51 protein-coding genes (2 of these 51 cut by a window edge) are annotated in these 56,908 nt (G+C 67.0%); 28 read left to right on the top strand and 23 right to left on the bottom strand.

Translation table 11 applies throughout. The features are described from left to right. The 8 genes from E3T35_RS18440 to E3T35_RS18405 all read left to right on the top strand — a co-directional run. A protein-coding gene (locus tag E3T35_RS18440; protein ID WP_241987694.1) for a hypothetical protein crosses the window boundary here: on the top strand, window positions 1–192 show its 3' portion. The gene continues 90 nt to the left of window position 1, outside the view; 192 of the gene's 282 nt are visible here — the last part of the coding sequence; its start codon lies off the left edge, out of view; the stop codon is at window positions 190–192. Between the two features lie 83 nt (window positions 193–275). Further along, window positions 276–1,028 carry a hydrogen peroxide-dependent heme synthase gene (hemQ, locus tag E3T35_RS19980; protein WP_134344907.1) on the top strand — a complete coding sequence of 251 codons (753 nt, stop codon included), beginning with the start codon at window positions 276–278 and terminating at the stop codon, window positions 1,026–1,028. Continuing rightward, window positions 1,028–2,152, top strand: coding sequence for a ferrochelatase (locus tag E3T35_RS18430; protein WP_134380569.1), 1,125 nt, complete (start codon window positions 1,028–1,030; stop codon window positions 2,150–2,152). Before hemQ ends, E3T35_RS18430 begins: the two co-directional genes overlap by 1 nt. Continuing rightward, a complete protein-coding gene (gene hemC, locus E3T35_RS18425; RefSeq protein ID WP_092338610.1) occupies window positions 2,149–3,102 on the top strand; it encodes a hydroxymethylbilane synthase in 954 nt (317 codons plus the stop codon). The genes E3T35_RS18430 and hemC overlap by 4 nt, the downstream gene beginning before the upstream one ends. A 17-nt stretch (window positions 3,103–3,119) precedes the next feature. Then, window positions 3,120–3,896 carry a uroporphyrinogen-III synthase gene (locus tag E3T35_RS18420; protein ID WP_134344910.1) on the top strand — a complete coding sequence of 259 codons (777 nt, stop codon included), beginning with the start codon at window positions 3,120–3,122 and terminating at the stop codon, window positions 3,894–3,896. Window positions 3,897–3,954: 58 nt separating this feature from the next. Continuing rightward, the gene (gene hemB, locus E3T35_RS18415; protein ID WP_134380566.1) at window positions 3,955–4,938 is read left to right on the top strand and encodes a porphobilinogen synthase; all 984 of its coding nucleotides are present in this window, start codon (window positions 3,955–3,957) and stop codon (window positions 4,936–4,938) included. Further along, window positions 4,935–6,308 carry a glutamate-1-semialdehyde 2,1-aminomutase gene (gene hemL / locus E3T35_RS18410; protein WP_241987695.1) on the top strand — a complete coding sequence of 458 codons (1,374 nt, stop codon included), beginning with the start codon at window positions 4,935–4,937 and terminating at the stop codon, window positions 6,306–6,308. The genes hemB and hemL overlap by 4 nt, the downstream gene beginning before the upstream one ends. A 136-nt stretch (window positions 6,309–6,444) precedes the next feature. Beyond that, window positions 6,445–6,795: a hypothetical protein gene (locus E3T35_RS18405; RefSeq protein WP_134344912.1), complete on the top strand. Its 351-nt coding sequence runs from the start codon at window positions 6,445–6,447 to the stop codon at window positions 6,793–6,795. Window positions 6,796–6,813: 18 nt separating this feature from the next. Here E3T35_RS18405 and E3T35_RS18400 read toward each other — a convergent pair whose 3' ends face one another. The 7 genes from E3T35_RS18400 to E3T35_RS18370 all read right to left on the bottom strand — a co-directional run bounded on the left by E3T35_RS18400 (window position 6,814) and on the right by E3T35_RS18370 (window position 17,267). Next, entirely contained in the window at window positions 6,814–10,629 is a 3,816-nt protein-coding gene (locus E3T35_RS18400) for a LamG-like jellyroll fold domain-containing protein (RefSeq protein WP_241988913.1), read from the bottom strand. 381 nt (window positions 10,630–11,010) lie between these two features. Then, window positions 11,011–11,223 carry a DUF1304 family protein gene (locus E3T35_RS18395; RefSeq protein WP_241988912.1) on the bottom strand — a complete coding sequence of 71 codons (213 nt, stop codon included), beginning with the start codon at window positions 11,221–11,223 and terminating at the stop codon, window positions 11,011–11,013. 30 nt (window positions 11,224–11,253) lie between these two features. Beyond that, window positions 11,254–13,086 carry an HNH endonuclease signature motif containing protein gene (locus E3T35_RS18390; protein ID WP_134380560.1) on the bottom strand — a complete coding sequence of 611 codons (1,833 nt, stop codon included), beginning with the start codon at window positions 13,084–13,086 and terminating at the stop codon, window positions 11,254–11,256. Window positions 13,087–13,262: 176 nt separating this feature from the next. Beyond that, a complete protein-coding gene (locus E3T35_RS18385; protein ID WP_134344916.1) occupies window positions 13,263–14,099 on the bottom strand; it encodes an ABC transporter permease in 837 nt (278 codons plus the stop codon). Next, complete coding sequence (locus E3T35_RS18380) at window positions 14,096–14,998, bottom strand: ATP-binding cassette domain-containing protein (protein WP_092338621.1); 903 nt, start codon at window positions 14,996–14,998, stop codon at window positions 14,096–14,098. Before E3T35_RS18380 ends, E3T35_RS18385 begins: the two co-directional genes overlap by 4 nt. Window positions 14,999–15,071: 73 nt before the next feature. Continuing rightward, window positions 15,072–16,274, bottom strand: coding sequence for a cysteine desulfurase-like protein (locus E3T35_RS18375; RefSeq protein WP_134380557.1), 1,203 nt, complete (start codon window positions 16,272–16,274; stop codon window positions 15,072–15,074). A 96-nt stretch (window positions 16,275–16,370) separates the two neighbouring features. Next, window positions 16,371–17,267, bottom strand: coding sequence for a rhodanese-related sulfurtransferase (locus E3T35_RS18370; RefSeq protein ID WP_134380554.1), 897 nt, complete (start codon window positions 17,265–17,267; stop codon window positions 16,371–16,373). A 96-nt stretch (window positions 17,268–17,363) separates the two neighbouring features. On the opposite strand from E3T35_RS18370, the gene E3T35_RS18365 reads away from it, so the two are divergent. Both E3T35_RS18365 and E3T35_RS18360 read left to right on the top strand, forming a co-directional pair. Continuing rightward, window positions 17,364–17,888 (top strand): YbhB/YbcL family Raf kinase inhibitor-like protein, encoded by a 525-nt coding sequence (locus E3T35_RS18365; protein WP_241988911.1) that lies wholly within the window; start codon window positions 17,364–17,366, stop codon window positions 17,886–17,888. 84 nt (window positions 17,889–17,972) lie between these two features. Further along, window positions 17,973–19,070 carry an alpha/beta hydrolase gene (locus E3T35_RS18360; RefSeq protein WP_241988910.1) on the top strand — a complete coding sequence of 366 codons (1,098 nt, stop codon included), beginning with the start codon at window positions 17,973–17,975 and terminating at the stop codon, window positions 19,068–19,070. Here the strand turns inward: E3T35_RS18360 and E3T35_RS18355 are convergent. Beyond that, on the bottom strand, window positions 19,067–19,705 hold the full coding sequence (locus tag E3T35_RS18355; protein WP_134344920.1) for a LysE family translocator: 639 nt from the start codon (window positions 19,703–19,705) through the stop codon (window positions 19,067–19,069). The genes E3T35_RS18360 and E3T35_RS18355 overlap by 4 nt on opposite strands. A gap of 132 nt (window positions 19,706–19,837) precedes the next feature. Here E3T35_RS18355 and E3T35_RS18350 point away from each other — a divergent pair, with 132 nt between their 5' ends. Continuing rightward, the gene (locus tag E3T35_RS18350; RefSeq protein WP_134345019.1) at window positions 19,838–20,395 is read left to right on the top strand and encodes a thioesterase family protein; all 558 of its coding nucleotides are present in this window, start codon (window positions 19,838–19,840) and stop codon (window positions 20,393–20,395) included. Window positions 20,396–20,400: 5 nt separating this feature from the next. Here the strand turns inward: E3T35_RS18350 and E3T35_RS18345 are convergent, their stop codons facing one another. Both E3T35_RS18345 and E3T35_RS18340 read right to left on the bottom strand, forming a co-directional pair. Continuing rightward, the gene (locus E3T35_RS18345) at window positions 20,401–20,907 is read right to left on the bottom strand and encodes an SRPBCC domain-containing protein (RefSeq protein WP_134380551.1); all 507 of its coding nucleotides are present in this window, start codon (window positions 20,905–20,907) and stop codon (window positions 20,401–20,403) included. 71 nt (window positions 20,908–20,978) lie between these two features. Next, window positions 20,979–22,547, bottom strand: a complete 1,569-nt coding sequence (locus tag E3T35_RS18340) for an NAD(P)/FAD-dependent oxidoreductase (RefSeq protein WP_134380548.1) — start codon at window positions 22,545–22,547, stop codon at window positions 20,979–20,981. A 116-nt stretch (window positions 22,548–22,663) separates the two neighbouring features. Here E3T35_RS18340 and E3T35_RS18335 point away from each other — a divergent pair, with 116 nt between their 5' ends. Then, window positions 22,664–26,371, top strand: a complete 3,708-nt coding sequence (locus tag E3T35_RS18335; RefSeq protein ID WP_134380545.1) for a choice-of-anchor I family protein — start codon at window positions 22,664–22,666, stop codon at window positions 26,369–26,371. A gap of 103 nt (window positions 26,372–26,474) precedes the next feature. Here the strand turns inward: E3T35_RS18335 and E3T35_RS18330 are convergent, their stop codons facing one another. Beyond that, a complete protein-coding gene (locus E3T35_RS18330) occupies window positions 26,475–27,449 on the bottom strand; it encodes a LysR family transcriptional regulator (protein WP_092338635.1) in 975 nt (324 codons plus the stop codon). Window positions 27,450–27,606: 157 nt separating this feature from the next. Between E3T35_RS18330 and E3T35_RS18325 the strand changes: the two genes are divergently transcribed. From E3T35_RS18325 to E3T35_RS18310, 4 genes are all read left to right on the top strand, one after another. Then, a complete protein-coding gene (locus E3T35_RS18325) occupies window positions 27,607–31,188 on the top strand; it encodes a bifunctional proline dehydrogenase/L-glutamate gamma-semialdehyde dehydrogenase (protein ID WP_134345020.1) in 3,582 nt (1,193 codons plus the stop codon). 206 nt (window positions 31,189–31,394) lie between these two features. Further along, window positions 31,395–32,417, top strand: a complete 1,023-nt coding sequence (locus E3T35_RS18320) for a 3-oxoacyl-ACP synthase III (RefSeq protein ID WP_092338637.1) — start codon at window positions 31,395–31,397, stop codon at window positions 32,415–32,417. An 82-nt stretch (window positions 32,418–32,499) separates the two neighbouring features. Next, window positions 32,500–35,520 carry an alpha/beta fold hydrolase gene (locus E3T35_RS18315; protein WP_241988909.1) on the top strand — a complete coding sequence of 1,007 codons (3,021 nt, stop codon included), beginning with the start codon at window positions 32,500–32,502 and terminating at the stop codon, window positions 35,518–35,520. A 10-nt stretch (window positions 35,521–35,530) separates the two neighbouring features. Further along, a complete protein-coding gene (locus tag E3T35_RS18310; RefSeq protein ID WP_134380542.1) occupies window positions 35,531–36,520 on the top strand; it encodes an NAD(P)-dependent oxidoreductase in 990 nt (329 codons plus the stop codon). A 56-nt stretch (window positions 36,521–36,576) separates the two neighbouring features. On the opposite strand, the gene E3T35_RS18305 is transcribed toward E3T35_RS18310, so the two are convergent. From E3T35_RS18305 to E3T35_RS18295, 3 genes are all read right to left on the bottom strand, one after another. Then, window positions 36,577–36,939, bottom strand: a complete 363-nt coding sequence (locus tag E3T35_RS18305; protein ID WP_338061538.1) for a GntR family transcriptional regulator — start codon at window positions 36,937–36,939, stop codon at window positions 36,577–36,579. Beyond that, entirely contained in the window at window positions 36,936–37,937 is a 1,002-nt protein-coding gene (locus E3T35_RS18300; protein ID WP_134344926.1) for a hypothetical protein, read from the bottom strand. The genes E3T35_RS18305 and E3T35_RS18300 overlap by 4 nt, the downstream gene beginning before the upstream one ends. A gap of 67 nt (window positions 37,938–38,004) precedes the next feature. Next, complete coding sequence (locus tag E3T35_RS18295) at window positions 38,005–38,382, bottom strand: GntR family transcriptional regulator (RefSeq protein ID WP_134344927.1); 378 nt, start codon at window positions 38,380–38,382, stop codon at window positions 38,005–38,007. 171 nt (window positions 38,383–38,553) lie between these two features. Between E3T35_RS18295 and E3T35_RS18290 the strand changes: the two genes are divergently transcribed. Next, the gene (locus tag E3T35_RS18290; protein ID WP_134380539.1) at window positions 38,554–39,318 is read left to right on the top strand and encodes an ABC transporter permease; all 765 of its coding nucleotides are present in this window, start codon (window positions 38,554–38,556) and stop codon (window positions 39,316–39,318) included. A 31-nt stretch (window positions 39,319–39,349) separates the two neighbouring features. Here the strand turns inward: E3T35_RS18290 and E3T35_RS18285 are convergent, their stop codons facing one another. Then, complete coding sequence (locus tag E3T35_RS18285) at window positions 39,350–39,787, bottom strand: Lrp/AsnC family transcriptional regulator (protein ID WP_092106650.1); 438 nt, start codon at window positions 39,785–39,787, stop codon at window positions 39,350–39,352. A gap of 226 nt (window positions 39,788–40,013) precedes the next feature. Here E3T35_RS18285 and ddaH point away from each other — a divergent pair, with 226 nt between their 5' ends. The 5 genes from ddaH to E3T35_RS18260 all read left to right on the top strand — a co-directional run bounded on the left by ddaH (window position 40,014) and on the right by E3T35_RS18260 (window position 43,917). Beyond that, window positions 40,014–40,868, top strand: coding sequence for a dimethylargininase (ddaH, locus tag E3T35_RS18280; RefSeq protein WP_092338647.1), 855 nt, complete (start codon window positions 40,014–40,016; stop codon window positions 40,866–40,868). A 26-nt stretch (window positions 40,869–40,894) separates the two neighbouring features. After that, on the top strand, window positions 40,895–42,151 hold the full coding sequence (gene rocD, locus E3T35_RS18275) for an ornithine--oxo-acid transaminase (RefSeq protein ID WP_134380536.1): 1,257 nt from the start codon (window positions 40,895–40,897) through the stop codon (window positions 42,149–42,151). Window positions 42,152–42,341: 190 nt separating this feature from the next. Beyond that, on the top strand, window positions 42,342–43,304 hold the full coding sequence (locus E3T35_RS18270; protein ID WP_134344931.1) for an acetylxylan esterase: 963 nt from the start codon (window positions 42,342–42,344) through the stop codon (window positions 43,302–43,304). Between the two features lie 38 nt (window positions 43,305–43,342). Then, window positions 43,343–43,549: a toxin-antitoxin system HicB family antitoxin gene (locus tag E3T35_RS18265; protein WP_233197246.1), complete on the top strand. Its 207-nt coding sequence runs from the start codon at window positions 43,343–43,345 to the stop codon at window positions 43,547–43,549. Next, on the top strand, window positions 43,546–43,917 hold the full coding sequence (locus E3T35_RS18260; RefSeq protein WP_092338650.1) for a type II toxin-antitoxin system death-on-curing family toxin: 372 nt from the start codon (window positions 43,546–43,548) through the stop codon (window positions 43,915–43,917). Before E3T35_RS18265 ends, E3T35_RS18260 begins: the two co-directional genes overlap by 4 nt. 22 nt (window positions 43,918–43,939) lie before the next feature. On the opposite strand, the gene E3T35_RS18255 is transcribed toward E3T35_RS18260, so the two are convergent. Beyond that, window positions 43,940–45,313: an alpha-hydroxy acid oxidase gene (locus E3T35_RS18255; protein WP_134344933.1), complete on the bottom strand. Its 1,374-nt coding sequence runs from the start codon at window positions 45,311–45,313 to the stop codon at window positions 43,940–43,942. Window positions 45,314–45,320: 7 nt separating this feature from the next. Next, the gene (locus E3T35_RS18250; RefSeq protein WP_134344934.1) at window positions 45,321–46,046 is read right to left on the bottom strand and encodes a FadR/GntR family transcriptional regulator; all 726 of its coding nucleotides are present in this window, start codon (window positions 46,044–46,046) and stop codon (window positions 45,321–45,323) included. 90 nt (window positions 46,047–46,136) lie between these two features. On the opposite strand from E3T35_RS18250, the gene E3T35_RS18245 reads away from it, so the two are divergent. Both E3T35_RS18245 and E3T35_RS18240 read left to right on the top strand, forming a co-directional pair. Continuing rightward, window positions 46,137–46,886 carry a dienelactone hydrolase family protein gene (locus E3T35_RS18245; protein WP_134344935.1) on the top strand — a complete coding sequence of 250 codons (750 nt, stop codon included), beginning with the start codon at window positions 46,137–46,139 and terminating at the stop codon, window positions 46,884–46,886. Beyond that, window positions 46,883–48,262: a sugar ABC transporter substrate-binding protein gene (locus E3T35_RS18240; RefSeq protein WP_241988908.1), complete on the top strand. Its 1,380-nt coding sequence runs from the start codon at window positions 46,883–46,885 to the stop codon at window positions 48,260–48,262. Before E3T35_RS18245 ends, E3T35_RS18240 begins: the two co-directional genes overlap by 4 nt. A gap of 7 nt (window positions 48,263–48,269) precedes the next feature. On the opposite strand, the gene E3T35_RS18235 is transcribed toward E3T35_RS18240, so the two are convergent. From E3T35_RS18235 to E3T35_RS18220, 4 genes are all read right to left on the bottom strand, one after another. Beyond that, window positions 48,270–49,190: a 2-hydroxyacid dehydrogenase gene (locus tag E3T35_RS18235; protein WP_134344936.1), complete on the bottom strand. Its 921-nt coding sequence runs from the start codon at window positions 49,188–49,190 to the stop codon at window positions 48,270–48,272. 55 nt (window positions 49,191–49,245) lie between these two features. Beyond that, window positions 49,246–50,151, bottom strand: a complete 906-nt coding sequence (locus E3T35_RS18230) for a DMT family transporter (protein ID WP_134380533.1) — start codon at window positions 50,149–50,151, stop codon at window positions 49,246–49,248. A gap of 157 nt (window positions 50,152–50,308) precedes the next feature. After that, a complete protein-coding gene (locus E3T35_RS18225) occupies window positions 50,309–51,784 on the bottom strand; it encodes an MFS transporter (RefSeq protein WP_241988907.1) in 1,476 nt (491 codons plus the stop codon). Next, window positions 51,781–52,302 carry a MarR family winged helix-turn-helix transcriptional regulator gene (locus E3T35_RS18220; RefSeq protein ID WP_134380530.1) on the bottom strand — a complete coding sequence of 174 codons (522 nt, stop codon included), beginning with the start codon at window positions 52,300–52,302 and terminating at the stop codon, window positions 51,781–51,783. The genes E3T35_RS18225 and E3T35_RS18220 overlap by 4 nt, the downstream gene beginning before the upstream one ends. Before the next feature lie 78 nt (window positions 52,303–52,380). Here E3T35_RS18220 and E3T35_RS18215 point away from each other — a divergent pair, with 78 nt between their 5' ends. Next, on the top strand, window positions 52,381–53,229 hold the full coding sequence (locus tag E3T35_RS18215; RefSeq protein WP_104089846.1) for an alpha/beta fold hydrolase: 849 nt from the start codon (window positions 52,381–52,383) through the stop codon (window positions 53,227–53,229). Between the two features lie 4 nt (window positions 53,230–53,233). Continuing rightward, on the top strand, window positions 53,234–54,286 hold the full coding sequence (locus E3T35_RS18210) for a biotin/lipoate A/B protein ligase family protein (RefSeq protein ID WP_134344940.1): 1,053 nt from the start codon (window positions 53,234–53,236) through the stop codon (window positions 54,284–54,286). 49 nt (window positions 54,287–54,335) lie between these two features. Here E3T35_RS18210 and E3T35_RS18205 read toward each other — a convergent pair whose 3' ends face one another. Next, a complete protein-coding gene (locus E3T35_RS18205; RefSeq protein ID WP_241988906.1) occupies window positions 54,336–54,674 on the bottom strand; it encodes a GNAT family N-acetyltransferase in 339 nt (112 codons plus the stop codon). Window positions 54,675–54,723: 49 nt separating this feature from the next. Here E3T35_RS18205 and E3T35_RS18200 point away from each other — a divergent pair, with 49 nt between their 5' ends. Together E3T35_RS18200 and E3T35_RS18195 are read left to right on the top strand one after the other, a co-directional pair. Next, window positions 54,724–55,611, top strand: coding sequence for a site-specific DNA-methyltransferase (locus E3T35_RS18200; RefSeq protein ID WP_134344941.1), 888 nt, complete (start codon window positions 54,724–54,726; stop codon window positions 55,609–55,611). Between the two features lie 118 nt (window positions 55,612–55,729). Beyond that, on the top strand, window positions 55,730–56,653 hold the full coding sequence (locus E3T35_RS18195; RefSeq protein ID WP_134380527.1) for an LLM class F420-dependent oxidoreductase: 924 nt from the start codon (window positions 55,730–55,732) through the stop codon (window positions 56,651–56,653). Window positions 56,654–56,775: 122 nt separating this feature from the next. Here the strand turns inward: E3T35_RS18195 and E3T35_RS18190 are convergent, their stop codons facing one another. Further along, a protein-coding gene (locus tag E3T35_RS18190; RefSeq protein WP_134380524.1) for a GH1 family beta-glucosidase crosses the window boundary here: on the bottom strand, window positions 56,776–56,908 show its 3' portion. Its footprint extends 1,268 nt past the window's final position; only the last 133 of its 1,401 coding nucleotides appear in the window; the start codon falls outside the window, past its right edge; its stop codon occupies window positions 56,776–56,778.

Below are 56,908 nucleotides of genomic sequence, written 5' to 3'. Positions count from 1 at the left end.
ACGCTCGACGCGATCGAGTACAAGTTCAACTTGCCCAAACAGCTGCGCATCAAACGGCGTCAGCTCTCCCACGCCCTGCGCCAGCTCGGCGAAGACAGTCCGGCCGCTCTCGTGGGCATTGCCCTCGGAGCGGCGACAGTCGTGGGCGTTATCGTCTGGTTCGGAGCCTCAGCGGTGGCCAAGAACCGCTAGTTCCCACCAGGCCCGCTCGGTCGGTTCACAGGAACCGGTGGGCTCATTTTGGTGCCGGGCGCAATACAGAGCAAACTAGAACCATGACTCACCCGGCTGCCGGAGAGGCAGTACCCAGCGTTCAGCCCACCACCCCCACCGATTCCGAGGTACCCGCGGCTTCGCCGCAAGGATTCACCCTCTTTACCGTTCTGCGAAGAGACCCGCACAACCCCGATGATCTCGACGGCCGCGATGTTCCGCACGCCGTGAACGAGCTCGACGACGTGGTGGCCTTGATCGAAGCCGAGGGCGTCACCGTGCGCGGCTTCTACGATGTCTCCGGCCTCAAGGCCGACGCTGACGTCATGATCTGGACCCACGCGCCCGAGGCTGAAACCCTGCAATGGGCCAACCGCGAACTGCGCCGCAGCCGCCTGCTCAAGAGCCTGCTGCCCACCTGGAATGCCATGGGCGTGCACCGCGACGCCGAATTCAACAAGAGCCACGTGCCCGGCTTTCTGCGCGGCATCGAGCCGAAGGCCTGGCTCACCATCTACCCCTTCGTGCGCAGCTTCGAGTGGTACCTGCTTCCCGAGGAAGACCGCAGTCGCATGCTTGCCGACCACGGCCGCAAGGGTGCCGCCTACCGCGGAGCCATCGCCAACACCGTCTCCGCGTTCGCCCTCGGCGACTACGAGTGGCTGCTGCCGATCGAGAGCGACGAGCTCACCGAGCTCGTCGACCTGATGCGCGGCCTGCGCGACACCGAGGCGCGTCGCCACGTGCGCGAGGAGATCCCGTTCTATACCGGACGCCGCATCTCCACCGCCGAGCTGGTCGAGGTGCTTCAGTAATGACCGCTTACGACGCAGTGCTGCTGGCCGGTTTCGGCGGACCCGAAGGCCAGGACGACGTGATCCCATTCCTCCGCAACGTGACCGGAGGCCGCGGCATCCCCGAGGAACGCCTCGAAGAGGTCGCCACGCACTATCGCCACTTCGGCGGCATCAGCCCGATCAACGACCAGAACCGCGTGCTCAAGGCGGCACTGCAGGTGGAGCTCGACCGGCGCGGCATCGACCTGCCGGTCATCTGGGGCAATCGCAACTGGGCGCCCTACCTGAAGGACACGATCAGCGAAGCCCACGACAATGGTCGGGATCGCCTCCTCGCGATCGCCACGAGTGCCTACAGCTCCTACAGTGGATGCCGCCAGTACCGCGAAGACTTCGCCAAGGCCCTCAGCGACACCGGTCTGACGAACGTCGTGCACATCGACAAGATCCGCCAGTTCTTCGACCACCCTGGTTTCGTGACCCCGTTCATCACCGGCGTGACCCAGGGACTGGCTGACGTCGTGGCAGCTGTCCCCGGCATAAACGTCGACACTGAGGTCGAGATCCTGTTCTCGACCCACTCCATCCCGATGACCGATGCGAACAAGAGTGGCCCGCCCGAGCGCGGCTTCAGCGAGGGCGGTGCCTACGAGGCCCAGCACCGCGCCGTTGCCCAGGTCGTCATGGACTCCCTCGTGGAACCGGACGATTCCTCGGTGCCGCTCAAGACGCAGTGGCAGCTTGTCTACCAGTCCCGCAGCGGCCCGCCCAGCATGCCGTGGCTCGAACCCGACATCAACGACGCGATCGCCCTGCTGCCGGCCCGCGGCATCCGTGCCGTCATCATCGTGCCGCTCGGTTTCGTGAGCGACCACATGGAGGTTATGTGGGACCTCGATAACGAGGCGATGGAGACGAGCGAGAAGTTCGGCATCAAGGCCGTGCGTGTGCCGACCCCCGGTGTGTCGCCCGACTTCGTCAGCGGCCTCGTCGACCTGATCGAGGAACGCCTGAACGACACCCCGGTGGAAGACCGCCCGGCCGAGACCACTCTCGGACCCTGGTACGACGTTTGTCGCCCCGGTTGCTGTGAGAACGTGCGCCTCGGCTTCAAGCCGGCCGTCGCCGGAATGGCGCCATGACCGTGATCCGCGTGGGCACCCGCGCGAGCGCCCTGGCGCTCGCGCAGACCCAGACCATCGTCAACCGCATCGCGGCTTCGGCCGGTGTCGAGGTCGAAATCGTGCGCGTCACCACGCACGGCGACACCTCGACCGAACCGCTCTCGAGCCTCGGCGGCACCGGCGTGTTCGCGAGCGCCCTGCGCGAAGCCCTGTTGAACGACGAGTGCGATGTCATCGTGCACTCGTTCAAGGACCTGCCGACCGAGCCCCACCCGGGCCTCGTTATCGGCGCAACCCCCAAGAGAGCGGATGCCCGCGACGTGCTCTGCGCGCGCGCCGGCTTCACCCTGGACACCCTTCCCGAGGGCGCCCGTGTGGGAACGGGCTCGCCGCGCCGGGTAGCCCAACTGCTGGAGCGTCGCCCCGACCTCACGATCGTGGACATTCGCGGCAACATCGACACGCGCCTCGGCCGCGTCGCCGAGGGCGACCTCGACGCCGTCGTGCTCGCCGCCGCCGGCCTCGGACGTCTCGGTCGGCTCGATTCGCTCGCGCCCGAATTTCTCGACCTGTCGGCCTGGCCGACGGCTCCGGGCCAGGGTGCGCTCGCCATCGAGGTGCGCGCCGGCAGACCAGAACGCCTGCTCGGCGTTGCGCTCGCCGCCATGAACCACGCCTCCACTCAGGCGACGACCACCGCCGAGCGCACGGTGCTGGCCCGCCTCGAAGCCGGCTGCGCAGCACCGATCGGCGCGACCGCGGTCGTCGACGATGGGCTCCTCTTCCTCACCGCCACCGTGTACAGCCCTGACGGTTCCCGCAAGGTCACCAGCTCGCACGCGGCGACCCCCGATTCGCACTCCGCCCTCCATCTCACCGAAGCCGCGCTCGACGTGGCCGAACGAGTATCCATAGATCTTCTGGCCGGTGGCGCGGCCGAGTTCTCTCCCCTGAAAGTGACTGAGTGACCCACGTGACCAATCGAATGACCAAGCCTCTCGCGGGCTGGCGAGTTCTCGTTCCGCGCGGCGGACCCTGGGGAGACCAGGTGGCAGCAAATCTGCGGGCCAAGGGTGCGCATCCGATCGTGGCTCCCATGATCAACTTTGCCGCGACCGACGACGCCCCAGCCCTCGACGCGGCGCTCACCCGCCTCGCCGCCGGCGACTTTGACTGGATGACCATCACGAGCGCCACGACCGTCGACGTTCTGTCGTCGCACCGTGCGATCATCGCACCGGGAACACGCGTCGCCGCGGTCGGAGAGACTACAGCGGCGGCGCTCATCGCGGCCGGATACCACGTGGACATCGTCCCCTCCGAGGACAACTCGGCCCGCGGTCTGCTCGAGGAATGGGAGACCGCTACGGCCGGGGTCATCCCGTTACGCGTGCTGACCCTACGCAGCGAGATCGCCAAGCCGCTGCTCTCCGAGGGGCTGCGCCGGGTCGGCCACGACGTGCAATCAGTCGTCGCCTACCGCACCATCGGTGTTCCGGTCAGCGACCAGGTCGTCGCCGATGTGAAAGCGGGCCTCGTGCACGCCGTTCTCGTGACGAGCGGCAGCGTCGCACGCCAGGTGCGCGAGCAGTTTGGCGACATTCCTGAACGCACACTCGTAGCCTGCATCGGTCCGCAGACGGCGAAGGACTCCCGGGCGCTCGGACTGCGCGTGGACGTCGTCGCTGCCGAGCGCAGCGCCGAGTCCCTCATCGAGGCCCTCGTCGACACCGCGCTGGCGGGAACCGCACCGGCGCTCTGATCGAGCCAGGTAACGACCGGATAACGAAACGTACAGCCTGGCGGCGTAAGGTACAGGGGTGACCAACCCCGTTATTCGCCCCCGACGCCTGCGCACCAGCCCCGCGCTTCGTCGCCTGGCCAGTGAAATTCGTGTCCACCCGGCGGAGCTCGTTCTCCCAATGTTCGTGCGCGAAGGCGATGAGCAACGCCCGATCAGCTCGATGCCCGGCGTCGTGCAGCACAGCATCGATAGCGCCCGACGCGCTGTGGTGCAGGCAGCCGAGGCCGGCGTGGGCGGTGTCATGCTGTTCGGCGTGCCCGAAGTGCGGGATGCGATTGGTACCGGCGCAACCGACCCTAAGGGAATCCTCAACCTCGCCACCCGCGCACTGGTCGACGAGATCGGTGACGCGCTCGTCGTGCAGACCGACCTGTGTCTCGACGAATTCACCGATCACGGTCACTGCGGGGTACTCGCGACCGACGGCCACGTCGACAACGATGCCACCCTCGAGCGCTACCGCGACATGGCGCTGGCCCAGGCCACCGCCGGGTCTGCGCTGCTCGGTCTTTCCGGCATGATGGACGGCCAGGTGGCCGCCGTGCGTGAGACCCTGGACGCCAATGGATTCGAAGACACCGCCGTGCTCGCCTATTCGGCCAAGTACGCCTCCGCGTTCTACGGCCCGTTCCGCGAAGCCGTCGCCTCCACCCTGGTCGGCGACCGCCGCACCTACCAGCTTGACCCGGCCAACCGGCGCGAGGGTGTGCGTGAGGCCCAGCTCGACATCGACGAAGGCGCCGACATCGTCATGGTCAAGCCGGCCGGCAGCTACCTCGACGTGCTCGCCAAAGTTGCCGCCATGAGCAATATTCCGGTTTGGGCATATCAAGTTTCCGGCGAGTACGCCATGATAGAGGCCGCTGCCGCTCAGGGCTGGATCGACCGCCGCCGCGCCGTCGAAGAGTCGGTCCTCAGCATCCGCCGGGCCGGAGCCGACGCCGTACTTACCTATTGGGCCGTTGAACTGGCCACCTGGCTCAAGGAGGAGCGAGCATGACCAACACGATGTCGACACCCGTGGAACACGCGGCTTCCCGCAATGACGAACTGTTCGACCGCGCCCGCCGAGTGATTCCCGGCGGGGTCAACTCGCCGGTACGCGCCTTCGGCTCGGTCGGCGGCACCCCGCTCTTTCTCGTGAAGGCGGCCGGCGCCTACGTCACCGACTCCGACGGCCGCGAGTACGTCGACCTGGTCAATTCGTGGGGACCGGCGATTCTCGGCCACGCGCACCCCGAGGTCATCAAGGCCGTTCAGGATGCCGCCGCCCTCGGGCTTTCGTTCGGCGCTTCAACGCCGGCCGAGACCGAACTGGCCGAGCTCGTCGCTGAGCGGGTCGGCGCGGTCGAAAAGCTGCGTCTGGTCTCCACCGGCACTGAAGCCACCATGACCGCCATTCGCCTGGCCCGTGGGTTTACCGGTCGTGACCTGCTGATCAAGTTCGCCGGTCACTATCACGGCCACTCCGACGGCCTGCTCGCCCAGGCCGGCTCCGGCCTCGCCACGCTGGCTCTGCCCGGCTCGGCCGGCGTCACCGCCGCCACGGCGGCACAGACTCTCGTGCTGCCGTACAACGACCTCGACGCCGTGCGGGCTGCGTTCGAGGCACATCCCGGTCGAATCGCCGCCATCATCACCGAAGCCGCCGCCGCCAACATGGGTGTCGTCGCCCCGGATGCCGGGTTCAACGCCGCGCTGTCCGGGATCGCGCACTCCAATGGCGCCCTGCTCATCCTCGACGAGGTGCTCACCGGCTTTCGGGTGAGTCGTTCCGGCTTCTGGGGCCTGGAGACCAGCAGCCTCGAGTCGGCCGGGGAAGAGTTCTACACGCCCGACCTGCTCGCCTTCGGCAAGATCATCGGTGGCGGCCTTCCCGTTGCAGCCCTCGGCGGCCGGGCCGACGTGATGGACTTTCTGGCACCCACCGGCCCGGTCTACCAGGCCGGAACGCTCTCCGGCAACCCGGTCGCCGTCGCGGCCGGCATCGCGACGTTGAACCTGCTCGACGTGAGCGTGTACGACCGGCTCAACGCGACCGCCATCATCCTCTCGGAGGCTGTGTCAGCGTCCCTCGCGGCCGAGGGCGTCGCGCACCGGGTGCAGCGGGCCGGCAATCTGTTCAGCTTCGTGTTCGGCGAGGAGGCGCAGGGCTCAGCCCCGCGCACCTACGCCGACGTGCAGCGCCAGGAGGCGTTTCGGTACGCACCGTTCTTCCACGCCATGCTCGACGGCGGTGTTTCGTTGCCGCCGAGCGTGTTCGAGGCCTGGTTCGTCTCGGACGCCCACGACCAGAGCGCCATCGGTCGCATTTTCGAGGCACTTCCCGCTGCGGCCAAGGCGGCGGCCGCCGCTACGCCCCAGGGTTGATCTGCAATTAACCAGACGGATGAGCGTGGCTGGCCACGCTCATCCGCTCGCGTTGGAGGGATCCTGCGTTGGCACGTCACGGCTTTTGTTCGCGTCAGACAACAGATTTTCGATCGAAACCGGGCAGACTGGAACAATGGCTTCCCTGAGCGTGCATTCCGACCGGCTCGAGATCCACCTGACGCGCGCGGAAAGAACCCTTGCGCTGCGACGTGAGTCGATCGTGGTGCAGCGAGAGAACATCCGCTCGGTGATCATCACCGAGGATCCGTGGATCTGGCTGCGCGGGATTCGCGCTCTTGGCTCGATCGTTCCGCTCGTCGTGGCCGCCGGAACCTGGAAGTTTCACGGCGGCAAGGACTTTGTCTCGATCAAGCGTCACCGCCCGGCCGTGGTGATCGATCTGGTCAACGAAGAATTCGCTCGCGTCATCCTCACCAGCCAGCACGCGGCCGATTTCGTCGACTCGCTCAAGCTGCCGACCTAGGTCGGCAGCCCACACGCGCTACGGCTCCGTCACCGCGATCGCGGAGAGAGAATCGAAGGAGACCGTCATCGGTGTGGTGGCCGATCCGCTGCTGTACACGGCCAGCCCGATTGATCCGGCCTGCTGCAGGGCGGCTGTGGCATCGGTCCGGCTGAGCTTCCAGGCTGCGGGCTCCTCGGTTCCCACCCGCCACACTTTGGCGCGAATCGTTGTCGGCGCCGTACCGAAAACCTGCAGCCGCACCTGCAACTGATCGTTGGTGGCGTAGCTCAGCCCGGCGACAGTGCTCGCCTGCAAGGTGGTGGAGCCGCGCATGAGCTGCAGCTGCACAGTGCCATTCGCGAGTACTTTCACCCTCGTCCGATAGTCGTCAGAGGCGACGCGCCTCCCGATCAGGGAAACGTAGGTGCCGGCTCCCGTGGCTGGCTGCTGCAGTGACGTGGTGACCGTAACATCGGTACTCACCGATGAGACGCCGTCGAGGTAGCCGTTCGACCTTCCTCCGGCGGTCGCCCGCAGGATTGCGGCACCAGCGGTCACCGAGTAGTTGCTGGCTGTGCCGGTCGTGGTCCACGCGCCGCCGATATCGGCCGAGCCGAGTCCTCGACTGACGTCGCGGGTGAAGGCATCCGCTGCGATGCCGGTCGGCACCGGTGGCGGCGCTGAGACCGTGACCGAACGCGTGGTCGTGTCGGTGGCGCCGTCATTGTCGGTGACGGTCAGTGCGATCGAGTAGGTTCCGGCGGCGGCATAGGTATGCTGCGCGGTCTCGCCGGCGCTGGTGGCGTCGTCACCCCAGGACCAGGCGAAATCCCTGACGGTCCCGTCAGAATCTGCCGAAGAGGTGGCATCCGTTGAGACAGTAAGCTGCTCGGCGGCGACGGTGAATGCGGCGGTCGGTGCAGTGTTCTGCGCAACGGGCGTGGCGGTGCCGAGCGAATAGTGCTGCGCGATCACGGCGGCGCTGAGCGGACCCGGATAGACGGCGACATCGTCGATGGTGCCGACGAACCACGGGCTCGACGAGTTCCACGTGTTGTCGCCGCCGATGCGCCAATATCCGGGGTACCCCTGGGCACCCGTTTGCGGATTAGTGCCGACGAGAGCGCCATCAACGTAGAGCGCCATCCCGGCAGAGGACTGTTGGGCGAGCACGTAGTGCGGCGCTCCATCGTTGTAGCTGGCATCGGTCACGATGGTGTTGGTTTGCCCGGTCCAGGTGCCAAAGACCAGGCGACCGTCGTCTTGCAGGTAGACGTGCCGGTCATAGTTGTCCGATAATCCGGTGGAAGCACTGCCGAAGCCGATGATTTTTCCACCCTGCTGTGTCGTCGTGCTGAACCAGGATTCCAGCGCATAGCTGGCTGGAGCGTCAATCCGGGTGTCACTGCTCACGATCCCGCCGTTGAACGATGCGGCCGTGTTGCTCGTGCCGTTGACCAGTCCGTCAGCGCCGAGGCTGACCGAGTTCGAGTAGGTTCCGGGCTGGTCCCAAGCCGATGAGTCGATCGCTTTCGTTCCGCTCGACTCGCCCAGGCGCCAATACAAATCAGGTTCAGCGCTGTAGACGGCCGCGCCGTAGACGTCGGCGGGAGCGGATGCGACGGGGCTGGTTCGGCCGGAGGCCACGAAGTGCGCCACGATTTGCTTTTGCGTGAGCGGAGCGGAGTACACGGCGACCTGGGCAATGTCGGCGGCGAGGAACGCGCTGGTGGGCTGGCTGGGCCAGCCATTGAGACTGTCCCCTCCGATGCGCCAGAAGCCCTGGTAGTCCTGCCCGGAGGTGACGTTGGCGCGCTGCGCGACCTTCTTGCCGTCAATGGACAGCGACATGCCGGAGCCACCGAGACTGGCCACGATGTGGTGCCACTGGCCATCGTTGTAGGACGCGGGTGACGTGATCGTTTGCGCTCCTCCGGGGTAGACCCCGAACCAGACGCGACCGCCGGTATCCATGTACACGTGCCGGTCATAACCGGTGCTCTGGCCGGTGGCGCTGTTGCCGAACCCGATGATCTTGCCGCCTTGAGTACTGTCGGTTTTCACCCAGGTTTCGACGCTGAACGAATTCGAGGGGCTCTGCGCATTGTCGGTCGCGGCGAATCCCGACTCTGTGCCGTCGAAGCGGCTCGCCGTGGTGGCCGAGTCCACGATTGCGCCGGGAACACCGGGGCTGACTCCGGCGTTTCGGTTCAGGTCGGCGCCGCCGGTCCAGTCGAAGGCCGTGGCACCGGATGCCTCATTCAGCGGCCAATACGATTGGGGCGAGTCCGCAAGGATGCCCGCAGAATAGTCGCTGAGGCTGCCGGAGGCGATGGTGACGCTGGCCGTGCCGCCGGTTTGCGTATTACCGAACGGGTCAGTGACCCGAATTCGATAGGAGTAACTCTGCCCCGGCGTGAGCCCGGTGTCGGAGTACGAGAGTGTTGGTCGATTCCAGTCGGAGGAGAGTCCCTGAACGCTGGTGACGGCGACACCATCCCGCAGTACTTCATAGGTGAGTTTCTCGTTGTCGCGATCGTAGGCTGACTTCCAGCTCAGACGTGCTGTTCCGCTCACGAACGAGGCGACCGATGGCACGAATGCCGAGGGGGCGAAAGAGGCGTTGGCGACACGCGGTCCTTCCTTGTTCGGGGCGATGGCGGGCACGGCGAACCGGGCCAGGCCCTGTTGGCGTTTGTTGTTCACGGTCGTGAATTCACCGCCGTAGAGCAGGTACTGGGCATTGGCTGTCACCTGCCACGGACCCTGGCCTTGCCCGGTGAAGGTGCCGGTGTTGATGTCGGGATAAAACGCCAGCAGGTTAGGCCGAGGGGTGCCCTCGAAGTTGTAGTAGCCGTGCTTGTCGGCCGTGATGGCGCCGCCGACATCCATGCTGAAGGCCAGGGTGCGGTGGTAGGTCCACGGCTCGGATTGCTCGAAGCCGCCAATGTTGCCGCAGTAATGCGCGTGCTCGGTCGTGTACACCGTGTCGCCGGCCGGCACAGCAGAGTAGGTGTCGCCGTGGCAGTCTTCGACCCAGATCAGACTGCCATCGTCCCAGCTGGCACGGAATGTTCCCTCGAGATTGCCGCCGCTGCCGAAGACGTAGCCGGTGCCGAACACGCCGTCGGCCGATCCGGTCAGGCTCAGGATGGCGGCCTGGCTGCCACCGTTACGAATCAGATTGTTGATCTTCCACGGCAGGGAAGCGCCGGTTATGGAATCGGTTGCGGCCATCCCGTATCCGGGGTTGGAGCTGCCGTTATAGGTCGTGAATGAGCCGCCGATGACGACCTTGCTTCCGTCGGGAGAGGCAACGAGGGCATTGATGTTGCCACCGGCCGGCGTGCCCGACCAGGATTGCAGGGCGCCGGTGGCGCCATTGAACGCCGCCATCCTCGCGCGGGGCTGACCGCCTGCCGACGTGAACGAGCCGCCCGCGTAGACGCTGTTGCCCGCAAAGGTGAGCGCTTTGACGCCCGCGTTGATAACCGGTGCCCAGCCGGGAATGAGCGTGCCGCTCGTCGTGTCGAACGCGGCTATGCGAGACCGGCTGGAGCCACCCACGCTCGTGAAAGCGCCTGCGGCGAACAGCCGCGACCCGTCGGTAGATACGGTCAGGGCGCGGACAGCGCCGTTGACGTTGGGGTTGAAGGATGCGACCAGAACGCCGGTGGTGAGGTTGTAGGCCAGCAGGTTGTTGCGTATGACCTCGTTCACGCCGGCGGCGGAACCGGCTGGTCGTGAGCGGGTGAACTCGCCCCCGACATAGACGGTGTCGCCCACAATGAGTTGGGTCCAGACGACCCCGTTGATTTGCGCAGTGGGGAGCGAGTCCGCCGATACCGTCACGGGGGATGTCGCATCCGCAGGGAGGCTGTCGGCGCTCGCTGTCAGTGGCCCCGCGAGGACCCCGGAAACGAGTGCGGCAGTTGCAACCACGGCCAGGAACCGATTTTGGGCAGAAAATAGCTCACTCACCAGAGGTGCCTCACTTTGACTGTATTCGCAGCCGCAGGGTCGCCACCGCACAGATCGGAGCTTAGTGAGGGATTCTCAGGGCGGTAACTCCCCCAAGCAGGGGGTGGAATGGTCCCTGAATTAGGGGGTCTCGCTAGGTGACGTCTTTCTTCCAGCTCACGGAACGGCCGATCACGGTCGGGACCACGGCGTAACCGACCAGCTAGGCGAACAAGAACAGCACGAAGCCGATCAGCGGAAGCCTGCCCTGAATCAATGCCGCGCGAGCATAGCGAGCACCATCGATGCGGTCGTGAACAACACGAGCGCGAGGCCCGCTTCGGGGAGGCCGCCGAAGTGCAAGCCGAGGCCCACGACAGCGCCGATGCCCAGGAACAGGTTGTAGAAGCCCTGGTTGTACGCCATCGGTTTGATGGCGGGGCGGGGGCAGTGGCAGGACAGCGTCGTAGCGGTCGAACCGGTCATTTTCGAATCGGGAGGGGCACGGGACGGCGGCTAGAACGGTTGCGCGTCAGGGGCGCAAGTGTTCCATGGGTTGGGCACGGGTGGTGCTGGAATGGTCGGCGGGGGTGGTGCTGGCGCGGTGTGTTGTAGGTGGGGGCTGATGCGGGTGGCGGGGTCGGTGGCGTAGTGCTTGCCGGCGGGGCTGGTCCAGTGCAGGGTGCCGTCGGGGTCGGCGATGGCTTTCCACTCGCTGAAGTGCTTCAGGTTGTGGTGCGCCGGGGAGAGAAAGTGCAGGTTGGTGGCGGTGGTCGGGCCGCCGAATTGTTTGTCGATGGTGTGGTCGAGGTCGCTGTGCCCGGCGGAGCGGTTGCAGCCGGGGAACCGGCAGGTTCCATCGCGCAGTCGCAGGTACTTCTTCAGGCTGGCCGGTACTCGGAAGGGGTCTTGGCTGACGTCGATCACGATTCCGGTGTGCGGGTGGGTGAGGATGCGCAGGAAACTCGTCGCCGTGCCGGCCAGGCGGCGGGCGGTCTCCGGGTCGATCGGCCCGTACCCTTCAAGGTCGGCCGGTTCTTCGCTTTTGCCCATGAGGGTGAGCACCGGCACGGTGATATTGACGTTGGCGGTGAGTCCGGCGCCGAGGCCGCTGCCGGTGACGCCCTGCTGGAGCAGGTCAACGGCGACATCGGCGCGCAGCTGGCTGAGGGTGCGCTCTTCGCCCGGNAGCTGGCTGAGGGTGCGCTCTTCGCCCGGGCCCTGCAGGCTGATGGCGGCGTCGGTGACGCGGGTGTAGATGCCCTGCAAGTCGTCACCTGCACCGCGCAGCCAGAGGGTGGCCATGCCGTCTTTATCGGGGAAGAACAGCACCTTGCGGTCGGAGAGGCACTTGGCGCGGCGCACGGTGATGCTGTCGGGGTGGAACCGTTCCCGCAGTTTGCGGGCCTTGCCCTCGAACTGCGTGGGAGTGAGGCGTTTGGCGTGCGGCAGCAGCACCGCCTCCAGTGCGGCGCGGGCGGGCCGCGGCACGGAGACGAGCTGGTCGAGCAGGCGGCGGGCGTGGCGGAGGGAGATATCGCCGGTGCGGAGCGCGGTGAGCGTATCGGGCCGCTCGACCACCAGTTGGCGGCTCTCCTGGAGCAGGCCGGACGCGGTGCCGTTCGGGATGCGCAGCGCGCACGCCATCTCCGCCACGAGGCCCTGCTGCGCGGCGAAGGCGGCGTCCCAGTCATGCTCATGGCCCGGCCCAGACACGGGGCAGCCGGTCTCGGCGGTGTTGGTCGTGTAGTCCCACGCCTCGGTGAGAACCTCAGCCTTGCTCGCCTGCGCCCAGGCGATGATCTTCTCCAGGTAGAGCACCCGGTCAACGAACTGCGCCTGATGCCGCTGGAACGGACTCAGCGACTCCGCCGAACCGCCGTCGGCCGGGTCGGGCTGGTCGGCCGGGATGAAGTCGTCCGGGAGGAAATTGGCCGCGAGGTAGTCAGCGTAGAGGATCTCCTCGCGCAGGTCCCCATCGAACCGGTGCGCGGGCGGTACGGCGGCGAAGACCTCGGTCAGGTCCAGGCTGGCCGGCAGCGGCGGGCCGTCAGGCATTGCACGGCGATAGAACGCCGGGCCGACAGACTCCGGGCCGACAAGCTCCGGGCCGACAGCATCAACTAGGAAGGGGTCTGTGCTGGCGGGCGCGGTATCGACGTCGTCGAGGGCGTCGTACGGAGCGAACTGCCCGAGGCCCTCGGCGATCTCAACCCGCCAATCGGCCTGACACTGCGCCCAGAACACATCAAACTCAGCGCGCTCCTCGGCTGTGGAAGGCAGGTAACCGTGGGCCGCGACGAACGGATCGACGAGGCCCGGCTGGGAGGTATCGCCGCACTGGCTCATAGAACAAGTGTACCAAGCCCAACCCTGCAAGTCGAGCCATTCTCACATCTATTGGGATTTTCGTGCGAACTTGAATTCGCACGGACACTCGCGTTTTCGAGGCGGCTCGCGTTGGTCGATGGGGGTCTCGACCAGCTCGATCGACGAAAAATGCAGCGGTCTTCCGGCGCAGCGCTCTAGCTGACGTCTTTCTTCCAGCTCACGGCATAGCCGATCATTGTCGCGACCACGGCGTAACCGAGCAGCACGAGACCACCCTGCCACCAGTCCAGCGGCGGGGCGCCTGCCGGGTTCGCGAGGGTGAAGACGCTCGCACCGACGAGGGCATCGGAGGCCGAGCCGGGCAGATAGTTGCCGATCTGCGCGGTGACCTCGAGAAAAGAGGCGGCCAGCCGCAACAGTGGCTCGACGAACTGGGTGAAGGCGAGCACGACCACGATCGACGCAACCTGGCTCGGCACCAGAACGCCGAAGCCCACGCCGATTGCAGCCCACAGGCCCATCGCAAGAATTGTGCGACCGACCTGCAGCCACGTTTCCGAGTCCAGCAGCAGCGCATCCACACCGAACGCGCTCAGCGCCCCGCCGCCGAGACCAACGGATGCTGCCAGCCCGACAACTCCGAATCCAGCGCCGACCAGAACCAGCGTGACCGTCTTCGCTGCGAGCACCACACCGCGACGCGGCGTCGCGAGAAACGTGGGTGTCAGGGTCTGGTGGCGAAATTCACCCGTCGTCGCGAGCACGCCCAGCAGCACGGGGAAGACGTAGCCGACCGAGGAAGCGAAGCTGTAGATGATCGGTGGGAGGCTGCCGAAACCGAAGGCGCCGGCACCGCCGGTATTCACCGTGTCGGGACTGATCACACCGGTCTCGACGCCGGCGAGCAGCGCGCCGAGCCCACCGGCGATGAGGCCGATGTAACAGAACAGAACGATGGCGAGAAGCCACCACAGGCGAGTCGTGAAAATCTTGGCGAATTCGGCCGAGACTGACCGCAGGAACGTGGTCATAGCGAGTGGCTCCCGCCGACGAGGGCGAGAAAGGAGTCTTCCAGGCCGGTTTTCTGCCGGTGCAGCACGCTGAGTTCGACCCCGGCGGTGAAAGCGAGGTGGCCGAGCAGTGCGGGGTCGGATGTGGCGGCGAGCAGGCCGGTGCGGCCGATCGAGAAGGTGATGCCCGCCGCAGTGAGCGCGGCTGTGAGGTTCTCGCGGTCGGGAGAATCCACGATCGTCTGGGGCGCGGCATCCGTATCGAGGCTGGAGAGCGGGCCGAGGTGCACGAGCTCGCCGCGGGCGATGATGACGACGTCGTCGACGCTCTGCTGCACTTCGGAGAGCAGGTGTGAGCTGACCAGAATGGTGCGTCCTTCCGCGGCCATGTCGCGCAGAAAACCGCGAATCCAGCGGATGCCCTCCGGGTCGAGTCCGTTGATCGGCTCGTCGAGCACGAGCGCGCCCGGGTTGCCGAGCAGGGCGTAGGCCAGGCCGAGGCGCTGGCGCATACCGAGGGAGTAGCCGCCGACGCGCTGGGCGGCATGGGCGGCGAGGCCCACCTGGGTGAGCACCTCCATGACCCGGGTGCGCGGCAGCCCGGCGGCGATCGCGTACACGCCGAGGTGGTCGCGAGCAGAGCGGCCAGGGTGGAAGCTGGCGGCTTCGAGGGCTGCGCCCACCGTGGCAAGGGGATTGGGCAGGTCGCGGTAGCGAACGCCGCCAAACGTGGCCGTTCCGCTGCTCGCCGCGACCAGTCCGAGCAGAATGCGCAGGGACGTGGTCTTGCCGGCACCGTTCGGCCCGAGAAAGCCGGTAACCCGCCCAGGCTCTACCGTGAAGGACAGGTCGTTGACCGCGGCGACCCCGCCAAAGCGTTTGCTGATGTTGCTGAATTCGATAACAGCGCCGGTAGGCATCCGACTCCCCTCTGTAGTGCTTCCCACCCTATTACCCAGGGGCCGTATAGTGCCGTCTACCGGGCTTTTCAGTTCAGGCCAGCAGGAAGTCCTCCAGGCCGGTGAGCAGTCGTTGCACCTCACCCGCCGTGTTGTACGGCGCCAGTCCGATGCGCAGGCCGCCCTCAGTACCGAGCCCGAGGTGCTTCGAGGCCTCGAGTGCGTAAAACGATCCGGCCGGGGCGAGCACCCGCCGGGCAGCCAGGAACGCCGCGGCATCGGCGGCCGGGTGCCCGGCGAAGGTGACCAGCACGGTTGGCGTGCGCTCGCGGGCACGCGAATGCACGGTCACGCCGGGCAGAGCGGCCAGCCCGGCCTCGAGTTCGGCGAGCAGGCCCGCCTCATGATGTTCCAGGGCGATGGATGCCTGCACCAGGCGCTCCCGCCGGCTTCCGCCGATCGGTGCCAGCGCGGCCAGAAAATCGACGGCCGCAGTAACGCCCGCCATCAACTCGTAAGGCAGGGTGCCGAATTCGAAGCGTTCCGGAACCATTTCGGTGGAGGTGGCCAGCTTGTCCGGGTGGATGCGCTCGAGCAGGGCCGGGTCGGCGGCCAGCACGCCGCAGTGCGGTCCGAGGAACTTGTACGGGGAGCAGACGAAGAAGTCGGCGCCGAGCGCGGCCACGTCCACCGAGGCGTGCGGCGTGTAGTGCACCCCGTCTACCCAGAGCAGGGCGCCGACCGAGTGCACGGCGGCGGCGATCGCGGCGATCGGCGGTCGGGTTCCGATGAGGTTGGAAGCAGCCGTGACGGCGACCAGACGGGTGTGTTCGGTCAGTTGCGCGGTGACCGCCTCGGCGCTGAGCTCGCCGGTTGCCGGGTCGAAGTCGACCCACTTGACGGTGGCGCCGGCATGCTCAGCGGCCTGGATCCAGGGACGGATGTTGGCGTCGTGGTCGAGCCTGGAGACCACGATCTCGTCGCCGACATTCCAGCTGCGGCCGAGGTGGCGGGAGAAGTCGTAGGTGATTTGGGTGGCGCTGCGGCCGTAGACCACGCCGTGCGGGTCGGCGCCGAGCAGGTCGGCCATCGCCGTGCGGAAGACGGTGACGGCGTTGTCGGCGTTCTGCTCCGGCAGGCTGCCGCTTCCGCGGTTGGACAGCGGTCGGGTCAGGGTGATGGCGATCGCGGCGGCGACCTGGCGAGGCGTCTGCGTGCCGCCCGGACCGTCGAAGTGGGCGAACCCGGAGGAGAGGGAGGGAAAGTGGGAGCGGACTGCCAGCGCGTCATAGGTCACACGCCATCCAAGCACAGCGTCTGCTCGTCGACCAGCGCCGCCGAGACCACCACCGGTCGAGCCGCGACGAACGGATAGTCGAGACGAGTGGTCGAGCTACGCGTGCGCGGCGCAGGCGGGCGCTTCGCGTGTGACGCATTCCGGGCAGGCCACGAGCTGTTCGCGGCAGGAGGCATCCCGGCAGTTGAGCATGTTCGTCGTGGGCGCGGCGCAGACCTGGCAGGTCCCGAGCACGGCAGCGCCGGGAGCGAAGTCGATGGACATCCGCTGGTCGAAGACGTAGAGCGAACCCGACCACAGACCCTCATTGCCGAAAGCCTCGCCGTAACGCACAATGCCACCATCGAGTTGGTACACCTCGCCGAAACCACGCGACTTCATGAGACCGCTCAACACCTCACAACGGATGCCGCCGGTGCAGTAGGTCACGACCGGCTTGCCCTTGAGATGGTCGTATTTGCCGCTGTCGAGTTCGGCCACGAACTCGCGCGTGGTGGCCACATCGGGCACGACCGCGTCTCGAAAGTGGCCGATCTCGGCCTCGAACCGGTTGCGCCCGTCGAAGAAGACGACCTCGTCTCCGCGTTCGGCGACGAGCGCATTGAGCTCGGCCGGCTGCAGCTTGGTTCCACCGCCGACCACTCCGGCGCTGTCGACGCGCAGCTCGCCGGGCGCGCCGAAGCTCACGATCTCCTCGCGCACCTTGACCACGAGCCTTGGAAAATCGAGGCTGTGGCCGCGCGAGTCGAGGCCGGTGCCCTCGCTGAACTTAAAGTCGATGTGCCTGAACGCCGGGTAGTCGCGGGCCTTGCGAATGTACTTCTTGATCGCGGGCAGGTCGCCACCGACCGTGCCGTTCAGGCCGTCTTTCGAGATGAGGATGCGCCCGCGCAGACCGAGCCCTGCACACAGGTCGCGCTGCCACAGTCGCACCGCATCGGGGTCGGCCAGCGGCGTGAAGATGTAAAAGAGCAGAATCTTCGGAATGGCCATGGGCCCATTTTACTTTGTGCGCATTTCCGGAGAGCGCGCGTAGGCTGGCCGCACTGTCTGTACTGCCACTGGTCAGCCGTATCGAGGAGGCAAATCGTGACCCAGGACCCGCTCGCCCGGTTCGGCGCCGTTCCCCAGTTTTCACTCAGCAGCACCGACATGACCGACGGGGCACCGCTCGCCGCAGCACAGTATGGAACCGACGCGGGCGGAGCGGATGTGTCCCCGCAGCTCTCCTGGTCGGGTTTTCCCGCCGAGACCCAGAGTTTCGCGCTCACCGTGTACGACCCCGACGCCCCGACCGGCTCCGGATTCTGGCACTGGGCGGTGGCAAACCTGCCGGTATCCGTGACCGAGCTGGCTGCGGGAATCGATACCCTGCCGGCCGGCGCACTCGTGCTGCCGAACGAGGTGCGTCTCACCTCGTTCATCGGCGCTGGCCCGCCGCCGGGAACCGGCACTCACCGCTACCAGTTCATCGTGCACGCCGTTGACGTGCCGACGCTCGAACTCGACTCGCAGTCCACGCCGGCCGTTCTCGGCTTCAACCTGCACTTTCACACGCTCGCGCGTGCGGTACTGGAGGCGACCGGGGTCGCGGGCGGGGCATCCGCTGTCTGAGGGGGCGCCGTGTAAAACCGGGAGTTGTCCCCAAATGGGGTAACTCCCAGCGGGGATTCGGGGGAAACGACTTAACCTCAATCAGTGAGTATCACCAGCACCACGTTCGACACCGCCCGTTCCATTCCCCCCACCAGCCCCCCAACGTCGTCAGCGCGCCCGGCCGTGCCGACGCCCGCCTGGCTGCACGGCATCCGTTTGCATGCCGACGGCGTGACCGTCGACCGGTCTCTGCACCGGGAGACGGGCATCCGTCGGTTGCCGGTCTGGGCGTGGCGCGCGCTGATGCTGCGCCGGGCGACCCCGGTGCACAAGTTCAACCTGCACCCGATCGATTCGGTCGAATACGACCTCGACGTCGACTACATCGGCGATGGCCAGAAGATTCACCGGCTCGACGTTCTCGTTCCCAAACGCGAAGCGGGCGCAGACCCCTTACCCGTGTACGTGTATTTTCACGGCGGCGGCTGGACCTCCGGCGACAAAGACCCGCTCACCAAGTACTGCGCGAGCCAGGCTGCCGAAGGAATGGTCGTCGTCAACGCGAACTACCGCATGGCCACCCGGTTTCAGCTGGGCCACATGATGAAGGACGGCAACGCCGTGCTCGACTGGGTCGCCCGCAATATCGCCGCCTACGGGGGAGACCCGACCCGAATCGTGCTCGGCGGCGACTCGGCCGGCGGCCACATCGCGGCGCTGCTCACCGCTGCGGCCTTTGAACCCGAGCTCGCGGAACACTATGACATTGCGCCGCCGGTCGCCCGCCGCAACCTGCGCGGTCTCGTGCAGCACTGCAGCATCGCCGATTTCTCGGTGCTATTCGACCGTGGGTTTGTGCTGAGCCTCAACTTTGTTCGGATGCTGCTGCCCGAGCGCGGCCGCGGACTGCACCTGCGTACGGCCGCGCGTTTCATGTCGCCGATCGAGTGGCTCGACCGCGGTTTTCCGCCGGTCTTCGTCACGACGTCGGAGCGCGACTATTTCTACCGGGCCAACCTCAACTTCATCGAGGCGCTACGAGCCCGCAAGATTCGGGTCGACACGCTCATTTACGGCCGGCGCAGCGTCAACGCCAAGCACACCTGGCAACAGGACGACACGCATCCGGAATCGCAAGAGGTCTACCGTCGCCTCGGCGCCTTCGTGCGTGCCGTCGCGCCGCGGGCGATGACGGTTTAGGACCGCGCGCCGGTTGCGGCGAGCACTCCGCCGAGGCCGATCATCATGACGCCGCCGGCCGAGGACAGGTTCTCGATGCGCTTCGGTGACCGGGCAAACCAGACCCGTGCCGTGCCGGCCGCGAGAGCCCAGGTGCTGTCGCCGAGCAGGGCGAGCAGCACGAAGACCAGGCCGAGCACCGCGAGCTGCAGCGGAACATCGCCGGCCCGGTAGTTCACAAACTGCGGCAGCACCGCGATGAAGAAGACGAGTGACTTAGGGTTGCTCAGGCCCACCACGAATCCTTCGAGAACCAGCCGCCACTTGGTCTTGCGGGCCACCCTGGCCTCGCTCATCTGCGCGGCCTTGCCCCGGTTGCGAATCGCCTGCACCCCGAGATAGATGATGTAGGCCGCGCCGGCGAACTTGACGATCGTGAACAGCAGCACCGACTGGGTCACGATGGCACCGAGTCCGAGAGAGACCGCGACGATCACCGGAATCAGGCCCAGGGCATTGCCGAGCACGCTGAGAAAGCCGCCAAGCCGGCCGAGTGCCAGCGATCGCCCGATCACGAACAGCACGGTCGGGCCGGGAATGACGATGAGCGCGATCGAGGCGAGCGCGAACGTGAGCAGGGTGGGCAGGGAAACCATGTTTGAATGCTAAACCCAGCGGCGACTGTGGCACATCGTGCAGCCAACCCCCGTTGCGGCGACGGATGCTGGTGCCCACCCACAACGGATTGCTCGCGGTTGCGCCCACATCGTTAGCATCATTTCGTGCATATGTTCTTCAGAACCCTCCTCCACGCCCTGCTGTCGAAGTTCGGCCCAAAGCTCGGTCACTTCGATGTCGCGCGCACCAACTTTGTGACCCTGCCGACCGACCAGGATATTTTGCGGCACATGAACAACGGCGTCTACCTGTCCATCATGGACGTGGCCCGCTTCGACATGCTGCACCGCACGGGCGTCTGGGCCATCTTCAAGCAGCGAGGCTGGTACCCGGTCGTGGTCTCCGAGACCATCAGCTTTCGCAAGTCGCTCACGGTCGGCCAGAAGTTCACGGTGGAGTCGCGCATCCTCGGCTTCGACGAGAAGGCGGTTTACGTCGAGCAACGTTTCGTACGACCGGATGCCGACGGCGTGCTCGAGATCTACGCCCACGGCTACATTCGTGGTCGCTTTCTCAAGCGCACCGGCGGAATCGTCACGATCGACGAACTGCTGGGCGCGATCGGCGTCGCCCCCGACAACGTGAGCGTTCCGGAGTGGCTGCTCGAGTGGGCTGGCGCGGCAGCGGCCGCACCCACTCGCGCCCCCGCCCCGAGCATCTGGAACTAGTTCGATTAGGCGGTGCGCACCGGAACGATGAGGTCCTTGTAGAACTGGGCGTGCGCGGGGTAATAGTGATTCCACTCGGGCAGAGGAAGGCCGGCGCGGGACGCGACCAGGCGGTCGAGGTAATAGTCCCAACCGGGGCCGACCGTGGCGGCCTCGCTCGCCGAGCGCAGACGCTGCCCGAAGGTCAGGTTGGTCATGCCGTCGCCCTCAACCAGGTGGAACAGTGCGCGCCAGGAATCTTCACCCTCGCCGAAGTCGCCGTTGAAACGGTGCGGCGCCTGGCACTCGCGAATACTCACGTACTCCCACTTGGCATCCGGCTCGGCCGTCATCTTGAACTTGACCGCGCCGGTCGCCGGAGAACCGGTGTAGGTGCCGATCCACTTCTCGAGTTCGGCAGGACGGGTCAGGCTCGCCCACACCTGCTCGATGGGCGCGTTGAACAGCCGATTGAGCATGAGATACAGGCCGTCCTCGCGGTGTACGAGGCGTCCGGTGGGCTTGGCTGACATGGGGACCTCCACTATGAGTGACATGCGCTTGTAACCTCAGGTTAGGCCACATTGAGAGGGTCGGCTACACGCTAAGCCCCTTCGAGCAGGGCCATCGCGGCGTTGTGTCCGCCGAGCCCGCTGACCCCGCCGCCGCGCCTGGCTCCGGCACCGCAAATGAGAATGCGCGGATGCTCGGTGGCGACTCCCCAACGCTCGGCGGGCGTGGCCTGCGGCTCGTCATCCTCCAGAAATGGCCACGACAGCGCGCCGTGAAAGATGTTGCCGCCGGGCAGATTCAGGGCATGCTCGAGGTCGAGCGTGGTCTTGGTTTCGAGGCAAGGGTGACCCGCAACATCCGTCATCAACAGGGCTTCGATCGGCTCGGCGAGCACCGAATTGAGCGAGCAGAGCACGGCGGCCTGCAGCTGCGCGCGCATCTGGTCGTTGTTGGCTTCGGTGAGCGCCCGATTCGGGGTGTGCAGGGCGAACACGGTAAGGGTGTGGGCACCGGCCTGGGCAAGTTCGGGCGACAGAATGCTCGGGTCGGTCAGCGAATGGCAGTAGACCTCGCACGGCACCAGTTCGGGAATCTCACCGGACAGGGCCTGGTCATACGCGGTCTGCAGCTGCTTGTAGCTCTCGTTGATGTGAAATGTACCGCCGAATGCCGCCTCCGGCGACACGCTCGCGTCCACCAAGTGCGGCAAGCGTGTCAGCAGCAGGTTGACCTTCACCTGGGCGCCTTCCGGCTTGACCAGGTCAGCGGATGCCCCGCCTCCACCACCCAGCAAACCCCGCAGCACCCACGGCGCCACGTTGGCCAGCAGCGCGGCGCCGTTCGTCGTCTTCAGGCGCCCGTTCTGGCGGTATTCCACGGCTCCGTCGGGGGTGGCCGACGTGACCTCGGCGCCGACTTCGAGCCGCGCACCGGCCTCGCGCGCCGCCCGTTCGAGTGCCCCGGTCACAGCGCCCATGCCGCCGATCGGCACGTCCCAGTCCCCGGTTTCATTGCCGATCACGTGATACAAAAAGCAGCGGTTCGCGTCGAGACTGGAGTCATCGAGGCCCGTGAAGGTGCCGATCAGCCCATCGGTAGCCACGACGCCGCGCACGAGATCGTTCGCAAACCGGTTGGTGATCGTGTCGCCGAGCGGCTGCTCGACCAGGGCGGTCCAGAGGGCATCGTCGCCGACCAGTCGCTTAGCCTCCGAGCGGGTGAGCAGCGGTTCGCACACCGTGGGAAACACGGCGCGCGCCAGTCGGGCGGTGTCGTCGTAGAAGGAGCTCCAGGCATCGAAATCGGCCGCGGCACCGATGCGTTCGAACGACGCCCTGGTCGCTTCGGGGTCGCCCTGGTCAACGAGTAATCCGGCGCCAGTCGGCCCCGGCGTGTACGACGAGTACCGACGTCGAGCCAGCTCGATATCGAGCCCCAGCTCGCGGATGATTCTGGTCGGCAGCAGGCTCACCAGATAGGAGTAGCGCGAGAGGCGCGCGTCAATGCCGGGGAAGGCATCCGCTGAAATGGCGGCGCCGCCCACCTGCGGCTCCCGCTCGAGCACGAGCACGCTGCGGCCGGCCTGGGCCAGGTAGGCGGCGGCGACAAGGCCGTTGTGGCCGCCACCGATAATCACGACGTCGTGTCTGGTTTCGCTCATGAGCAGAGCCTAGCCAGTGCGCGCCGAACCTATCAGTCACCTTGCATTCACCTGCGAGTCACCTGTGACCAGTACACAGAATGGCATCCATTGTCTGCAACAGGAGGATCTACCGCATGAGCGCCTTTCGACGCCCCGCACGCCGCCGACTACCCGTTGCCATCTTGGCTGCAGCGGCCTGCGCCGCTCTCGCGGTGGCGCCGCTCGTATCGTCGGCAGCACCGACGGCATCCGCTGCCATCGTCGTCGCACCGGTGACCGCGTCGGGGACCGACCCGTACTTCAACCTGGCACCGCTGGGAACGTACGAGACCGGCACCTTTGACGCCTCGGCCGCCGAGATCGTGACCTACCACGCCGCCAGCAAGCGACTCTTCGTGGTCAACGCGGCCCAGGGCGCCGTGGACGTGCTCGACATCGCCGACCCGACTACCCCGGTCAAGGAGTTCTCGCTCAGCGCAGCGGGAACCACAATCGACGACGGCAGCTCGCTCATCCCCACCGGTTCCACCGCCAACTCGGTGGCCGTGCGCGCCGACGGCCTCGGCGCAATGGCGATCGAATCGCCCACCAAAACGGATGCCGGCTGGCTCGTCTTCTTCGACGCCAACGCGACGACAGCCACCATTCTGGGCGCGGTTACGGTCGGTGCCCTGCCGGACATGGTGAGCATCTCGGCCGACGGCAAGTATGCCGTCTCCGCCAACGAGGGCGAGCCGAACGACCTGTTCACCGTCGATCCCGAGGGGTCGGTCAGCGTCATCACGCTCCCGTCGACCCTCACCCTGCCCGCTGCGTCGGCCGTCGCGACCACTGATTTTCACGCCTACGAATCCGAAGCCAATGGCGGCACGAAGACCCTCGACCCCGACGTACGCATCTTCGGACCGACTCCCGAAGCGGGCTTTCCGGTCTCGCGCAACCTCGAGCCCGAGTATGTCGCGATCGACCCGAACAGCCTCACCGCGTATGTGGCGCTGCAGGAAGCCAACGCGGTCGCTGTGGTTGACCTCGTCACGCCTGAGGTCACCGAAGTGCGCTCGCTCGGCTTCCAGGACCACGGCCTGCCCGGCAACGGCATCGACGCCTCCGACAAGGATTCGGCCGTCAACATTCAGACCTACCCCGGTCTGCACGGCATGTACATGCCCGACGGCATGAACGCCTACACGGCGAAGGATTCCTCCACCGGCACTGACGCGACCTACCTGGTCACCGCCAACGAGGGCGACGCCCGCGAGTGGGGCAGCTACGCCGAGGGCGTGCGTGCGGAGGACCTCACGATCTGCGCTACTAGCGACCTCTTCGGCAAGAACAACGACGCAGGAATGGGTCGCCTGAACGTGACCAAGGAAAACGGTTACAACACCGCCGGCACCTGCTACGAGGAGCTCTACGCCTTCGGCTCCCGCTCCTTCTCGATCTGGAACACCGACGGCACGCAGGCCTTCGACTCCGGGGAGGACTTCGAGCGCATCACCGCCGCGGCCAACCCGGCCTATTTCAACTCGAACCACAGCAAGTCCAACTTCGAGGGTCGCAGTGACGACAAGGGCCCCGAACCCGAGAACCTCGCCATCGGCGAGATTGACGGCCGCACCTACGCCTTCATCGGCCTGGAACGGGTGGGCGGCATCATGGCCTACGACATCACCGACCCGACCGACGCGCAGTTCGTGACCTACCTCAACAACCGCAACTTCGGCGTCGACGCCACCGTCGACCTGTCGGCAGCCGGTGACCTCGGCCCGGAGGGCGTCACGTTCATCTCGGCCGCCCACTCGCCGACCGGTGAGCCGATGCTCGCCGTCGGCAACGAGGTCTCCGGAACCACGACCATCTTCTCGATCAACGTCATCCCCACCGAAATTCAAGTGCTCGGCATCAACGACTTTCACGGTCGCCTCGAAGCCAACGCCAGAAACCAGGAGGCCGGCGCGGCCGTCCTGGCCGGAGCCGTTGCCCAGCTGAAGGCGAACAACCCGAACACCCTGTTCGTCTCGGCGGGCGACAACATCGGCGCCTCCACCTTCACCTCTTTCTCGCAGCAGGACGAACCGACGATCACGGCGCTCCTCGCGGCCGGGCTGGACGCATCCGTTGTGGGAAACCACGAGTTCGATGCGGGCTGGGACGACCTGAGCAATCGGGTCCGTTCGTCGTTCGGTGACCCGCGCTATGCGCTCGGCGCCAACGTCTACCTGAAGGGCACGACCACCCCGGCACTCGATGAATACTGGGTCAAGGAGGTCGATGGCGTGCGCGTCGGCTTCATCGGCACCGTCACCGCGGCTACCGCCTCACTGGTCTCCCCGGCCGGCATCGCCGACATCGAGTTCGGCGACCAGCTCGAGGCCGCCAATCGCGTGGCAGCGCAGTTGCAGGATGGCAACACGACCAACGGCGAGGCCGATGTCATCGTGCTGCTCACCCACGAGGGAGGCGTCGGCACCGACTGCGCCGCGATCGGTGACGCCGACACCCTCTACGGCGATCTGATCCGCGACGCATCGGCCAATATCGATGCGATCCTCTCGGGTCACACCCACGCCACCTACAACTGCTCCTACCCGGTCACGGGCTGGACCGACGGGCTGAAACGCCCGGTGATGCAGAGCGGCCAGTACGGCATGAACCTCGACCAGCTGAAATTCTCGGTCGACCCAGTGACCAAAAGCGTCGTCTCGATGACCAGCGCGCTGGTGGACCTGCACAACGGCACGACCGGCCTCTACCCGGCCAACGCCACCGTGGCGCAGATCGTGACGGATGCCGCGGCCCGGGCCGACATCGTCGGCTCGGTTGAAGTCGGTGCCATCAGCGCCGACATCAAACGTGCTTACAACGGCGTGGCAGAGGACCGCGGGTCGGAATCGAGCCTCGGCAACCTCGTCGCCGACATTCAGCTTTGGGCCACCTCGAACTCTGCCTTCGGTGGTGAACCGGCCGAGATCGCCTTCATGAACCCCGGCGGGGTGCGCACCGACCTGAGCTACGGCGAGAACGGCAAGGTGACCTACAAAGAGGTCGCCACGGTGCAGCCCTTTGCCAACACCCTCGTCACCATGGACCTCACCGGTACCCAGCTGCGCACGGTGCTCGAACAGCAGTGGCAGTCCAGCCGGGCCAAGCTGCACCTCGGTGTCTCCGAGGGGTTCAGCTACCTCTATGAGCCCGACGCGGCGCTGGGCGAGCACATCGTCGGTATGTCGCTGAATGGTGTGGCCATCGCCCCGACCGACGTGTTCCGCGTGGCGGTGAACTCGTTCCTGGCCTCGGGCGGCGACAAATTCACCACCTTCGCCGCCGGAACCAGCGTCGCGGACACCGGCCAGGCCGACCTCGCCGCGACGGTCGCCTACTTCGAGAAGCACCCGCTGGTCGACCCGGCATCGCTCGGCCGCGCGGTACTGGCCGGCACCGACTGGGCCAGCATCGACGTGGGTGACGCCGTCTTCACCCCGGGCGAGCGCGTCACCGTCACGGTCTCCGGGCTGAACCCCGGCCAGAAGGTCACCGGCACGCTCTACTCCGTGCCGGTGAACCTCGGCACCTTCGCGGCCAATGCTGCCGGAGTCGCAATGTTCTCCGCAGTGATTCCGGCCAGCACGCCGGTCGGCGCGCACACGCTCGTGATCAGCTCGGTCGGCTTGGAGCCGATCAGCCTCGCGGTCACCGTTGTTGCAGCGGCGAGCACGAGCGGCCTGGGTGCTATCCCGGCACTCGGCGCGTCGCTGGCCCCGGCCGGCCTCGCCGCGCTGCTCCTGTTGCTCGGCGCCGGCCTCATCTTGGCCCGTCGCAAGCGCCAGGCCCCGCAGGCCTAGCCTCTTGAGCGGATGCCGCGGCGCGCGCGCCGGGCATCCGTTTGACTGGGCGGTCATGCGACGCGGCTGATCGCCGGGTGCAATCCGAGGAGGGGTGGCGCGGTTACACCGGCGCGAGGGGCTCGAACGGGCGCGGCGGCTCCAACGGGTCGGATTCCGTGGGTTTGGCCACCTTGCTCACCGCCCGGTCGAGGGCTGCGCGCACGACGACCACGCCCGGCCGCTGCGCGCTCGACCGGCGCGCAGCCGAGAACAGGGTGCGGTGCGGGGTGCCCGGCAGGTCGTGCAGCTGAACGGCCGGCATGCGCCCGGCCCAGACCAGATCGGGCAGAATGCCCACCGCATTGCCCGATTCAATCAAGCGGATGTGCGCGATCAGGTCGGCGGTCTCAAACCGCACGTCCGGTTCGAAACCGGCCGAGCGGCAGAGCTGCGTGGCCCACTGCCGCGACGCTGTACCCACCGGCTCCATCACCCAGGGCAGGCCGGCGGTTTCCTCGAGGGTTGCCGCGCTGACCCGCCCTGCGCCGTCCCGGGAACTATCCGCGGGCGGCACGGCGAGCCGCAGCGCATCCGTTGCGAGGTTGATCCGGTCGAGGTCGGGCCAGTGCGCGCGGGTGTGGCCGGGATACTGCTCGGCCAGCACGAGGTCGAAGTCGCGCGCGGCCACCTCGAACAGGCCGCGCTCTGGCTCGCGCTCGGTCACTTCGACCCGTAGCGCCGGAAAGTCCTCGGCGAGAAAAGTGAGCGCCCGCGGAATGACGGCGAGGGCGGCCGACTGGAACACGGCCACCCGCACGGTGCCCGACACCGTCGTGGTGCTGGCGCGCAGGTCGGCCTCTGCAAGTTCGAGCCGCTCCAGCAGGTGGGTGGTGTGCTCCACCAGAATCTCGGCCTGCGGGGTGAGCTGCACCCGCCGCCCCACTTTTTTCAGTAATACAACGCCGGCCTCTTTTTCGAGCAGCGCGAGCTGCTGCGACACCGCGGATGGGCTGTAGGCAAGGGCAGCGGCGACCCCGGCGAGGGTGCCGCGAATCTTCAGTTCGCGCAGCAGTCGGAGTCGCCGCACATCCAGCATCCGCTGCCCCCTACACCCATCGAACGACCCAAAACCAAATCATTAGAAATTGTAACGAATATCATGCATAAACATTTGCTTTTGCTAAATATAGGCTGGCCTCAGACTTGAATAACCAGAGCAACCCAACCGCGAACGAAAGACTAGTCTCGTGACCATGACCAACGCCTCCACCCGCCCCGCCAACGAGGATTTCAGTTCGGAGGTCGTCGCTCTCGTCAAGAAATGGCTCGACGAAAGCGCCACCATCCCAGCGGATGCCGCAGCCGAACGGCTCGCCGGCGTGCTCAAAGACCCGAACGGCCTGGACTTCACGGTCGGCTTCGTTGACGGCGTCATGCGCCCCGAAGACAAGATGGTCGCCGGTTACAGCCTGCAGAAGGTCGCCAAGAAGGCGCCCGGTTTTCTGCCGGTGCCCATGCGCGCGGCCATCGGCCTCGGTGGCATTCTCGGACCGGTGCTGCCCTGGGTCGTCATTCCCGCCGCCCGCACCGTGCTGCGCCAGATGGTCGGCCACCTCGTCGTCGACGCCACGCCCGACAAGCTCGGCCCCGCGCTCGTGCACCTGAAAGAGGGCGGAAATCGCCTCAACATCAACCTGCTCGGTGAGTCTGTACTCGGCGAGAAAGAGGCCCTCGAACGCCTCGAAGGTACCAAGCGCATCCTCGAACGCCCCGACGTGGACTACGTCTCGATCAAGGTGTCCTCGATCGCCAGCCAGCTCTCGATGTGGGCCTTCGATGAGACCGTCGCCCGCGTGATCGAACGCCTGACGCCGCTGTTTGAATTCGCCGCGGCATCCGCCACCCCGAAGTTCATCAACCTGGACATGGAGGAGTACCGCGACCTCGACCTCACCATCGCCGTGTTCGAGGGGCTGCTCGACCAGCCGCAGCTGGCCCAGCTCGAAGCCGGCATCGTGCTGCAGGCCTACCTGCCCGACGCGCTGAGTGCCATCCAGGGCCTCACCCACTGGGCGCAGAATCGCCGCGCGGCCGGCGGAGCCCCGATCAAGGTGCGCCTGGTCAAGGGCGCCAACCTCGCCATGGAGCATGTCGACTCCGCCGTACACGACTGGCCGCTGGCGACCTTCTCCACCAAGCAGCAGAGCGACACCAACTACAAGCGGGTGCTCAACTGGGCGCTCACCCCGCAGAACACGGATGCCGTCAAGCTCGGCATCGCCGGCCATAACCTGTTCGACGTGGCCTGGGCGCACCTGCTCAGCGTTGCCCGCGGCGTCGACGACAAGGTCGAGTTCGAGATGCTGCTCGGCATGGCCACCGGCCAGGCCCAGGCCGTACGCAAGGACGTCGGACAGCTGCTGCTCTACACACCCGTCGTTGACCCCTCGCAGTTCGACGTGGCGATCAGCTACCTCATTCGCCGGCTCGAAGAAAATGCGAGCCAGGAGAACTTCATGTCGGCCGTGTTCGAGCTGACCAGCAATCCCGAGCTATTCGACCGAGAGAAGGCTCGGTTCCAGGCCTCGCTCGACGCCCTCGACGACCGGGTTCCCACCCCCAACCGCGTGCAGGACCGCTCCAGCAGCTACGACCGGGGTCGCCTGGCCGCCGCCACAACGGATGCCCGCAGCCAGCAAACCGAGACCGCCAGCGACGACGACCCGCAACTGACCGGCGTGCTGCTCGGCATCACCCGCGGCTCCGTGCCTTCGCACTCGACCTTCCACAACGAGCCCGACACCGACCCCTCGCTGCCCGCCAACCGCGCCTGGGGCCGACGGATTTTGGCCCGCGCCGATGCATCCGTTCTCGGAACCGAAACCATTGAGGCCGCCGCCGTTCCCGACGAGGCAGCGCTCAATCTGATCATCGACGGTGTGCTCGAGGCGGGAGCAGCCTGGGGGCAGAAGACCGGCGCCGAACGCGCCGCGGTACTGCACCGCGCGGGCCTGGCGCTCGCTGCCAACCGAGATCGCCTGATCGAGGTCATGGCCAGCGAGTGCGGCAAGACCATCACCGAGGGTGACGCCGAGGTGAGCGAAGCGGTGGACTTTGCCCACTACTACGCCGAACGTGCCAAGGATCTGGACCGAGTGCAGGGCGCCATCTTCGTTCCCTCGAAGCTCATCGTGGTCACCCCGCCGTGGAACTTCCCCACCGCCATCCCGGCCGGCGGCATGCTCGCCGCCCTGGCCTCCGGTGCCGGCGTCGTCGTCAAGCCCGCCACGGTCGCCCAGCGCACCGGCGCCGTCGTGGTCGAGGCCCTCTGGGAGGCCGGTATCCCGCGCGAACTCCTCGCTCTGGTCAACCTGCCCGACCGTGACCTCGGTGCCAAGCTCATCGCGCACCCCGCGGTGAACCGGGTCATTCTCACCGGCGGCTACGAGACCGCCGAGCTGTTCCGCGGATTCCGCCACGACCTGCCCCTGCTCGCCGAAACCAGCGGCAAGAACGCCATCATCGTCACGCCCTCGGCCGACTTCGACCTGGCCGCCGCCGACGTCGTCAAGAGCGCCTTCGGCCACGCCGGCCAGAAGTGCTCGGCCGCGAGCCTGGTGATTCTGGTCGGATCGGTCGCGAAGTCCGAACGCTTTCTCGGCCAGCTGGTCGACGCCGCGACCTCGATCAAGGTCGGGCAGGCAAGCGATCCGGTCACCCAGATGGGCCCGATCATGTCGCCGGCCGACGGCAAACTACTGCACGCCCTGACCACGCTCGGCGCCGAAGAGAAGTGGCTGGTCGAACCGAAGCAGCTCGATGACACCGGCAAGCTCTGGTCGCCGGGCATTCGCACCGGCGTCGCGCCCGGATCATACTTTCACCTCACCGAGTTCTTCGGTCCGGTGCTCGGCGTGATGCACGCGCGCAACCTGGAAGAAGCCATCCGCTTTCAGAACGCGGTCGACTTCGGCCTGACGACAGGGCTGCACTCGCTCGACGCCGACGAACTGGCCCTCTGGGTCGACACGATCGAAGCCGGCAACCTCTACGTCAACCGCGGCATCACCGGTGCTATCGTGCAGCGCCAGCCGTTCGGCGGCTGGAAGCGCTCAGCCGTGGGCGCCGGAACCAAGGCCGGCGGACCGAACTACCTGCTCGGCCTCGGCAGCTGGGTCAACGAGCCGGGCCGGAACAGCTCGACGTTGCACCTGCGCGGCCTCGAACAGCGCGTCACCGACATCATCGAGGCCAGCCAGCCGTTTCTCGACTACGCCGACTTCGACGTGCTGCGCCGTTCGGCCGTGAGCGACGCTCTCGCCTGGCGCGAGGAATTCAACGTCGTGCGCGACGCGACCGACCTCAAGGTGGAGCGCAACCTGTTCCGCTACCGCGCGCTGCCGGTCACCGTGCGCCTGACCGAGAGCGGAACGCTCGCCCAGCTGCTGCGCGTGATCGCCGCCGCGACCCTGTCCACGTCGCGCTACGACGTGTCGAGCAGCGTTCCGGTGCCGCCGGGCGTACGCAATATCCTCGCCCAGCGTGAGATCCCGGTGCTGGTCGAAACCGACGAGGAGTGGCTCGCTCGCGCTCGCTCGGGCGGGATCGCGGCCAGCCGCGTGCGTCTCATCGGCAGTGACCCGGTGCTGGGCGCGCGAGTGGAAGCATCCGCTTTGGCCGAAGCGGTCAACGGCAGCCCGGACATCGCGGTGTACTCGAACGCGGTTACTCAGGCCGGGCGCATCGAGGTGCTGCCGTTCCTGCGGGAACAGGCAATCTCGATCACCGCGCACCGCTTCGGCAACCCGAGCACGCTCTCCGACGGCGTGATCTAGGCCGGTTACGGTTCGTAACCGCGGAGATTCCGGCCGGATCGCCTTCAATCGTGTGATTGGGGGGATCAGCGGCGCAATCTCCGCGGTTCTGAACGCATGGGCCCGAGAGGGCACACAGGCTACGTGCGGTTTACATACAGATTCGTGGGGCAGACTCTAACGGGCCGTATGATTACCGCTGTCCACAATTCGACAGGGGTTCACGCTTGAACGGAAACGCGACGACGACGCACCGAAACGTCGCTCTGTTGTCGGTCGCGAGTCTCTTGGCGCCGCTCATCACGACGTCGGAGGAGATCGACCGACGTCTGAAGCCGGTGTTGACGCGTCTCAAACTGCCCACCGGGCTGCTCCAGCGGGTTGCCGGAGTGTATGAGCGCCGCAACTGGGGGCCGAACGAGACCTTCGACGATGCCGCGGTCAAGGCCGGCAAGATCGCCCTGCGCGAGGCCGGCATCAAGCCGAGCGACGTGGGCCTGCTCATCAATACCTCGGTCACGCGCAAGCACCTCGAACCCTCCGTCGCCGTGCGCATCCACCACGGACTCGGCTTGCCGTCGTCGGCGATCAACTTCGACATCGCCAACGCCTGCCTCGGCTTCGTCAACGGCATGACGCTCGCCGCCCAGCTCATCGACAGCGGTCAGATCAAGTACGCCGTGATCATCGACGGCGAGGACGCCGACGAGATCCAGACCAACACGATCGACCGCCTCGGGCGCCCCGGCATCAAGCGCAAAGACTTCATGAGTGAGTTCGCGAGCCTCACCCTCGGTTCCGGCGCTGCCGCTGCCGTGCTCGGCCCAGCGGATGCCCACCCCGCCGGGCACCGCATCCTCGGCGGGGTCACCCGCGCGGCCACCCAGTTCAACGGACTGTGCGTCGGCAGCGTCGACGGCATGTTCACCGACGCCAAGGCGCTGCTCAAGGGCGGCATGGAACTGGTCGTCTCGGCCTGGACCGAGGCCAAGCGCGACTGGAGCTGGTCGAACATGGACCGCTACATCGTGCATCAGGTCTCGGACGTGCACACCAACGCGATCGTCAAGGCCACCGGCATGGACAAGGCGAAGGTGCCGCTGACCTATCCAACGCTTGGCAACGTCGGCCCGGCGTCGATTCCGATCACGCTCTCCCAGGAGGCGTCGAAGCTCAAACCGGGCAACCGGGTGTTGCTCATGGGCGTCGGCTCGGGCCTCAACACCGCCATGATGGAACTCGTCTGGTGAGAGTCGCCGCCCGACACCAACCTCGCCTCCTGCGAGATGCCAACTTCGGCCCCATGAACTGTTTATCGGGCTCAAAAGGAGTGTGACCGAGATTCGCGCAACCGCAGCTTCCCGTCTTCCGCGCACGCGGCCGGCCGAGGCGACCCTGCCGCCGTCCGGGCTGGCCGGGCTGAAACCCGAGTGGTCGCGCCTGGTCGAGGTCGCCGAGACCGGGTCTGCCGCGTCTCACGGCTGGCACCTGCTCGACAATGGGCCGCAGCTCGACGCGCTCGGCGTAATTCCGGTCGGAACTATCTTGTGCGTGCACGGCAACCCGACCTGGTCGTACCTCTGGCGAGGCCTGCTGGCTGCAGCAACGGATGCAGCGCAGTCGGGCGCGCCAGCCTGGCGCGTGATCGCCGTCGACCAGCTCGACATGGGATTCTCCGCGCGCACCGGCAGTGCTGCTCCCGCTGGCGCAACCGGCCGCCAGCACGCAGGCACTGGAGGGTTTCGCCCACTCGCCCGTCGGGTGCAGGACCTCGGCGACCTCACCGACGCCCTCGAACTGGCCGGCCCGGTGATCACCCTCGGTCACGACTGGGGCGGAGTGGTCTCGCTCGGCTGGGCCGTCGACCATCCCGAACTGCTGGCCGGCGTGATGCTGCTGAACACCGCGGTACACCAGCCCGCCGGCGACAAGATTCCGGCGCCCCTGCGGCTCGCGCTCGGGCGCGGAATCCTGGGACCTGCGACCGTCGCGACGCCCGCGTTCCTGGCCACGACGTTGGCCCTCGCGCATCCGCCGTTGTCGCCCGAGGTGAAGCGCGGCTACCGCGCGCCGTACCTAACGGGCGATCGCCGCGGCGGCATCGGCGGGTTCGTCGCCGATATTCCGGTCGCTCTCGAGCACGAGAGCCGGCCGGAACTCGACCGCATCGCCGAGGCCGTGCGCTCACTCGCGGTGCCCGCGCTGCTGCTCTGGGGCCCCCGGGACCCGATCTTCAGCGACCGCTACCTCGACGACCTGGTCGAACGGATGCCGCACGCTCGCGTTCACCGGTTCGAGGGTGCCGGGCATCTGCTCGCCGAGGACGCGGACTATGCCGCGGCCGCGCTGCTCTGGCTCGGGGATGCCGTCGCTGACAGGCTCCTCGACTCGGTTCGCGCCGGTACGTCGCGTTCCCGGAATGGCGATCTCAACAAGCTCGATCAGCGCATGGGGGCGCCCGGCGAGCTGCCCGCCGCTACGTCGGGATTCGCGCCTGAGCCTGCTTCGGCGGCCGCACCATCTCCGTTGGTCGAGCCCGTCGAGGCCGTCATTGGCGGGCCGGCGGCCGCGTGGGAAGCCGCGGGGACGCATCCGCTCTGGCACTACCTCGACGTCTTCGAGGACTCCGACGAGACTGCCCTCGTCGACATGCAGCCGGCCCCGCGCACCGTCAGCTGGCGGCTGCTCTCGCGGCGCGTGCGCCAGATCGCGGCCGGCCTCGTGCACATCGGCGTCACACCCGGCGACCGTGTCTCCCTCCTCGTGCCGCCGAGCGCCGACCTCACCGCGGTGCTCTACGCCTGCGTGCGCATCGGGGCGATCGTCGTCGTAGCGGATGCCGGCCTCGGCCTTCCCGGTCTCACCCGCGCCGTGCGCGGCGCCCGCCCGGACTTCGTGATCGGGGCTGCTCCCGGCCTCATGGCCGCGCGCGCACTCGGCTGGCCAGGGCGCAAGATCTCGGTCGCCCGCTTTCCGGCCCCGATGGCACGGCTGCTGAGCATCGAGCACACCCTGGCCGAGCTGATTCAGCTGGGCCAGGCCCGACTCGAAGCCGGCGACTTGCTCCCGACCGAACCCCGGCCAAGCGACGCGGCCGCCGTGCTGTTCACCTCCGGATCGACCGGACCGGCCAAGGGCGTCGTCTACAGCCACGGGCAGCTCTCCGCCGTGAGTCGTGCCCTCTTTCTGCAGTACGGCGTTGGCGTTGGCACCGGCCTCGTCGCCGGATTCGCCCCGTTCGCCCTACTCGGCCCGGCTCTCGGGGCCCGCTCGGTCACCCCCGATATGGATGTCACGGCACCCAAAACCCTCACCGCCACTGCCGTTGCCGCCGCCGTTGCCGCGATCGACGCGACCGTCGTCTTTCTCTCGCCCGCGGCCCTCGTGAACGTCGTCGCCACCGCCGACGCGCTCACCCCCGCCGATCACGCCGCCCTCGCCGGGGTGCAGCGTTTTCTCTCGGCCGGCGCCCCCATCTCCGAGAGCCTGCTGGCCCAGGCCGCCGCGCTCATGCCGGGAGCGACCGCGCACACGCCCTACGGCATGACCGAGGGCCTGCTCATGGCCGACATCACGCTCGACGGCATTCGCGCTGCCACGGCGAGTGTCGCCGACTCACCCAGAGTGGGTGCCGCGGCGGACGAGTCCGCCGGACTTCTCGAGACGGGCTCGACCAGCTCGACGAGTGTGGCCGTTCCGGCGGCAGGCGAGCAACGATCGGCTGTGAACCCGGCCGGGGGAGTCTGCGTCGGTGGGTCGACCGCGACCACGCGCATCCGGATCAGCGCGCTCGACGCGAGTGGGGCATCCGTTGGTGAACTCACGGAAGAGCCCGACGTGACCGGCGAGATCGTTGTGTCGGCGCCGCACGTCAAGGACCACTACGACCGGCTCTGGCTCACCGAGCGCGCGTCGCGGCGCGGTGCTGTGGCGGGCGAACGCTGGCATCGCACCGGTGACGTCGGCCACCTCGACGGTGCAGGCCGCCTCTGGGTGGAGGGCCGCATGCCGCACGTCATGGTGACGGCCGACGGCGTCACGACCCCGGTCGGGCCGGAGCAGCGCATCGAAACCCTGCCCGACGTTTTTCGGGCGGCCTTCGTCGGTGTCGGTCCGCTCGGCACACAGCAGCAGGTCGCCGTGATCGAAACGGTACCGCCGGCCCGCCGGGTGCACCGAGCTGCAGAGCCCCTCGCTGCCGCAGTGCGCGCGGCCGTGGGCTCGCCGGTCGCCGCCGTGCTCGTTGTTCCCGGCCTGCCGACTGATATTCGGCACAACTCCAAGATCGACCGCAGCCAGCTGTCGCGCTGGGCCACCGGCATCCTCTCTGGCGGTCGCTGGTCTAAGCCATGAGTGGCGCGCCATGAGAGTGCTGGTGACGGGAGCCAGCGGCTTTCTCGGTCGGGCCGTCGCCGAGCACATCAGTGCGGCCGGGCACGAGGTACGCACCTTTCAGCGGCGACCATCGGGCCTGACCGGCGTCGAAGACGTGCACGGCTCGATCACGACGGTCGCCGACACTCCGTATGCCGGGCTCGCCTACGCGGTCAGCGGTATGGATGCGGTCGTGCACCTCGCCGCGAAGGTGTCGCTCGCCGGTGACCCGGCCGAGTTTGAGGCGGTCAACGTTGGCGGCACCCGTACCGTTCTGCAGGCTTCGACGGATGCCGGCGTCTCCCGTTTCGTCTACGTCTCGTCGCCGTCGGTCGCCCACGCCGGGTCGTCGATCATGGGCTCTGACGCCCTGCCGGCGTCGCCGGAGCAGGCCCGCGGCGATTACGCCCGCACCAAGGCTCGGGCTGAACTGCTCGCGCTCGCGGCCGACGCCCCCGGATTCAGTGTGGTCGCCGTGCGGCCGCACCTGGTCTGGGGCCCCGGCGACACCCAGCTGATCGACCGGATCGTCGACCGCGCTCGCCGCGGACGGCTGCCGTTGCTCGGACACGGCGCGGCGCTCATCGACACGACGTATGTCGACAATGCGGCCTCGGCCATTCATGCAGCGCTCGAGGCCGCTGTCGCCGTTCACGGCCAGTCCTACGTGATCACCAACGGTGAACCGCGCCCGGTCGCTGAACTCCTCGCCGGAATCTGCGGGGCGGCCGGCGTGGCCGCGCCGGCGTGGCGGGTGCCGGCATCCGCTGCCCGCGCTGCCGGTTCGATCATCGAGGCGATCTGGCAGCGGCGCCCCGGAGGCGACGAACCGCCGATGACCCGGTTTCTGGCCGAGCAGCTCTCGACCGCGCACTGGTTCGACCAGCGGCGCACCCGCGCCGACCTGAATTGGACCCCCGCGGTCTCCCTCGACGAGGGCTTCGAGCGCCTGGCCGCCCACTACCGCGCCGCCCGGTAACCTCCGACCCGGATCTACTCCGGACGGGGCCTGGGCCCCGTCCGTGTACGAGGCCGCTACGAGCGGATGCCGAGGGCCGCGCGCGCAAACGCGAGCGCCTCCTCGGGGGCAACGCCCAGTTGGCGCGCTTTGCCGGCGAACGCGGCGGCGGCCACCTGCACCTGTTGCTGGGCGGCATTGCCGCTCGCGGCGATGAAGGATCCGTTGCGGCCGCGCGTTTCGATGACCTCGTCACGCTCGAGCTCGCGGTAGGCGCGGGCCACAGTGTTGGCGGCCAGCCCGAGGTCTTCGGCGAGCTTGCGCACGGTCGGCAGCTTGTCGCCCGGTGCGAGATCGCCCGACTGCACCGCGGCGAGCACCTGCACTCGTAACTGTTCGTACGGCGGCGTGGCCGAACGCGGATCGACCAGCAGCATCATGCCGAGGTCTTCGTTCGATTGTCCGCATCGGGCTGATCGTCGACGGCACCGCGCGCGCGGTGCCGGTCCAGTTCGACGGCCGTTTCGGGCCAGAGCCGCCGCAGGTAATGGGTCGTGTTGCGATTGCGCATGCTCGTCAGGCTCCAGCTCAGCAGCGCGACGAAAAGCACCGGGCCCATGATCGTGAACGAGCCGACCAGAATCTCGCCGATCGAGCCGCGCGCCGGCCGGTTGATCGCCTCGCTCAACGAGAGGAATAACACGCAGGAGCTGACGGCGGCGATGATCCCCGGAATCCCGACCAGGCTGCGCAGTGTGGTGCTGCGAAAGGCATCGCTCCAGGCCAGTTGAATGTAGGTTCCGGCCGGTTGGCCGCGGCCGAGCAGGGCGTTTGCCGCCGCCCAGGTGACCAGGCTCGCGGCAGCCGCCAGGGCCAGCAACAGCCCCGCCGGCCAGAGAATCGTGCGCACCGAGACGTCATCGAACACCCGCTCCGGGTTGATCGCGATGACCCCGAGCACGGTCGCGTAGCCGAGAGTAGCGAGGCCCAGCAGGCCCAGAGAGAACGCGCGGTCCAGCGGAGTAACGTAGTCGGCCAGCCCGGGGGAAGTGCTGCGCGCCAGCCGCGGCACCTCGGCTACCGGCGCGAACGCCGAGCGGGAATCGTTGCCGATGAGGGCGACCGTCGACCCGACCGTCATTGCGACCAAGACCACGAGCCCATTCCACGGGTTCTGACTGCCGTCCGTCAGAACCAGCAGCGCCACGCCCGGCACGAGCCCCACCATCGACCCGACGACCCCCGCGCGTTCGCGGCGATAGATCCGGGTCGACAGCTCGGGGACGATCTCTGGAACCAACGCGAGCCCGACCTGCTGGGAGTAGGCGTGCAGCATCCGCTTGCGTGGTTCGGCACGCGCGATATAGATCAGGCGGATGCCGAGTCCCGCCAGCATCAGCGCCGCAAAGACTGCTAAGACTGCTAAGACTGGATCCACAAAACCCTCCCGTTGTGTGCGTTTTGTACCAGAGTAGCAATACAAAACTCCGGCCGCAAGGCCCGGCTCAGGAGTCGGAACGGCGATTCAGGGCATCGGTGACGAGGGTGAGGGCCTCGGCCGGGCTCACGCCGAGTTGCTCGATGCGGGCAGCGAATGCGTCGGCCGCTGCCTGGGCGTGCCGCTCGGCCGCATCACCGTTGGGTGCGATGAATGAACCGAACCGACCGCGCGTTTCAATCACGCTGTCACGCTCGAGTTCGCGATAGGCCCGGGCGACCGTGTTCGTGGCCAGACCGAGCTCAGCGGCGAGGGCCCGCACGGTCGGCAGGCGAGTATCGTGCTCCAGCTCACCGGAGCGCACGGCCGCAATGACCTGGCTGCGCAACTGTTCAAACGGCGGCGTGCTCGAGTGTGAATCAATGGCAATAAAGGAAGCGGGCACGGGACCCTCCGTTCAACGTTATGAGCAATTTTGCCTCGCTACAACGAATGCCGCAACACCATACCCACGGTACGTTCCCGAGGGATGTTTTCCGAGAGCGGGTGAATGGTTGCTTCAACATCACCGAAGCAACCGTTTCCCCGCTTTCGCGGGGCCGCGTAGGCTCGGGGCATGACCTTTCCGGCCGATCTCCCCGCCGAGCTCGCCGGGCTGGTGCCGACCTTGGTCGGCGTTCTGTTGCTGCTCGCGGTGGTCGCGACGGTGCTGCGGGTCTATCGCACCCAGCATCCGTTCGCGCCGGCGCTCGCCCTGTTGCGTGGGACCCTGCAACTGGCCGCGATCAGTCTCATTCTCAGCGGCATCATCAATGAACCGCTCTGGGTCGGCGTCGGATTGCTCGTCATGTTCGCGGCGGCCGTCGGTACTGTCACCCGCCGTATCGGCTTCAGTCGCGCGCACCTGTTTCGCGTGGCTGCGGCGATGGCTCTCGGTGTGAGCGTCACTCTCGCCATCGTGTTCACGACCGGAGCGATCGAATTCTCACCACGCTACGTGCTCGCGATCGGCGGCATCATCATCGGCAATGCCATGTCGATCGCGACGCTCGGTGGTCGCCGCTTCTCCGAGGCGGTCGGCGATCACTGGGACGAAGTAGAGGGCTGGCTTGCGCTCGGGGCCACGCCGCGGCAATCCACGCGCGATCTGGCCAGGCAGGCCGTCTACTTCGCCATCATTCCGTCCACCGACCAGACCAAGACCACGGGGCTGGTCACGTTGCCGGGAGCGTTCGTCGGCGCGATTTTCGGTGGAGCCTCGCCACTGGAGGCCGGGAGGTTTCAGATCGTCGTGCTGGCCGGCATCCTCTGCGCTGGGTCAATTGCCGCGGTCACCCTGCTGCACCTGATCTCGCCGGTGCGTCAAAAGCCGGTCCCTTAGAACCTGGCTCGCGAAAGCGGGTGAGGTGTTGCTACTCGATTGAGCGATGGATGAGGCGCGACAGCACGATCGCACTCCGAGTGTGATCGACGTTGGGTGCCAGGCGCACCTTTTCCAGCGCCGCCTCGAGCCCCGGAATGTCCCGGGCTCGAATGTGCACCATGGCGTCGGCGCTGCCGGTGACGGTTCCCGCGTCGACGACCTCCGGCACGCCGGAGAGTATGCGCAGTAATTCGTCGGGCGCGACGGTGCCCCGGCAGAACAGCTCAACATAGGCTTCCGTGCTCATACCGTCGACCGCCGGGTCGACCTGAATCGTAAAGCTGCGAATCACCTTGTCGGCCACCAGGCGGTCGACGCGGCGTTTCACGGCGGATGCCGACAGTCCCACCACCGAGCCGATGTCACCATAGCCGGCGCGCGCGTTCTGGCGCAGCAGATCGAGAATGCTGTGGTCGAGGTTATCCATGGGGCGAGTCTAAGTGACGGCACTGCGCAAACTGTGCGTCACAGTGGCAATTCTCGAAGATTTCTTGCGCAGATCAGCGTGAAACGTTGAATCATGCTGTGTGAGACTGAGAGTGGCGTCCCGGAACGATCAAGTGTGGTCGAGCCGGGCTCTCGTGAGCGACCTGGTCCGCCATCCACCCCGAGTCCCGTCGGCCCGAAGGCCCGCGGATCCCCGAAGGAGCCTCATGTCGATCAACTCAGCCACCCCCGTTCTGGCCGAAGAGCCCGCCGTTCCCGTGCGCATCGCCACCAAGCGCACCATTCTTATGTGCAAGCCGCAGTTCTTCACCGTGGTCTACCGCATCAACCCGTGGATGGACCCGGCGCTGCCCACCGACACCTCGCTCGCCGTGAAGCAGTGGCAGACCCTCTATGACGCCTACATCGGCCTCGGCTTCGATGTGCACCTGATCGACCCGATTGACGGCCTGCCCGACATGGTCTACGCGGCCAACGGCGGTTTCGTCATCGATAACCAGGCCTACGGAGCCAAATTCACCCACGTGCAGCGCCAGCCCGAAGGCCCCGCCTACATGGACTGGTTCGGCGCCAACGGCTTCGACGTGCGTGTACCCGTGGAGACCAACGAGGGCGAGGGCGATTTTCTGCTGGTCGGCGACGTCATTCTGGCCGGCACCGGCTTTCGCAGCGACTCGAACAGCCACGCTGAACTTTCGAATATCGCCGGCCGCCCGGTGATCACCCTGCGCCTGATCAACCCGAGTTTCTACCACCTCGACACCGCCGTGGCCGTGCTCGATGACACGAACATCGCCTACCTGCCGAGCGCCTTCGACGCGCCGAGCCTCGCCATTCTGCAGGAGCGCTACCCCGACGCCATCATCGTCACCGAAGAAGACGCCTCCATTCTCGGCCTTAACTCCTACTCCGACGGCTACAACGTCGTCATCGCCGCCCGCGCCAAAGACTTCGAACGCCAGCTGCGTGCCCGCGGCTACAACCCGATCGGCGTCGACCTCTCCGAGTTGCTGCTCGGCGGCGGCGGCGTCAAGTGCTGCACGCTCGAGCTGCGCCGATGACCGCGCCCAACCTGAAGGAGCACGACATGACGACGAATCTGACAGACACACCCGCAGCATCCGTTTCGCCTGCAGCTACCGCACTCATTGCCGAGGAAAGCGCGCACGCCGCACACAACTACCACCCGCTCGAGGTCGTCGTCGCGTCCGGTGACGGCGCCTGGGTAACGGATGTCGCGGGTCACCGCTACCTGGACTGCCTCGCCGCCTACTCCGCCGTGAACTTCGGCCACTCCAACCGGGTGCTGCTCGACGCTGCTCGTGCCCAGCTCGGTCGTATCACCCTCACCAGTCGTGCGTTTTACAACGACCAGCTCGGCCCGTTCGTGACCGCGCTCGCCGAACTGGCCGGCAAAGACATGGTTCTGCCCATGAACACCGGCGCCGAAGCCGTCGAATCCGGCATCAAGGTTGCCCGCGCCTGGGGCTACCGGGTCAAGGGCGTCGCGCCCGACCAGGCCAACATCATCGTGGCAGCCGGCAACTTTCACGGCCGCACCACCACCATCATCAGCTTCTCCGACGACGAGTCGGCCCGCGCCGGTTTCGGCCCGTTCACGCCCGGTTTTCGCACTGTTCCCTACGGCGATGCCGCCGCGCTCGAGGCCGCGATCGACGAGAACACGGTGGCCGTGCTGCTCGAACCGATCCAGGGTGAGGCCGGCATCGTCGTGCCGCCGGCGGCCTACCTGCCCGCCGTACGCGAGATCACCACGCGCCACAACGTATTGTTCATCGCCGACGAGATTCAGTCGGGCCTCGGCCGCACCGGCTCGACCTTCGCCTGCGACCTCGTGGGCGTCGTGCCCGACCTCTACCTGCTCGGCAAGGCCCTCGGCGGCGGCATCGTTCCCGTCTCGGCCGTCGTCGGCAACACCGACATTCTCGGTGTGCTGCACCCGGGCGAGCACGGCTCCACCTTCGGCGGCAACCCGCTCGCCGCAGCCGTCGGCCTGGCCGTCGTGAAGATGCTGGCCACCGGCGAATACCAGCAGCGCGCGACCGAACTCGGCGCGCGCCTGCACGCGGGCCTCGCCGAGCTCATCGGGCACGGCGTGATCGAAGTGCGCGGCGTCGGCCTCTGGGCCGGCATCGACATCGATCCGTCGCTCGCTCCGGGCCGCGTCGTCTGCGAGGCCCTCCTCGCCCGTGGCGTGCTCGCCAAGGACACGCACGGGTCGACCATCCGCTTGGCACCGCCGATCGTCGTCTCCGCCGAGGACGTGGACTGGGCCGTCGAGCAACTGCGCCTCGTGCTGGCCGACCTCGCGGCTGCGAAGTAGGCGCGCTCCCGGGCAGAACGCATGACCGCGCCCGATCTGGGTGCGCGCTACTACGGTTACCGTGGCGCGCATCCGAGTTTGGGGCGCCATCGCGCGCCGGCCGCCAGTAGCAGCGCGTGCGTGCTGCCGAAAGCGGATGCCCCCGCGTGACGGCCCGGCTCCACGCTGTGGCGGCAATAGGCTGAAGGGCATGTACACCGACCTGCCCGAAGCCGAACTCCGCGCCTATCGCAGTGGCCAGGCCGACCCGGCCGACTTCGATGCCTTCTGGGCTGAGACGCTCGCCGAGGCCGATCGGCATCCGCTTGATGTCACCGACACGAAGGTCGACGCCGGTCTGGAAACGCTCGAAGTCTTCGACGTGACTTTCCCCGGGTTCGGTGGGCAGCCGATCAAGGCCTGGCTGCGAGTGCCCGCCGGCGCGCGTCGCCCGCTGCCGACCGTCGTGCAGTTTCACGGTTACGGCCGGGGACGCGGGCAGAGCTTCGAGAACCTACTGTGGGCATCCGCCGGGTTCGCGCATTTCGAGATGGACCTGCGCGGGCAGGGCTGGGGCGGTAGCACGGGCGACACGGTCGACGACGCCGGGAGCGGCCCGCAGGTACCCGGTTTCATGACGCGCGGCATCGACTCGCGTGAGACCTACTATTACCGCCGCGTTTTCACCGACGCCGTGCGCGCCGTCGCGGCGGCCCGCAGCCTGGCGCTCGTCGATGAAACCCGGGTGGGCCTGGTCGGCACCAGCCAGGGCGGCGGTATCGCGCTCGCCGTGGCTGGGCTCGTGCCCGACCTCGCCGCGGTCGTCGCGCGCGTACCGTTTCTGTGTGACTTTCCGCGGGCATCCGTCATCACCGACGCGCTGCCGTATCGGGAGCTCGGCCAGTACCTCGCCACCAACCGGCTCAAGGTGGCGCGGGTGCACGACGTGCTCGCCTACTTCGATGGCGTCAACTTCGCCAAGCGTGCGACGGCGCCGGTGACCATGACGGCCGCCCTGATGGACCCGATCTGCCCGCCGTCGACGGTGTTCGCGGCCTACAACAACTATGCCGGCCCAAAGCAGATCACCGTCTGGCCGTACAACGGCCACGAGGGCGGCGCCTGGGAAGACGATGCTCTCGCCCTGCGTGCGTTCCGCGAACACCTCGGCTAGGCCTTGTTGCCGGCATGGAGCGGCAGTACCATTTTGGTATGGCTATCAACGTGCGCATCCCGGAGGAACTCGACCGTCAACTTGAGGCACTCGCGACGGCGCAACACGTGTCGAAGCACGCGCTGCTCCTTCAGGGCGCAACCCTGATTGTCGACCGTTATTCGCGGCGCAACGAAATCGAATCCGGCCTGCAATTCGTGCTCACCCACGACGCCGAGTTGCTGCAGCGCCTCGAAGACGCGTGACCCAGTACCTGGAGGTCGCCGATGCGCTGCAGGTGACCGAGCGCTACGGCTTCTACGTGCGGGACGCTGGCCTGCTCGCGTCTGCACTCGCCCGGCCGTCGGCGTCCATGTTCGGAACGGATGCCTACGCGACCTTTGATCGAAAGGCCGCGGCCCTTCTCGAATCTCTCGTGCGCAATCATCCGCTGGTCGATGGAAACAAGCGCACCGGCTGGACCCTCATGGTGCTCTTTCTCTGGATCAACGGGTATGCCCACGATTTCACCACCGATGAGGGTTTCGATTTCGTGATTGGCGTCGCCGAAGGGGTCGTCGACCTCGACGAATCTGAAAAGCGGATCGCGGCGCATCGCGTCACGCGTTCGTAGCTCGCCGCCGACTGTCTGCGACTTACGAGACCGTCTTCCGTGGCGCAGGCTTCACCGGCGTGGTCGTGACGACAGCGGATGCACTCACCGACTCCTTGCGCACGGCCGGCTTCCGCACGGGAGCCTTGCGCACCGGAGCAGCCGCGGCGGCGGCGACCAGGGGCGACGCCACCGGCTGCAGCCGGGACAGTTGGGTCACGTGGCCCGGGTTCAACTCCTCGAGTGCGTTCACGCCGAGCAGGCGCATGGTGCGCGTGATCTGCTCCGAGAGGATCGCAATGGTGCGGTCGACGCCCGCTTCACCGCCGGCCATGAGGCCGTAAAGGTAGGCGCGGCCGATCATCGTGTAGCGGGCGCCGAGCGCGACGGAGGCGACGATGTCGGCACCGCTCATGATGCCCGTGTCGAGGTGCACCTCGGTGTGGGCACCGACCTCGCGGGCGACCTGCGGCAGCAGGTGGAACGGAATCGGTGCACGGTCGAGCTGGCGACCGCCGTGGTTCGAGAGGGTGATGCCGTCAACGCCGAGGTCGACGAGGCGCTTGGCATCGTCCACGTTCTGCACTCCCTTGACCACGATTTTTCCGGGCCACTGGGCCTTGATCCAAGCCAGATCGTCGAAGGTCACGGTCGCATCGAACATGGAGTCGATCAGTTCGCCGATGGTGCCGCTGGACCGGTCGAGGCTCGCAAAGGAGAGCGGTTCGGTGGTGAGAAAGTTGATCCACCATTCCGGTCGCGGGATGGCGTTGATGACCGTGCCGAGGGTGAGCGCTGGTGGAATCGAGAAGCCGTTGCGCTTGTCGCGCAGTCGGGCGCCGGCCACCGGCACATCGACCGTGACGAGCAGGGTGTCGAACCCGGCCTTTTTGGCTCGCTCGACCAGGGCCATCGACCGGTCGCGGTCCTTCCACATGTACAGCTGAAACCAGTTTCGGCCGGTGGGGTTGGCGGCCTTGACGTCTTCGATCGACGTCGTGCCCATGGTTGACAGAGCGAACGGAATGCCGGCCCGCCCGGCGGCGCGCGCCCCGGCGATTTCACCCTCGGTCTGCATCATGCGGGTGAAGCCGGTGGGCGCGATGCCGAACGGCTGCGAAACGGGGGCACCGAGCACGTCCCAGCTGGTGGACACGGTCGACACGTCGCGCAGAATGGCCGGATGAAACTCAATGTCTTCGAAACCCTGGCGGGCCCGGCCGAGTGAGATCTCGGCCTCCGCGGCACCCTCGGTGTAGTCGAAGGCGGCCTTCGGCGTGCGCCTTTTGGCGATCGCACGCAGGTCGGCGATCGTGAGGGCCGCGTCGAGGCGGCGCTTCTTCGCGTTGAGCTCCGGAGCCTTGAACTTCATCAGCGGTGCCAGGTCTTTGATCCTGGGGATACGTCGTTGAACCATGGTCGTCCTATCGTGTCGTGGGGCTGGCAGTGGTGGAAGTGAGATGGGTCTCGGCGTAGTACCCCGAGATGTGGGCGTGCACCGCGAGGCGGGCGGCATCCGCTTGACCGGCCAGAACGGCATTGAGAATGCCGCGATGCTCGAGCCTGAGACGAGCGGATGTTGCCGGCCAGCTCGCGAGGCCCGCCGCGCCCGCCCGTGCGTACCCCTCAATTGCGCTGCGGAGGCCGGCCATGGTCGCCGTGATGACCTGGTTGCCGTTCGCTTCGGCAAGCGAGAGGTGGAACTGGGTGTCGAGGGCGAGGAACTCGGCTTCGGTGAGGGTCTCGTTTTCCATCGCGGTGAGGATTTGCGCTGATTCGGTGAGGTCGACCTGGGCCTCGGCCAGTTCGGAGACGATTGATCCCTCCAGGATGAGGCGGGTCTTGACGACGTCGGCCACCTCAAAGCCCTGGGCTGCGACCTGCAGGCGCATGAGCGCCGACATGCCGCCGCCGGGACGGGCGACGATGATCGCGCCGGCTGAGGGCCCCGAACCGACGGCGGTGCGAATGAGCCCGAGAACCTCGAGCACCCGCAGCGCTTCGCGCACGCTGGATCGGCCGACGCCGAGATCTGCTGCCAGGGTGCGCTCTGGCGGGAGGTGATCGCCCGGGCTCAGGCGACCCTCGAGCAGGTCGAGTTCCACGGCGTCGAGCACGATCTGCCAGGCGCGCGGGGTGATTTCGGTCATGCTGTCCTCTTGATCTCGTGTGGTCTGACCACAGAATACACGATTTTCTCGCGGATTGCGGATACAGTTTCAGCCAACCCGGGAGAGACCATGACCGCTGCACCCCAGCTCATCGACTTGAAACTGCCCGACGGGCCGGGTGGCAGCGCCGGCCTGAAGGCCGTGCTCGCGATCCCGGCCGGCGACGGCCCCTGGCCCGGCGTCGTGCTCGTGCACGAGGCGTTCGGCCTTACCGACGTGATGCGCCGCCAGGCCGTCAGAATGGCCGAGGCCGGCTACCTGGCACTGATGCCCGACCTCTTCACCGAGGGAGGAACCCGCAAGTGCCTCGTCGGCACCTTTCGTGCCCTGTCGGCCGGTGCCGGCCGGGCTTTCGTCGACATCGAGTCGGCGCGCGTGTTTTTGAGTGAACGCGGCGACTGCACCGGACGCATCGGTGTTCTCGGTTTCTGCATGGGTGGCGGGTTCGCCCTCGCCACGGCGACGCGCGGCTTCGACGTCTCCTCGGTCAACTATGGTCGGCTCCCGAAGGATCTCGACGATCACCTGCTCGGCGCCTGCCCGATCGTCGGCAGCTTCGGCGGCGCGGACCGCTCTCTGGTCGGCGCGGCAGCCGCCCTCGATTCATCCCTGGCGGGGCTGGGCATCGAGCACGACGTCAAGGAATACCCGGGTGCCGGCCACGCCTTTCTCAACGATGCCGAGACCGGGCCGCGGATGCTGCGCCCGATGCTGAAGCGCATTCTCGGTGCCGGTCCCGACCCGGTGGCCGCCGCCGACGCGTGGACGCGTATCGAGGCGTTCTTCGGCGAACATCTTGGGGCGTCACAGAAGCCGTGACCTGGCTGGCGGCTGGTAGCCTCCAACAGACCCAAGGGGACCCCATCGCCAAACGCTCGACCATTATCGCCATCGTCACCGTCGCATCCGTTGTCACCATCGGCGGCGTGGCCACCGCGCTCGCGCTGACACCGCAAACCGGCTCCGACACCACGCTCACCCTGCGCGTCTGGGACGAGCAGGTCGCGCAGTCCTACGAAACGTCGTTCGCGGCGTTCGAAGAAGCCAACCCGGGCATCGACGTGGCGGTGAACGTCGTGCCGTGGGCCGACTACTTCACCAAACTGCGCGTTGACGTGGCCGGCGAGACCGCCGACGACGTGTTTTGGGTGAACGCCGGCAACTTCGCCGACTATGCCGTCAACGGCAACCTCGTGAATGTAACGGATGCCCTGGGCGAGGCCGCGCAGACCAACTGGCAGCCCAGCGTCATCGGTCAGTACACCCTGAACGGCGCGCTCTGGGGAGTGCCCCAGCTCGCCGACCCCGGCATCGGGCTGTATTACAACGAAGAACTCCTGTCGGCGGCCGGCATCGACCCGGCCACCGTCGGTGAACTGCATTGGGATCCCGCCGCCGGCGAGGACACCCTGCTGCCGGTGTTGCAGAAACTCACCGTCGACGCCAACGGCAACACCGCCGACAGCGCGGCCTTCGACCCCGCGCAGATCGTGCAGTACGGCTACAACGCGGCCAACGACCTCAACGCCATCTACCTCAACTATCTCGGCTCGAACGGGTCAGCGTTGCAAGACGGCGACGAGTTCGTGTTCGACACCGCCGAAGGCGCCGCGGCCTTTCAGTACGTGATCGACCTGATGAACAAGTACCACGTGGCTCCGTCGGCCGCCGACACCAACCTCAACGGCGACTTCGCACTCGACCAGTTTCTGCAGGGCAAGATGGCCCTGTTCCAGAGCGGCGTCTACAACCTCAGCAACGTGAACGAGGGGGCCGGCTTCGACTGGGGTGTGGCCGCGATTCCGTCTGGACCGTCCGGGGCGATCAGCGTCACCAACGGCGTCGTGGCCGCCGGCAATGCCGACTCGAAGCATCCGGAACAAACCCAAAAACTGCTGGAGTGGCTCGGCAGTACCGAGGGCAGTGCGGCGATCGGCGCCGACGGCTCGGCGTCGCCGGCCGTCATCGGTGCGCAGGCCAGCTATGTCGCGTCGTGGCAGGAGCAGGGCATCGACGTGAACGCGTTCATCGACGTGCTCGCCAACGGCAGTGTGCAGGCGCCGCAGGGCGCGAAGTGGGCCGAGGCCTCCGACGCGTTCGAGTCGACCTTCGCCGAGATGTTCCTCGGCCGCATTCCCGTCGATGAGGCGTTGCGCACCGCGCAGGAAGCGGCTAACGCGGCCGTCGCCGGCTGAGTGGCGGCTAACTCGTCAACACGACGTTGAGCGGGCTCTCGCCGCGCAGCATTCGCTCGATTTGCGCGCGCACCAGGCGAGCCATGCGCGGCAGCATGGCGCTCGACGCGCCGCCGACGTGCGGGGTGATGAGCACGTTCGGCAGTGCGAAGAGCGGATGCCCCTCCGGCAGCGGTTCGGGGCTGGTCACGTCGAGGGCGAGCCTGAGGCGGCCGCTGCTCGCATGCGCGAGCAGCGCTTCCGTGTCGGCGACCGCACCACGAGCGATGTTCACGAGCAGGCTTCCGTCACGCATTTGGGCCAGGAATGCATCGTCAACCAGGTTCGTCGTCTCGGCCGTGAGCGGAACACCGACGACCACAATATCGGCCTGGGGCAGGAGTTCGGGCAGGGACTCGAAGCCGTAGATATTGCCGCGCTCGTCACTGCGAGCCGTGCGGGCGACGCGGATCACCGTGGTTTCGAAGGCGAGCAGCCGACTCTCGATAGCGTGGCCGACACCGCCGTAGCCGAGCAGCAGCACGGTGCGGTCGGCGAGGCTGGCGTGCTGCGCGGGTGCCCACTCGCCGGCGTCCGCGGCGCGCACGAAATCGGGAATGCCGCGCTGCGAGGCCAGGATGAGGGCGAGGGTGAGTTCGGCGGTGGAGGTTTCATGCACGCTCGCGGCGTTCGCGAACACGTGCCCGGCAGGCAGTACCCGGTCGACGCCGTCGTAGCCGATGGACTGGCTCTGCACCAAACCGGCATCGACGCCGGCGAGATGCGCGAGCCGGTCGGTCTTACCCATGTACGGCGTGACAACGAGGTCGAACCGGGGTCGTGGCGACGGACCGTCGAGCGCCCACTCCACTACCTCAACGCCGTCGGGCAGTTCCCCGACCGCCTCGCGCAGTACGGAGTCGGGCAGGCTGACCAGCAGTGAGTTCATCTCCCGAGCCTACTTTGCCCCGCTCTCTCGGGACGGGGCCCAGGCCCCGTCCCGGTTAAAGCCCTCGCCTAGCGGTGTCGAGCACGGGCTGGGGCGCCAGCGGACGGGACGGCCGCAGCGTGCTCAGCGCCACACCCGCGAACACGATCACGCCGCCGACGAGCTGCGGCGTGGTCAGCTGGGCGCCGAGCACGACGGCGATGACCACCGTGAACACCGTGATCAGGTTGAGAAACAGGCCGGCCCGACCCGGTGGAATGCTCTTGAGCGCAGCGTTCCACAGCACGTAGGAGCCGATCGAGGGAAAAATCGCGATGAAGATCACGGCCCAGCCGATGGCGGCATCCGCTGGCCAGCGCACCCCACCGAGCAAGGCGACCGGCGCGAGCAGCACCGCGACGAAGGTGCCTTGCAGGGCCGTGGCCGTGATCGGCGGCACTGGCAGCCCGCGACCGACGATCGTATAGAGGCTCCACACCACGATCGCGCCAACCATGAGCAGGTCGCCCGCGTTGGGTGTGCGCGTGAAAACGGATGCGATCGCACCGTTGGTGATGATCAGCACCACTCCCACCAGCCCCAGCGCCAGCCCGGCAATACCTCGCCAGCCGATGCGTTCGCGCAGCAGAACCGCCGCGAGCACCACCATCACGGCCGGATTCGCGGCGTTGATGAGCGACGCGGATTGCGGCGTCGTGTACTGCAGGGCGGTGTAGAGCAGCAGGTTGTAGCCGCCAACGCCGAGGGCCGCGAGCAGCAGCAGCCGGGGCCAGTGGCGCAGCACCCGGGCCCAGTTCGGGCGCTCGACCACTTGGGCGAGGATCAGCAGCGGAATGCAGGCGAGCAGCCAGCGCAGCCAGGTTAGCTCAACGGGGGAGAGGGTCTGCACGGCGATTCCGCCGACGATGTAGTTGCCGGCCCAGAGCAGGGTGGCGACGATGAGGGCAATGGTGGCCTTCATGCGCGCGTTCGGGTGGTGAGAGTGGTCATGGCCTGCCTGGTGTTCGAAGAGGGTCTGCCCTTCGACCCTAGCTCGTCCCACGCTGGCCCTCAGTGGACAACTTCGAGGGGTGTCGATCGCGCCGCACCCCTCGAAATTGTCCACTGAGCACCCGAACTCAGCGCGGGGCGGTGGCCTCGACGATCGCGATCTCGCGGGTGGCGGTCTCGCGGTTGCGTTCGGCGGCAGTTTCGCGATCCGGGTCCAGCGCGGTGTCCCCATCGCGATCCGGGTCCAGCGTGGTGTCCCCATCGCGATCCGGCTCGGGCTCCTCGCGCTCGAGCACGGCGGTCCCGCCCCGGCGACTCGGCGTCGCGAGCGGCACATCGCGCCCGTCGCCAGCGTGAAGCACGCGCACCCGGGGTGACGAGAACGGATGCACGTGCACCCGCAGCCGACGATACCGCACCATCCAGAACAGCACGACGGCCGCAGCCAGCAGGCCGGAGACCGCGGCGAGGCCGAGCGCCCAGCGGGGGCCGAAGGCATCCGCTACCCAGCCAACGAGCGGCGCGCCGAGGGGAGTGCCGCCGACGAAGATAGCCATGTACAGCGCCATCACGCGGCCGCGCATCTCGGGCCGGGTCGTGGTCTGCACGTAGGCGTTCGCCGTGGTCATGAGCGTGAGCGACGACAAGCCAACCAGGGTGAGAGATATGGCGAAAGTTGTATATGTCGGCATGATTGCGGACAGCGCGCAGGCCAGGCCGAACAGGCCGGCGCCGAGCACGATGAGTCGCAGGCGGGCGCGGCTGCGGCGGGCAGCGAGCAGCGCGCCGATGACGGCGCCGATGGCCATGATCGAGCTGAGCAGGCCGAACTCTGCGGCCCCCTTACCGAATTCGATGGTGGCCATGGTGGACGTGAAGATGGCGAAGTTGAGGCCGAAGGTTCCGATCAGAAAGACCGCGATCATGACGACGACGATGTCGGAACGGCCACGCACGTAACGGAAGCCGGCCAGCAGCTGTCCGCGCTCCCGTGACGCCTTTGGTTGGCGGCGCAGTTGGTGGGTGCGCAGCAGGGTCATGGCGAAGACCGTCGCAGCAAAGGTGACCGCGTTGATCATGAAGACCCAGCCGGCGCCGACGGCGACCGTGAGCAGGCCGGCCGCGGCCGGGCCGATCAGACGTGCACCGTGGAACGACGCCGAGTTGAGTGCCACCGCGTTCGACAGCTGGTCTTCGGCGACGAGTTCGGAGACGAACGTCTGGCGGGCCGGCGCGTCGATCGCCGCGACAACGCCGAGGCCGAGCGCGAACAGATAGACGTGCCAGAGCTGGGCGACCTCGAGCACAGTCAGAATGCCGAGGCCGAGCGCCAATAGGCCCATCAGGGTCTGGGTGAGAATGAGCAGCTTGCGCCGGTTGAACCGATCGGCGATGAGGCCGGACCAGGGCATCAGCACGAGCTGCGGGCCAAGCTGCAGCGCCATGGTGATGCCGACCGCCGTGGCGTCGTAGTTGGTGAGCTGGGTCAGCACGATCCAGTCCTGCGCGGTGCGCTGCATCCAGGTGCCGATGTTCGACACCAAAGCCCCGGCGAACCAGATGCGGTAATTGACGACGCTCAGCGAGCGAAACATGGCGCTCAACTGTCGGCGAGCTCCTTCATGATCAAGGTCGCGTCGGCGAGGGTGCTGCGCTGTGCGGGACTGAGCTGGGCGACGCGTTGCACCAGCCAGGCATCTCGACGCTTGCGCGTTTCGGTCATCATTTCGCTCGCGGCGTCCGTTGTGCTCAGCACGATCTTGCGGCCATCGAGTGTGGAATCGGTGCGGGCCACGAGACCGGCATCAACGAGGCATTTCACCGTGCGGGTCATCGACGGCGGGGTGACGCGTTCGAACTCGCTGAGTTCGGTGAGCGTCAACGGTCCGTGCACGTGAAGCACGCCGAGCGCGGAGAACTGGCCACTTCCGAGCTCGTTCTCGGCCTTCTCCTGGCGCAGGCGGCGGGCCAGGCGGCCGTTGGCGAGTCGAAATTCGTGGCTGAGTTCGGCGGTGTTGGGTGCGGCTGTAGGGTGTGCTGCCGCCGCTTGCGGTGCGCCGACCGGCGGCTGCGCCTTGATGACGCCGAGGGCGGCAGTTTTGGGGTGTGTTCGCGATTCCATAGATCCTTAGCATAGCAAATTAGCCTTGCTAAGTACATTGGCAGCCTGAAGCCCACCGCAACAGGGCAGACTGGCCTCGTGCCCACATATACGGATGCCCATGGCCGGCTCATTACCTATTACGTCTGGTCGGTCGACGCCCCGCGCGCCGTCATCCAGCTCGCGCACGGCGTCGGTGAACACGCCCAGCGCTATGCCACGCTCGCCGCCGACCTCAACCGGGCCGGCTATACGGTGTACGCCGACGACCACCTCGGTCACGGCCAGACCGGACTCGCCCAGCACGGCGGCGACCACACACTGCTCGGGCGACTCGGCGCGGGCGGGCTGCGCGCGGCGGTGGCGGGCGTGCATCAGCTGAGCGGAATCATCCGCTCGGAAAACCCGACTCTGCCGCTCGTGCTGCTCGGGCACAGCTGGGGATCGTTCATGGTACAGATGATCGTGAACGAGCACGCCGCCGAGTACGACGCCATCGTTCTCTCAGGCACCGCCTATCGCTGGCCCGGATACCTTGACGGTGGCGATCTGAACCGCAAACACAAAACGCTCGGCACCACCGGGGTCGAGTGGCTCAGCCGCGATCCGGCGGTAGCCCAGGCGTTCGTCGCCGACCCGCTGACCACTGCGACGCCGCTGGCCAAGCTGTTCGGCATTCGAGAGGCCGCCCGCCTGTTCGGTCGGCCGGCTCGCGACCTGCCGACTGACCTGCCGATGCTCGTGCTGGTCGGCGGTGACGACACCGTCGGCGGCGAACGCAGCGCGCTCAGACTGGTCAACGCCTACGTCAAGCGGTCCGGGCTGCGCGACGTGCGCCTGATCGTGTATCCGGGCGCGCGGCACGAAGTCTTCAACGAGACCAACCGCTCCGAGGTGATCGGCGACCTCGTGGCCTGGCTCGACGAACGATTTATCACCGTAGGCTGAAACCATGCATGGTGAATATAAGGTTCCGGGCGGCAAACTGGTCGTCGTAGATCTCGATGTCGTCGACGATGTCATCGCCAACTTTCGTCTGGCCGGTGACTTTTTTCTCGAACCCGACGATGCCCTCGAAGACATCAATGCAGCGGTGACCGGCCTGCCCGCCGGCAGCTCGGCGGCCACGATCGCCGCCGCCGTGCGTGGCGCGCTGCCGAGCGGCGCCATTCTGCTCGGATTCTCGCCGGAGGCCGTCGCCGTGGCGATTCGCCGTTCGCTGTCCCAGGCGAGCACGTGGCGGGACTACGACTGGCAGATCATCCACTCGCAGAAGCCCGTCGCCCCCGTGCTGCAGATGGCCCTCGACGAGGTGCTCGCGACCGAGGTCGGTGAGGGGCGCCGACAGCCCACGCTGCGCATCTGGGAGTGGAACGAACCGGCCGTCGTCATCGGCAGCTTTCAGTCGCTCAAGAACGAGGTCGACCCGGAGAATGCCGCCAAGTTTGGCTTCACCGTTGTGCGACGCATCAGCGGCGGCGGTGCCATGTTCATGGAGGCCGGCTCGGTCATCACCTATTCCATCTACGCGCCGACCGATCTCGTGCAGGGCATGAGTTTCGCCGACTCCTACGCGTATCTCGACGAGTGGGTCATCACCGCGCTCAAATCGCTCGGCATCGACGCGTACTACCAGCCGCTCAACGACATCACGAGCCCGACCGGCAAGATCGGTGGGGCCGCCCAGAAACGCCTCGGCAGCGGCGCCGTGCTGCACCACGTCACGATGAGCTACGACATGGACGGCGAAAAAATGGTGCAGGTGCTGCGCATCGGCCGGGAGAAACTCAGCGACAAGGGCATCACGAGCGCGGCCAAGCGCGTCGATCCCCTGCGCCGCCAGACCGGCCTGAGCCGTGCCGCGATCATCGACCGCATGAAGGAGACCTTCGTCGGCCTCTACGGTGCCACCGAGGGTGACGTCACCGCCGAGGAATACGCCAAGGCCACCGAGCTCGTCGCGAACAAGTTCAGCACCGAGGAGTGGCTGACCCGGGTTCCCTAACGGCGGCGAGCGCATGCCGCCGGCCGGGCCACCGGCATCCGCTTACGTATCAACGCCCGCGGGTCAGCAGGTCCTGGTACTCGGCGTGCGTGTCAATCCAGTGCGCCACATAGGAGCAGTCCGGCACGATGGCCAGGTCGGTGCGCACCCGCACGTCGTCGAGCGCCTGCTCGACCAGAATGCTCGCCAAACCGTGGGTACGCTTGGCCGGATTGACCTCGGTGTGGGTGAAATGCACCGCGGCCGTCGTGGTGATGTAGTCGGCCACGCCGACCGGTTCGCCATCGAGCAACACCGTGTAGCGGCTCTGTTCGGGGTCGTGGCGCACCTCGAGTGTGCCGGCTTCCGCCAGATTCTGCGAGTGGATGGTCATCGATTCAGCAGTCATCCCGACAGACTAAGCCGATTGCCGGCGCGCAGGCTGAAAGAATGGACAAATGCCTTCTGCGTGGACCCCGACCAGCCCGAGCCGTGTCATCCACGCCGACAACCTCGAGGTGCTGCCCGGCCTACCCGATGGTGCCTTCACCCTGATCTACCTCGACCCGCCATTCAACACGGGTCGTTCGCAGAAGCGGCAGAGCACCACCTCGGTGCGGTCGGTCGCCGTGGACGGCTCACACGCGGCCGGAACGATCACCGGATTCAAGGGGCAACGTTACGAACGCATCAAGGGTGATCTGCTCGGCTACGACGACCAGTTCGAAGACTACTGGGCCTTTCTCGAGCCGCGCCTGATCGAGGCCTGGCGGCTGCTCGCTGACGACGGCACGCTCTACCTGCACCTCGATTACCGCGAGGCGCACTACGCCAAGGTGCTGCTCGACGCCCTGTTCGGCCGGGAATGCTTTCTCAACGAACTCATCTGGGCCTACGACTACGGCGCGAAGTCCAAGAACAAGTGGCCCACCAAACACGACACGATTCTGGTCTATGTGAAGAACCCGGCCCGGTACTACTTCGACTCGACCACCGTCGATCGCGAGCCATATATGGCTCCCGGCCTGGTCACGCCCGAAAAGGTCGCCAAGGGCAAACTGCCGACGGATGTCTGGTGGCACACCATCGTCTCGCCCACCGGCAAGGAGAAAACCGGCTACCCCACCCAGAAACCGATCGGAATCCTGCGCCGCATCATTCAGGCGTCGAGCCGTGAGGGCGACTGGGTGCTCGACTTTTTCGCGGGCAGCGGCACCACCGGCGCGGTCGCGGCCGCGCTCGGCCGCCGCTTCGTGCTGATCGACCAGAACCCCGAGGCCCTGGCCGTGATGCGCGCCCGCTTCGAGCCGGTGCCCGACGTCGAATTTCTCGCCCGTGACGCTTGACGCTGACTCAATCCACCTCGTGGCACTCGTTTGAGAAACTGGCACGGGTTCAAACCAGTGCCAACTTCCTAAACACGTGCCACGACCCGCCCGCATCCGCTTGATCCGAGGAGAACCCATGAGATTTCGCATTTTCACCGAACCCCAGCAGGGTGCCACCTACGACGACGTCCTCGCCGTCGCGCAGGCCACCGAGCGGCTCGGCTTCGACGCCTTCTTCCGCAGCGACCACTACCAGGTCATGGGCGACGGTGACGGCCTGCCCGGCCCGACGGATGCCTGGACCACCCTGGCCGGGTTGGCGCGCGAGACGAAACGCATCCGTCTGGGTACTCTCGTCTCGTCGGTGACCTACCGGCCTCCGGGCATTCTGGCGATCCAGGTGGCGCAGGTCGACCAGATGTCGGGCGGCCGCGTCGAGCTCGGACTCGGTACCGGCTGGTTCGAGCAGGAGCACCTCGCCTACGGCATCCCGTTTCCGGCCAAGCGATTCGGCATGCTCGAGGAACAGCTCGAAGTGATCACCGGGCTATGGAACACCCCGGTCGGGGACCGGTATAACTTCGCCGGGGAGCACTACACCCTCGTCGATTCACCGGCACTGCCGAAGCCGACACAGGTGCGAGTGCCGGTGATCGTGGGAGGTGGCGGCGCCAAGCGCACCCCGAAACTCGCTGCTCGTTTCGCGACCGAGTTCAACCTGCCGTTTCCTGACTTCGCCGACATCGCCGGCAAGTTCGACGGTGTGCGGGCTGCCTGTGAGGCCATCGACCGCGACCCGGCCGAGCTCACCTATTCGGCAGCGCTGATCGCCGTCGGTGGCCGAGACGAGGCCGAATTCGCCCGTCGGGCTGCCGCGGTCGGTCGCGAGCCGGCCGAGCTGCGCGAGCACGGCCTGGCCGGCACGGTCTCCGAGATCGTCGACCGGCTGGGCACCCTCGCCGACTCCGGCGTCGAGTGCGTCTACCTGCAGATCATGGACCTGTCCGACCTCGACCACCTGGAGTTTCTGGCCGCGGAGGTCGTTCCCCAGCTGCGCTAGCCCGCCGCCAGCGAAGCGGATGCCGCTGGTCGCGCATCCGCTCGTGGCACGCGTTGGGGAAGCACGCACGTGTTCAAACCAGTGCCAACCTCTCAAACACGTGCCGCGAGACAGCCGGGCGGTCAGCCCGCGTGCGCCGCGTACATGCGTCCGCTGTCCTTCACCGTGCGTTCGAGGGTCTTGTAGTCGACCCGCACGATGCCGAACCGTTTCTCGTAGCCGTACGACCACTCGAAGTTGTCGAGCAGCGACCAG

The sequence above is a fragment of the Cryobacterium sp. TMT1-2-2 genome, from assembly GCF_004403505.1.
GTDB classification, from domain to species: Bacteria; Actinomycetota; Actinomycetes; order Actinomycetales; family Microbacteriaceae; genus Cryobacterium; species Cryobacterium flavum.
The sequence above is the reverse complement of the archived record's forward strand: the minus strand, read 5'-3'. Positions and strand labels throughout refer to the sequence as shown.

What these genes read in the sequence shown, in the direction of transcription:
- hemQ (WP_134344907.1), top strand. Translation starts at nt 276, where the DNA reads ATGACTCACCCGGCTGCCGGAGAGGCAGTACCCAGCGTTCAGCCCACC.
- E3T35_RS18430 (WP_134380569.1), top strand. Translation starts at nt 1,028, where the DNA reads ATGACCGCTTACGACGCAGTGCTGCTGGCCGGTTTCGGCGGACCCGAA.
- hemC (WP_092338610.1), top strand. Translation starts at nt 2,149, where the DNA reads ATGACCGTGATCCGCGTGGGCACCCGCGCGAGCGCCCTGGCGCTCGCG.
- E3T35_RS18420 (WP_134344910.1), top strand. Translation starts at nt 3,120, where the DNA reads ATGACCAAGCCTCTCGCGGGCTGGCGAGTTCTCGTTCCGCGCGGCGGA.
- hemL (WP_241987695.1), top strand. Translation starts at nt 4,935, where the DNA reads ATGACCAACACGATGTCGACACCCGTGGAACACGCGGCTTCCCGCAAT.
- E3T35_RS18405 (WP_134344912.1), top strand. Translation starts at nt 6,445, where the DNA reads ATGGCTTCCCTGAGCGTGCATTCCGACCGGCTCGAGATCCACCTGACG.
- E3T35_RS18395 (WP_241988912.1), bottom strand. Translation starts at nt 11,223, where the DNA reads ATGACCGGTTCGACCGCTACGACGCTGTCCTGCCACTGCCCCCGCCCC.
- E3T35_RS18385 (WP_134344916.1), bottom strand. Translation starts at nt 14,099, where the DNA reads ATGACCACGTTCCTGCGGTCAGTCTCGGCCGAATTCGCCAAGATTTTC.
- E3T35_RS18380 (WP_092338621.1), bottom strand. Translation starts at nt 14,998, where the DNA reads ATGCCTACCGGCGCTGTTATCGAATTCAGCAACATCAGCAAACGCTTT.
- E3T35_RS18370 (WP_134380554.1), bottom strand. Translation starts at nt 17,267, where the DNA reads ATGGCCATTCCGAAGATTCTGCTCTTTTACATCTTCACGCCGCTGGCC.
- E3T35_RS18355 (WP_134344920.1), bottom strand. Translation starts at nt 19,705, where the DNA reads ATGGTTTCCCTGCCCACCCTGCTCACGTTCGCGCTCGCCTCGATCGCG.
- E3T35_RS18350 (WP_134345019.1), top strand. Translation starts at nt 19,838, where the DNA reads ATGTTCTTCAGAACCCTCCTCCACGCCCTGCTGTCGAAGTTCGGCCCA.
- E3T35_RS18345 (WP_134380551.1), bottom strand. Translation starts at nt 20,907, where the DNA reads ATGTCAGCCAAGCCCACCGGACGCCTCGTACACCGCGAGGACGGCCTG.
- E3T35_RS18340 (WP_134380548.1), bottom strand. Translation starts at nt 22,547, where the DNA reads ATGAGCGAAACCAGACACGACGTCGTGATTATCGGTGGCGGCCACAAC.
- E3T35_RS18335 (WP_134380545.1), top strand. Translation starts at nt 22,664, where the DNA reads ATGAGCGCCTTTCGACGCCCCGCACGCCGCCGACTACCCGTTGCCATC.
- E3T35_RS18330 (WP_092338635.1), bottom strand. Translation starts at nt 27,449, where the DNA reads ATGCTGGATGTGCGGCGACTCCGACTGCTGCGCGAACTGAAGATTCGC.
- E3T35_RS18325 (WP_134345020.1), top strand. Translation starts at nt 27,607, where the DNA reads ATGACCAACGCCTCCACCCGCCCCGCCAACGAGGATTTCAGTTCGGAG.
- E3T35_RS18310 (WP_134380542.1), top strand. Translation starts at nt 35,531, where the DNA reads ATGAGAGTGCTGGTGACGGGAGCCAGCGGCTTTCTCGGTCGGGCCGTC.
- E3T35_RS18305 (WP_338061538.1), bottom strand. Translation starts at nt 36,939, where the DNA reads ATGATGCTGCTGGTCGATCCGCGTTCGGCCACGCCGCCGTACGAACAG.
- E3T35_RS18290 (WP_134380539.1), top strand. Translation starts at nt 38,554, where the DNA reads ATGACCTTTCCGGCCGATCTCCCCGCCGAGCTCGCCGGGCTGGTGCCG.
- E3T35_RS18285 (WP_092106650.1), bottom strand. Translation starts at nt 39,787, where the DNA reads ATGGATAACCTCGACCACAGCATTCTCGATCTGCTGCGCCAGAACGCG.
- ddaH (WP_092338647.1), top strand. Translation starts at nt 40,014, where the DNA reads ATGTCGATCAACTCAGCCACCCCCGTTCTGGCCGAAGAGCCCGCCGTT.
- rocD (WP_134380536.1), top strand. Translation starts at nt 40,895, where the DNA reads ATGACGACGAATCTGACAGACACACCCGCAGCATCCGTTTCGCCTGCA.
- E3T35_RS18270 (WP_134344931.1), top strand. Translation starts at nt 42,342, where the DNA reads ATGTACACCGACCTGCCCGAAGCCGAACTCCGCGCCTATCGCAGTGGC.
- E3T35_RS18265 (WP_233197246.1), top strand. Translation starts at nt 43,343, where the DNA reads ATGGCTATCAACGTGCGCATCCCGGAGGAACTCGACCGTCAACTTGAG.
- E3T35_RS18255 (WP_134344933.1), bottom strand. Translation starts at nt 45,313, where the DNA reads ATGGTTCAACGACGTATCCCCAGGATCAAAGACCTGGCACCGCTGATG.
- E3T35_RS18250 (WP_134344934.1), bottom strand. Translation starts at nt 46,046, where the DNA reads ATGACCGAAATCACCCCGCGCGCCTGGCAGATCGTGCTCGACGCCGTG.
- E3T35_RS18245 (WP_134344935.1), top strand. Translation starts at nt 46,137, where the DNA reads ATGACCGCTGCACCCCAGCTCATCGACTTGAAACTGCCCGACGGGCCG.
- E3T35_RS18235 (WP_134344936.1), bottom strand. Translation starts at nt 49,190, where the DNA reads ATGAACTCACTGCTGGTCAGCCTGCCCGACTCCGTACTGCGCGAGGCG.
- E3T35_RS18230 (WP_134380533.1), bottom strand. Translation starts at nt 50,151, where the DNA reads ATGAAGGCCACCATTGCCCTCATCGTCGCCACCCTGCTCTGGGCCGGC.
- E3T35_RS18220 (WP_134380530.1), bottom strand. Translation starts at nt 52,302, where the DNA reads ATGGAATCGCGAACACACCCCAAAACTGCCGCCCTCGGCGTCATCAAG.
- E3T35_RS18210 (WP_134344940.1), top strand. Translation starts at nt 53,234, where the DNA reads ATGCATGGTGAATATAAGGTTCCGGGCGGCAAACTGGTCGTCGTAGAT.
- E3T35_RS18205 (WP_241988906.1), bottom strand. Translation starts at nt 54,674, where the DNA reads ATGACTGCTGAATCGATGACCATCCACTCGCAGAATCTGGCGGAAGCC.
- E3T35_RS18200 (WP_134344941.1), top strand. Translation starts at nt 54,724, where the DNA reads ATGCCTTCTGCGTGGACCCCGACCAGCCCGAGCCGTGTCATCCACGCC.
- E3T35_RS18195 (WP_134380527.1), top strand. Translation starts at nt 55,730, where the DNA reads ATGAGATTTCGCATTTTCACCGAACCCCAGCAGGGTGCCACCTACGAC.